Origin of the sequence: Paenarthrobacter nicotinovorans (genome assembly GCF_007670255.1) — a bacterium.
Taxonomy (GTDB): Bacteria; Actinomycetota; Actinomycetes; order Actinomycetales; family Micrococcaceae; genus Arthrobacter; species Arthrobacter nicotinovorans_B.
Window position 1 is genome coordinate 1 of record NZ_SZVS01000007.1, and the last position, 57,140, is coordinate 57,140.

Consider the following 57,140-nt stretch of genomic DNA (forward strand, 5'->3'; position numbering starts at 1 on the left):
TGTCCACGATGTCCTGAGACAGAGTGTCTACGAAGTCATGAGACAGAACTGTCCATTAAGTCATGAGACTCCACAGTCGCAGTGCGTGCTCGTAGCGACACGTGCTGTCCCCTAGTTTGGGGGGCCCAGCACTTAGTGGCCCTGGAACGCCTCAGCCAGCCACCACGAACCGCCGTCGGAGGCGATTTTTGCGTCGATGACCAAGGGGCGGTCCTGGGTTCCGGCGTCGTAGGCCTCGAGCCAAGGTTTGATGGCGGCAAGGTCGGCCACCGAACGCACAGTCACTCCATCGGCACCGAATCCCCGGGCGATCGCAGCAATGTCGGTATCGGGGAAGACGACGCTGGCGAGGTCCTGCCCGGAATGCTGCCCGGCGAAGTGGTGCACTTCGGCTCCGTAGGCGGCGTCGTTGTAGACAATGCACACCAGGGGCAGCTTCATCCGGACGGCGGTTTCGAGCTCGCTGATGCCCATGAGGAACCCGCCATCACCCGCACCCAGCACCGGCAACCGGCCCGGTTGTGCAACAGCGGCGCCGATCGCCGTGTACAGCCCCAGCCCGATTGCCTGGAAAGCCTGCGTGAAGCAGAAGCCGAATTCGTCCGGCACGGCGAGGTACTGGCTGGGGTAGCCCATGAAGTTCCCGGAATCGACGGACACGATCCGTTCGGCCGGCAGCAGGGTATCCAGTTCACGGGTCAGCACGCGCGGATCAATGGACCGCGCCGTGGACAGGTCGGGCGTTTCGACATCCCGCCACCGCGAGCCTCCCTTGATGGCGAGGGCGTTGGCTTCCGTGCGGTACTTTTCCGCGGGCTCAGGCTGTGAACTGCGCAGAACGGCCAAAGCATCGACGGCGGTCAGCCCCGAATCGCCCAGAACGCCCAGCGAGATGGGCCGGTTGGCTCCCAGCGATGAGTCCTCCACATCCACCTGGACCACTGCCGTACCGGCCGAAATGAGCCGCCCGTGCCGCATGGTCCACATGTTCAGAGTGCATCCCCATCCCACAATCAGGTCCGCGCCGCTGATCAGCTCCGCGGTGAGGGGAGATGAGAATCCACCGGAAATACCGAGGTTGTGCGGGTCGCCGTTGAAAAGCCCGCTCGCCACGGCAGAGGTAGCTACCAGTGCCCCTGCGTGCTGCGCCAGGGCCAGGATTTCGTTGCGCGCGCCACGGCCACCCCGTCCTGCGACGAACACGGGCCGCTCCGCGGCGGCAATCAAGGCCACCAGCTTGTGAACTGCCGCCGGATCGGGCCTCGTCACCGACGGTTGAGGTACGACGACGGCGTCCACCTCGTCTGCGGCGGTGGCACTTTGGATGTCCAACGGCAAGCTGAGCACCACTGTGCGCCGTTCGTTCACCGCCGTCCTGAAAGCTCGGACGGTATCGGCGACGGCTGTCGCGGGGGAGTGGATCCGTTCGGCCACCGCGCCGACACTGCGGGCCAAGGCATCCTGGTCGATCTTGAAGTTGGACCTGGTGGCCGCGGCCTGGGTGTCGGCGGTCAGCACGATCATGGGTGTCCGGCTTTTCGCCGCTTCACCAACCCCGGTGATGGCGTTGGTGAGTCCGCATCCTTGGTGGGTGGTGACCACGCCGACCTTGCCGGACATTCGACCGTAGGCATCGGCCATGGTTGCTGCGCCGCCTTCGTGCCGGGCCGCGGTGAACGGGATTCCTTCGGCCATGAGGGTGCTGGTGACATCGAAATTGCCGGACCCCACCACGCCGAAAACATGTCCGACACCCAGCGCAGCCAGCGTTCTGCCGACCAGGGTGGAAACGCGTATGTCCGCACTCATGAACCCTCCACCGCACCCTTTTCCACCAACGCGTAAACACGGCTCGGGCTGCCGGTGCCGCCCACGATGGGCAGGGGAGCCACCACCAGCGTGGCACCCGTAACGGGGAGCCGGTCCACGTTCCGCAGGGACGTCACGCCGTACTTGTCCGCTCCAAGCAGGAACGAGTGGACGGGGAACATCGGATCCAGCGATCCGGCCTGCCCGGCGTCGATCCCCACGGTTTCCACGCCAAAACCACTGATCGAAGCGTTTCCGGCAAGCCACTTGGCACCTGCCGCAGAGACCCCGGGAGTGTGGGGTCCGGCGTCGTCCGCGTTGACGAAAGCCGCAGCGTCCGCGCCGCGGGCCGCCCAACCGGTCCGGAAAATGATCCAACAGTTCTCAGGGAACAACCCATGTTCGGACTGCCACTGCTCAAAGTGCTCGGGCTCCAGCAGGAAGTCGGGGTTCTCAGCGGTTTCGGTGGTTTTGTCGATGACCACCAACGGCCCCACCAGACGGTGTGGCTCGATCTGGTCCACTGACTTGCCGTCCTTGCCGGTAATCCAGTGCACGGGGGCATCCAGGTGCGTCCCGGCGTGTTCGCCCACGGTGACGTCGTTCCACGCCCACGCCGGACCGGCGTCGTCGAAATTGCTTACCGGGGAGACTGAGAGCCCCACCGTGTTGGCGAACGGCTGCGGCAGATTCAGGATGGGCGTCTCGGAACTCAAGGGAGTGGTGAGGTCGATGATTTCCACCGAACCATTCGAAAGGGCTGCTGTGAGCCCGGCCAGAACAGACATTGTTCTCCTATCGCTTGCGTGGTGTCAGTGCTGCTTGAATACGGGAAAAACGTGAAGGCGGCGAGGTGAGCTTCTGCGCCACCAAGTGCCCCGAACCGCCGGAGAGCCCGGGGCCGGGGTGGGTTGAGGCGCCGATATGCCAGAGGCCTTGGATGGCCGTTTGATGACCGGCGGCCTCCGGGAAGGGCCGCCACAGCAGATTCTGGAAGAGCTCGGCAGAGCCTCCGTAGGGATCGCCGTTCACAGCGTTGGGATTGATGGAGGCAAGGTCCGTCGGAGCCAGAATGTCAGAGGCCAGGACACTCGCGCGCGTCCCGGGGGCGAACTGTTCCAGTCGGGACAGGACCCGTTCCAGATAGCCTTTTTTCAGTCCCTCATCCCAGCCGTTGGCCACGTCCAGCTCACCGGCGGCGTCGCCCACGGGCATGAACGGCGCTTCCTGAAGCTGCAGCCAGAGTGTCGCTTTGCCCTCCGGCGCACGGGAAGGATCCAGCACGTACTGTTGCCCCACCACCACAGTAGGCTCAGCAGGCACGAGCCCGGCCTCTGCCTGGGCGCAGGCGATGCCCGTGCTGTCCGAACCGTTGCTGATGTGGATCAGCGGCACCTGGTCCAGGCGGGAGTCCAACCAGGCCACGGGCTTGTCCAACGCGAGGTGGATCTGCATGGCCCCGCGGCCGTTTTGGTACCTGCCCGCTGCTTCGGCGAGGCCTGCGGGAGCGTTGGGGAGCAGCCGGGTATAGAGAGCTTGCGGTGAAACATTGGCCAAAACGGTGGTCGCGGAGACAACGCCCTCGGAGGTCCGGACGCCGGTCACAGAACCGGATGTGCAGAGGACCTCCTGGGCCTCTGTACCCAGCATGATCCGGACGCCGTTGTCTTCCAGCAGGGATTGGAACGCCTCAACAAAGCGGGAAGCGCCACCTTTCACTACCGGCAGCCCAAACCCGTGCATGCTCATTGCCATCACGGGCAGCATCACGCCACCTGTCGCCTGGTCAGGGCCCAACCCCGCATGCAGGAGCCACGCAGACCACAGCTGATCCGTTTCCCAACCGTCAAAGCGGCTGCGGAGGTAGTTTCGGCCGCTCATGAGTGAGTCCCGGATGAAGGCTTCATTGGCCTTGATCTTGCCGGTTCGCAGCGCTCCGAAAGCGAGCTTTGCCAAGTCCGGGAACGAACGCAGTTCCGCGCCGAAAGCCCCGAACACAGTTGCCGCATGCTTGCCCAGATCATCCAGCATGGCGAGGTACGCTGCCCGGTCACGGGGCTCAGTGAATGCTGCCGCCGTCTCCGCCGGATCCCGGTGGGCAATGGCCACCCTTTGTTCTCCAGTGGCAGGGTCCAGAGCGACCGCGGCGGTTACAGGGCCGGAGGTATTGCAGTACTCCAGGCCCCTCGCGTGCAGTTCCTTGCCCAACACCCCGTAGGCGCCCCCGGATACAAACAATGGGTGCCAGGAAGAGAAGGTGTCGTGGATGAAGCCCGGCAGGGTCCGCTCCGAGGATTCGATGAAGCCACCCAAACGGTCTGCACGCTCAATGAGGCACACCCGCTTTCCCTTCAGGGCGAACTCGGCTGCTGCGACCAGCGAGTTGATGCCCGAGCCGATGATTGCGACGTCAACGGAGTCCATGCGGTGCCGTTCCTTTCAGAAGTCGGGGTGGCTGGCAGTGGCGTGGTACTTGCCGCCGTGGAACACCAGGGGAGCACCGCCGTCGTGCTTGTAGCTTTCCACCTCACCGACGTAGATGACGTGATCCCCGGCGTCATGTCGCGAGACGGTACGGCACTGGAAGGTCGCGACCGCGCCGTCCAACAGCGGAACTCCGGCGATGCCTTCGGTAGTTTCCGCGCCCGCGAACTTGTCGGTCGCCGGTGTGGCGAACTGCCGGGACAACACGTGCTGGTCGCTGGCGAGGATGTTGATGGCGAAGTGTGTGGCTTCCTCGAAGTCGACAAGGCTGGGTGCGCGTTTGCTGGGGCACCACAGGACCAGGGGCGGTTCCATGGAGACGGACGTGAAGGAGTTCGCCGTCATTCCCACTTTCCGGCCGTCCGCCGAGACGGTGGTGACCACGGTGACGCCGGTGGCGAATTGCCCCAGCGCACTCCTGAAGTCGCGGACGTCGAAGGAGGAGGTGTCTTCTTCCTTCCTGGCCTGCATGAAGTCGGCGGCAGCGGTGGAGTCGAACCACCACGGGTACGAGGTTCGCGGGTCGTCGAAGCCGTTCACGATGCCCGCCGCCAGAGCCGGATGTTCCGCCGCTTCGCTGAGGAGCGTCTTCTGGTGGTCCCGACGAGGCTTCAACAGGTCATTGGTCCATTCCACGGCCCACTGTCCCCACCCGCGCCAGAACTCGTCGAAGGTGCGCTCCATCCACTGGCGGTCGAACGGTTGCTGGCCGCGGCGGACAATCGAGTCAAGGTAGTACTTGGCTGCGAGGGTTGCGTTGTTGGAGCCCTGCCCCGTGAGGGGATCGTTGAGGACGACCGCGTCACCCAGGCCGAACACCAGCTTTCCGTTGCCGAGTTCCCCGACGGCGGACCTCACGGTTGGCGTAATGCGCCCCAGGAGCGTGGCGCCGTCGTCGGTCAGTTCCGCCCCGGCGAAGTTCTCCGCCTCGTGCGGGAAATGCTCGCGCAGGATTTCCAAGGAACGCTCGAGTTGCTCCTGCGGACTTCCGACGTCGGTCCAACGGTCCATGGGGCCGCCCACCACGCCCTCGAACACCATCATGCGGCAGGGGCCGGACACCGTCAGTCCGGGGAAGGTAAAGAATTCGCCGACGCCGGGGGCCATGGACATGCGGATGGGGTCGCCGGCAGTGCCTGTGCCGTCCGCGCCGGTGCCGGCGGCAGCAGCGGCGTCGGGCTTGACGTAATTCAGGGCCAGGACGCGCTGCGGGCGGTCGAACGGCGACTTGGCCTTATCCCGCGGGAAGATCTGGCCGATTTCGCCCTTACCGGTGCTCACGATGACAAGTTCGTAGTCCCGTGCGAGCTCCTCAAGCATGCGCGCAGTGACCTTCTCGATGCGGAAGTCGCCCCCGGCCGCAACGAAGGTCTCGATCCACAAGGCGCTCTTGATCCGCTGGTCGATGGAGCGGGCGGGGCCATCGAGTGGTGCTTCCCACTCAATGGGCTGTTCGGCCTGCACCCGAATCCGGATGGAACCAATGGCCGGTACCGATCCTGATTCGTAGTATTCCGTGAGCGCCGTACCCAGCTGGGCCTCGGCGTCCAGCGCTGTGGAGAACATGCATTGGCTGGACATGACCTTCCCTGCGCGGATTTGGGCGGCGGAACGGTCGGACAGCAGCGTCACCGCGTACCCCTCCCGTTGCAGGCCCAGTGCCAGTTGGGCGCCGGATTCGCCGGCTCCGATGATTGCTATTTTTCGCATCGTAAGTCCTTTTTAGCAGGGCTGTGCTAGGAAACTTTGGCGGCAGCCAAGTCCGCCAGGTAGTTGGCCGCTTTGTCCGGGTACATGAACCAGTCCTGGAACTCCGGTGGGTGGTTGAAACCGTTGGCGAAGCGGTGGGCGATGTCGGGTTCGCTGCCGGCGGCGCCCAGGAGTTCAAGGACGTGGGGTGGCGGCGGAGCCAGCAGGGCATTCGTCCAATGGGCAACGTGCTGTGCGTAGTCCCAGTAGCGCTCAAAGGTGGCCTGCATGAACTCTGCGTCGTAGACCCGGTCGCCCTGCTGGATGATGCTGTCCAGGTACGACGCCGCGCATTTGCTTGCGTTGTTCGAGCCCTGTCCGGTGATGGGGTCGTTCAACACCACGACGTCGGCCAAGCCCAGTACCTGCGCGCCGCTGGGCAGGGTGGCAATGGGGTGGCGAACGGTGGGGGCGAAGCGGCCCTGAAGCACGCCGTTGGGGTCGGTCAGTTCAACGTCTTTGGCGCGTTCTGCTTCCCACGGCAGGAAGGTCTTGAGGATGTTCTTGGAATTCTCCAGGTGCTCGTCGGGGGAGAGGCCCTTCCAGGAATCCATGGGTCCGCCGGGCACGCCCTCAAAGACCATGATTTCGCAAGGGCCGGTGGTGGTGAGTGCCGGGAAGACGAAGTACTCGCCAACGCCGGGGATGAGGTTGAACGAGACCGCCGAGTACTCCTCGCGCGGCGTCAGGCCCTTTACGTACGTCAGCGCCAGGGCGCGCTGGGGAGCGTCATAGGTGCTGCGTTCGGCGTCGCGCGTAAAGAGTTGCGCGATCTCGCCCTTGCCAGCGGCAACAATGACCAGGTCTGAATTGCGGGCGTATTTCTCCAGCTCCTCGACGCCAGCGTCCTCGAACACCAGCTCACCTCCACGGGCGGTGAACTCCTCCATGAACCGGGGAAACTTCACCCGCTGATCGATGGACTTGGCGTGGTGGTCCAGGCGTGATGCCCAGCTGATGGCCTTCTCACCGGGAAGCTCCGGATGCGGGATTGTGAGGGAGATCCCATCTACCGTGGGCGCGTCCGGCCAGAAGTCCAGCCCCAGTGCCCGTTCATGTTCCAACGCGTTGTGGAAGATGCATTGGCTGGAGGCGACTTTGCCCCCGGCAATTTCCTCGGGCGTCCGGTTGGAGATGGTGGTGACCTGGTAGCCGGCGTCGAGCAGGCCGATTCCCAGCTGGAGGCCGGATTGCCCGGCGCCCACGATCGTGATGTGGCGTTGCGTCATGGTGTTCTCTTTCCTTTTCGGGTGGCGTTGGGGTCAGTTGGCGGCGAGCAGGGGGATGGTTTCTTCGGCGCGCTCCGGGCCCAAGGCGGAATAGCCGCCGTCGACCGCCCAATCGGCGCCCGTCACGAAACTCGCCTGGTCGCTGGCGAGGAACGCGACGACGTCGCCCACCTCGTGGGGGCGTCCGACGCGGCCCAAAGCGTGGAACGGTGCCGCAACGGAGTCCGTTTTTTCCAGGCTTCCGTTGCTGAGGGAGTCCATGATGTTGCTCCAGACCCAGCCCGGGCTGACTGAATTCACGCGGATGCCGTCGGCAGCGAAGTCCACGGCCATGCTCCGGGTGACCTGCACCAGCGCGGCCTTGCTGGCGGGATAGAGCCAGCGTCCCGTTTGGGCCACCGAGCTGGAGATCGAGGTGAAGTTGATGATGGCACCGTGGCCGGACTTTGCCAGGTACGGGCGGGCCGCGTTGCTGGCCATGACTGCGCTGACCAGGTTGACGTTCAGTGCGTCCAGCCAATCCCTGCGTCCGGAAGCTGCGCCTGCGTCGTTGTAGCTGCAGGCCAGGTTGACCAGGATGTCGAGGCCGCCGTGTTCCTCCACGGTACGCGTCATCAGCGCGTTGACGGCGTCGTCGTCGGTGATGTCCGTGTGGGAGAACGTGACGCGTTCGCCCAGCCCGGCGGTGACGGAACCGCCGTCGGGGTCTATGTCGGCAACAACGACGGCGGCACCGGCGTCCCGCAGCGCCGTCACCACGCCCTGGCCCACCTTGGTGACGCCGCCGGTGACGATTGCTGTCCTGCCGTGAAGTCCTGACATGGCCATACCTTCCTTCTGTGGGATGTTGTTACGGAAATATGACGTGCGTCATATTTACTCTGGAAGTGACTCTAGGGAGTCCCGCGGCGTCCGGACTATCCAATTAGCGCAGGGACTATCCGTTGTGCGCAGCGTCCTCGTCCTCCTGATGCCAGCCGGCCCACGGCGAATGAGTCACCAGGGTGTCCTTTTTCTGCAGTTCTGCTGCCCACAGTTCGAAGTGGTTCCGGTCCCATTCGTCCCGGCGGTCGTGCACGAGCTTGATGTTCTTCACTTGTTCCCACCTCCCTTCTGCGTTGTTTCGGTGGTGTGAGCTGCGTCATACTTGTCCTGAAAGCGACTCTAGACAGCCGCTGCACTCCGGAATATCCAGTTGGCGCGGGGAACATCCGAAAGGCGAAAAGCTGCGAAAACCCAGGTAAAGCAGGTGGTTGAAAGTGCGGATTCTTCCTCGGGATGTCCTGCGGGGTCGGCCAACAACGGCCACAACCGACGTGGATGAAGCGCATGCCAGGATCGCTGAATTGTTCTGTGGGCATGAGCTGGCTCCCCGCACCCGCAAGTCGACCGTGAACATGAAGCTCCGGTCGTTGCACCGCGGGGACGTGGGTATCGAATTCCTTGACTACGGTGGGGACGTCAGGATTAATCCGGAGGGTTTGCAGGACTTCCACCTGGTCCAGATTCCGTTGGCCGGCCAGGCTTCCATGCAGGTGGGAGCCACCACGGTGGAGTCCAGCCCGACGCTGGCCAGCGTGCCGCCGATCGACCGGCCGTTTTCCATGAGCTGGGACATCGGCAGTCCGCACTTGATTGTCTATGTCCGCCGGAAGGCTCTTGAGCGTGTCGCCTACCAACTCAACGGAACCGCTCCAGGCGAGTTGGGCTACGGCATGGACCTTGCAACCGCCGCCGGCCGCGCATTCCTGAGGTCCGTCGTCGAACTTCATGACGACCTGATCAGCCAGCCGCAGTCCGAATCCCCGGCTTTCGTTCAGGGTTTGCTGGCGGACAGCATGATGTCGCGGCTCTTGATGGCCCTTGAACCCGCCTCTGAGGTGGTGCCGGATGGCGACAAGGAAAGCCGCCTGGTCCGGGACTGCCGCGAGCTGCTGGAGCGGCACGCCTCCGAAGAACTGACGGTGCCGGATATCGCGGAACGGCTCGGCGTCTCGGTCCGCACCCTGCAAACCGCGCTTCGGGCCGAAACCGGAGCGACGCCGTCGGACCTGCTCAGGAGCATCCGCCTGGACCGGGCGCGTGAGATGCTGCTCGAAGCAAATCCCCGCGAGCAAAGCGTTACGGCGGTCGCCGAGTTGTGCGGTTTTACGCACCAGGGGCGGTTCTCGGCCCTGTACCTGAAGACTTTCGGGGAGCTGCCGTCGGAGAGCCTGCGGCGGTGAGGGGTGCTGTGGAGGTGCACTATTGTGCGTTTGAATGCACAATAATGCTCCTGGACGACCCGCAGTTCATATTGAATCGCGAAGGATGCGAGGCAAGAATCCCAGCTGATCCAATTCACGCACCAAGAGCGGTGTAAGTTCGCTGGGTGCGAGCCGGAGCCGATATGACCTCTTTCCCTCCGCCACGGGTTCAATCACGCCGCGGTCCAAGAGTTTGCGGATATCCTGGCTGCGCGTCGCGACTGAACCCGTGAATGCTGAACTGAGGTCTGCGGCCTTCACTTCAACTTTCCGGGCGATGATTCTCAATGCAAGGGCTTCTTCGCTTGTGAAGCGCGATGACGCGAGCCCTCTTTCGATCGCGGGGATTAGGAGACCCTCCGTGACGAAATCCCTGTTGCCGAGCTTCACCAACCTTCTGAGGTCTGTCAGCAGTCCTTCCAGGACATACGTCGACCAGCGGATCAGGGAATCGGTTTTGAGGGAGTCGGCGTCTTCAAGTCGTTCGTAGTACAGATCGCGATTCTCGCCAAAAACCGCCGTTGGGTTCAGGGCCCGGTATCCGCCGACATCGGAGAACCCTTGCCGTCGCATCGCCGCGTATGTCAGTAGTCTGCCAACGCGCCCGTTGCCATTCCCGAAAGGATGAATCCACACGAACCGATGGTGGGCGAGCGCAATCTTGAGGAGCTCGTAGTTCTGATCGACATCTGCATTGATGAAGTCGAGGAGAGCTGTCATGTCACCATGCACGCTCCCTGGCGGCGGAGGTCGATGAGACGAGCCGCTGATAGTCACATCGGCGAGTCTGTATGCACCAGGAGTGCGGTCCCCTTCGCGCTCCAGGCCAGTTACGGAGATGCGGTGGAGCTCACGGACAAACCCATGAGTCAGTATCGTTCCTCGCTCCCTCTCCCAAATCTGCACGAATCCGTTCAAGTTGGATGATGGCTTTTGCGAGCGGAGAGCTAAAGGGGAACTCTGGGAACTCAAGTGGTCTCATGAGCAGAATTTCGGAGACAGTTGGTAACAATTAAGTGCATGGGCTGATTCTGCCCTAAAAATCAGCACTTTAGGCCGTTCGCACCCGAGCAGGATTTAAATCCGCTGCCCCCAACAATTAAGTGACTCGGACTCACTACGCCTCCAGCACGTACGTCTTCAGGTCATCCAGCGTCTGCTGCATATGGGCATCCATGGCCAACCGGGCTTCGTTGGGATTCCGGGACTCAAGGGCGGCGGCGATCTTCCTGTGGTGCCCGATGGCGTGCGCCTGGATCTCCGGGAACGCCGAGGTCTCCGCCCGGCGCGCCTCGAGCACCCGGTGCAGGGGCTCAAAGAGGACCGCCACGAAGACATTGCCGGACGCGTGGAGAATCACGTCATGGAAGGCAAGGTCCGCTTCCACGAAGCCGGCGAGGTCGTTGACTTCATGTGAGGACTGCATCTTGTCGACGTGCTCGTTGAGCGTGCGGAGTTCGTCGTCGGAGATGCGTTCCGCAGCCAGTTCGCACGCGCCGGTCTCGAGCATCCGGCGAAGCTCGATCAACTGGACCGCCGCAGCGGCATCTTTGGTGCCCTCCGATGCTGCGCGGAGCACTGCTTCAAGCGATGCCCACTGGTTCAGCGGGTTCACAAACGTTCCACGGCCACGCTCAACGCTGAGGATCCGTTGTGCTTCCAGGGTCTTCATGGCCTCACGCACGGTCATCCGGCTCACCTCGTGCTTTGCGCTGAGTTCCAGTTCTCCTGGAACCACCGTGCCGGGCGGGAATTCCCCCGCGATGATCCGGTCCAGCAACTCATCAGCTACGACGCCGACCAGCGACTTGCGTGCCATGTATCCCCACTCCTGTATTCCCGCCCATCATGTGCCCGCGTAACCCCGGGCGGGATGGATGTCAGACATCTTACGCTGGCGATGGCCGGTTGCTTCTCCAAAACTCCTGCAACGTTTCGGCGCATTGCTGAGGTTGTTCCCGGAGGACGCTGTGACCGGCCGTCGGGATCGCCCTGAGGATCCTCCCCGGCCCGGCGTCCACAAAGGCGGACATTTGGTCCATCGACCGTATCCGGTCTTCTGTTCCGGCCAGCACCAGCAGTGGCGCGTGAACCCGCCCGGGTATTGAAGGGTCGACACCGGTCATGGCCGCCTTGCCGCTCGGGCCCAACACCTCGAAAGGTACGTCAAACCCACGGCTGAGCAGTTCTTCCTCCCGTCGGGGCAGCGTTCCGTACCAAGCCTTCATGCAGCGTTCCTTGGTTTCCCCATCGATGAAGCCCTGCTTCCATTGTGACTCCAGTAGCGATCGGAAACCGTCGTTGGGAGGTGCCGGGACCATGCCAACCAGCGTCACGGTTGCCGCCAACTCCGGATAATTGGCGGCCAGTGTCAGGGCTACGCTGCCGCCCAGCGAGTGTCCGACGAGATGGACGGGCACGCTGCGCGTGGCATCAAGGGTGGCAGCCACGGAGGCGGCCGCTGAGTCCAGGCTCCACTGAAACTCCGGCGGAAGGATCTCCCCTGGATGGTACCCGGGCAGGTCCACGATCCAGACCGGTGTCCCGGCGTCGAGCAGCTTTTCCGCCAGAGGTTCCCAATAGGCAGAAGTGGATGCCCAGCCGTGGATCAGGACGGCAGGAACGGCCTCACCTGCGGAAACACATGGCTCGCGAATATCCACGAACGATAGCGGGTTCATGCTCTCTGCCATGCCCCCAGCCTAGTGACGGGCGTCTCCTTGCGCAGTGCGAATGCGTATGTCACACTGATTCAAATGTTAGATGTCTGACATCTGACATTCATAAACCGCAGCAGAGATTTTCACAATGGAGTGCACAGTGATCCTTGAAGCCGACGTTCTGGCCGCCTTCCCGGCGGAGGTCCGGATTCCCGCCCAGCTCGTGGCCGACGCCGTTGCCGCGTCCTCGTCGAGCAGCCCCCGCATCCTGGTGGTCCTCGACGACGACCCCACGGGCACCCAGTCCGTTGCAGATCTCGCTGTCCTGACCAGTTGGGACGTAGCCGACTTCGCCTGGGCCTTTGGCCACATCCAGGACAACAACACCAAGCCAGCCGTCTACGTACTGACCAACACACGCAGCCTTGACCCCGCAGAGGCTGCGGCGCGGAACGAGGAAATCGTCCGCAACGCGCTCGCCGCTGCCGCGGATGGCCTGCGCCTGGGTTTCGTCAGCCGCAGCGATTCCACCCTCCGGGGGCACTACCCGCTGGAGCCGGACACCATTGCCGCCACCGTCGCCGCCGAAACCGGCGAGGCCACTGATGGCGTCGTGATCGTTCCGGCGTTCCCCGACGCCGGACGCGTCACCATCGGCGGCGTGCACTACATGCGTGGCGACGCCGGCACCCTCACCCCGGTGGCCGAGACGGAATTCGCCAAGGATGCCAGCTTCGGGTTCGCCAACTCCGAGTTGGCCCTTTACGTGGAGGAAAAGTCGCAGGGACGATACCCGGCAAACGAGGTCATCGTCCTGGACCTCAACATCATCCGTGCCGGCGCTGCAGCAAACGACCCCGCCATCTCCGCCAAAGCGATCGCCGACGCCATCGAGTCCGCCACCGATTCCACCCCGATCGTGGCCGACATTGTCACGGAAAACGACTTCCGCGCCCTCGCTCTGGGCTTGGAAGAAGCGGAACGCCGCGGCAAGAAGCTCCTGTACCGCGTGGGTCCCCCGTTCGTCCGGGGCCGCATCGGCCAAGACATCCGCCAGGCCCTGACGGGAGATGAAGCCTTCGCCGGCAACACCCCCTCCACAGCCGGTGGACTGATCGTTGTCGGCTCCCACGTTGGCGTGACCACCCGCCAGCTCAACGACCTCACCTCCCAGCACGGCTCGGCCCGGACCATCGAAATCGACGTCGAGAAGCTTCTGGCCGGCGAGGCGGAAGCCGAGGGCTACATCGCAACTGTTGTGTCCGACGTCGTCGACGCCCTCCGCCAAGGTGATGTCATCGTCCACACCAGCCGCCTCCTCATCAAGACCGACGACCCAGCAGCGAGCCTGAAGATTGCCCGCACCGTCTCCGCCGCCGTCGTGGCTGTCGTGAACCGTACGCTCAAGACCTTCCCGCCACGGTTCGTCATTGCCAAGGGCGGCATCACGTCCTCGGACGTAGCAGCGCACGGCCTGGAAATCCGGCACGGAATCGTTCGGGGACCCATGCTGCCGGGCATCGTCTCGCTGTGGGAGCCGGTTGACGGGCCCGCGAAGGGCATTCCCTACATCGTCTTTGCCGGCAACGTCGGCGACGACCAATCACTGACCCAGGTCACCCGCAAACTCAGCGCCACTTTCTAGATTCAACGGAGAACACCATGACTACCAGCAGCAACTACACTGTCACCGTCCTCGGCCTGGGTGCCATGGGACTGCCCATGGCCACGCGGCTCGCGTCCGAGGTCACCGTCCACGGCTTCGATATCGCCGAGGCACGCCTCGATCTCGCCGCCGCGGCCGGCATCAAGACGTTCGCTTCCGCCCGCGAAGCCTCCCAGGATGCGGATGCGCTGCTTCTGGCCGTCCGCAACGGCGAACAGCTCAACGACGTCCTCTTTGGTGAAAACGGCGTGGCACCCGTCCTGAAGCCGGGCGCCGTCGTGATCCTCGGAAGCACTGTCGGTACGGAAGCCATCCCGGCCACAGTCGCCAAACTGGCCGAGTATGGCGTTTCACTCGTTGACGCTCCGCTGTCCGGCGGCCCCAAGCGCGCGGGCGAAGGCGATCTCCTCATCGTCGTGGGCGCCGAACCGGAGGCCCTGGAAAAGGCCCGTCCCGCCCTGGAACTGCTGGCTTCCACCCTCACCATCGTGGGAGACAAGCCCGGCGACGGCCAGGCGCTCAAGACGGTCAACCAGCTGCTGTGCGGCGTCCACATCGCCGCAGCCGCTGAAGCCCTGGCACTCGCCGATGCCCTCGGACTCGACCAAGCCAAGACCCTGGCAGCCCTTGAAGCCGGAGCGGCCGGTTCCTTTATGCTCTCCAACCGGGGCCCGCGTATCCTTGAGGCCTACGACGAAGAAGGCGCCGAAGTCCTCAGCCGCCTGGACATCTTCGTCAAGGACATGGGAATCGTGGGCAAGGCTACCCGTGCCGCCGGACTCGCCGCGCCCGTTGCCGCTGCCGCAGAACAGCTTTACCTCCTCGGGCAGGCCCAAGGCCTCGCCGCCGCTGACGACTCTGCCGTCATCAAGGTTGTAGCGCCCGCCAAGCGCACCGCCTAAACAACTCAGCCCACCCCAGAACGCGCGACGACGGCGATCCCCCCCTTCGTCGTCGCCGCCACCTCCCGCCGGTCTGCTCACCGGACCGGTTCGTCAAAGGAGACACCGCCCCAATGAATCCCCTCGTCAACCCGCTTCTGGTCGGGGCCGCTGACGCCCCCGCCATCAAGCCCGCAGTGGAACTGGGAACACCCCTTCTGCTGACCATCGCAGCGGCAGGCATCGCCTTGTTGCTGGTGTTGATCATCCGCTTCAAGATCCAGGCATTTGTTGCCTTGCTCGCCGTCAGTATCCTGGTGGGTGTTGCCGCGCAGATCCCGCTCAAGGACATCTTTACCGTGGTCACCAACGGCGTGGGCAGCACCATGGGCAAGGTGGCGTTGCTCATTGCCCTCGGCGCCATCCTGGGCCGGATGATCGAGGTCTCCGGCGGCGTGCAGTCGTTGGCGACCCACTTCACCGAGAAGCTCGGTGCCAAGCGCGTAGCTGTGGCCCTCACCGCCGTCGGCTTCCTCGTCGCGATCCCGGTGTTCTTCGAGGTCGGCGTCATCGTCTTGGTCCCGATCGTTTACGCCTTCGCCAAGATTGCCAAGGTCCACCCGATCAAGTTCGGCCTGCCCATGGCCGGCATCATGCTCTCGATCCACGTCGCAGTCCCGCCGCACCCGGGCATCGTTGCAGGCGCCGGCGTATTCGGCGCCGACATCGGACTCATCACGCTCATCTCGCTGATCATCTGTGTGCCCCTCGGTTTCCTGTCCTACTGGGTTGCCAGCATCATGAACCGCAAGGATTACGAACTGCTCCCCGGCGTCAAGGCCCAAGTTGAGGAGTTCGGCTCCGATTCCCTGGTGCACGTTGGACACGATGGCCCCGGTGCCCGCGCTGTTGCTCCGCCGCGTCCGGGCCTGATCATGTTCCTGATCGCCGCTCCGATTGTCCAGATTCTCCTCGGAACGGTGGGTACGCTCACCATTGCCAAGGACAACTACTGGTACGGCGTTGCCTCTTTCATCGGAAACCCGTTCTTCGCGCTGCTCGTCGCTGTGGCCCTGTCCTTCTTCCTGTTGGCTGTCCGCCGGCACTGGTCGCTGAAGGAAACCGGCGAGATCTTCGAAGGCGCCCTCCCGCCCATCGCTTCCATCCTGATGGTGGTCGCGGCCGGTGGTGTGTTTGGTGAGGTCCTCCGTACGTCCGGAATCGGTGCGGCACTGTCGCACACCTTGGACAGCCTCGGCCTTCCGGTGATCGTGCTCGGCTTCATCATTTCGCTCGCCCTGCGCGCTGCCCAGGGTTCCGCCACCGTCGCCATCGTCACGACGACGGGCCTGCTCACCTCTGCCGTCATGGAAGGCGGCTACTCGCCCGCCCAGATCGCGGTGATCGTCATCGCCATCGGCTTCGGCGCACTGGGCCTGTCCCACGTCACCGACGCAGGCTTCTGGACCGTGATCCGCTACTACGGCCTCACGGTGTCCGACGGCCTCAAGACCTGGACCGTCCTCACCACCATCCTGGGCCTGGCGGGCTTCGTTCTTACTTACGTCGCCTGGATCCTGGTGGGAGGCCTGGCACACTGATGCGAGCTTCCTTGGACAAGCTTGTTGGCTCCGCCCTGGCTTCCGGATCGGCTGTTCCCGCGTTCACTTGCTACGACTTCACGACAGCTTTGGCCGTCGTGTCCGCAGCGGAGGAAGCCGGGCATGGCGTGATCCTGTTGGTGGCTCCGAAGACGGCTTCCACCCGGAACGGACTGCGACTCATTTCCGCCCTCCGAGGTCTGGCTGACTCCGCCGCCGTTCCGGTATCAGTCCAGTTGGACCACGCTTCGGACGTGTCCGTGATTCTTGCTTCCGTGGATGCTGGAGCTGATGCCGTGCTGGCAGATGGCTCCTCGCTTGCCTACGCGGACAACATCGCCCTGGTCCGTGAAGTCCGAGCCGCGCTGGACGCGGCCGGCCATGCCGACGTCGTAATTGAAGCGGAACTTGGTGGCCTTGCGGGCGATGAGGACAAAGCGTTCGGCACCTCCGCGGAAGAGCCCGACGCCGGTCCCGCCGTCACGGGGCTGACGGACCCTGCACAGGTGGCTGATTTCGTTGAACGCACCGGCGCGCAATTGCTCGCGGTCGCGGTGGGGAACGTGCACGGGAAGTACAAGGGCGAGCCCAACATCCGCTGGGACGTGCTGCGGGAGATCGCCGCACGGACGGAGGTTCCGCTGGTGCTCCACGGTGCCTCCGGCATCCCTGCCGCGGAGTTGGCCAAGTCACCTTCCCTGAACGTTGGCAAAGTGAACTTCAACACTGAGTTAAGGACCGGGATCCTGTCCACGCTGGAGTCCGAAACGGCAACCTTCCGTGCGGACGGCGAGAATCTGCAAGGATTGCTGGCCCGCTGGAACGGTTCCGCTGCGGCCTTCGCAGGCGCCACGCTGGAGCTGCTCAGGGCCTGACGCACAGCCCGGGAATACAGGGAGGCTAGGATCAAGACATGATCCTGGCCTCCCTGATTTTTGCCCTGATTGCGGCCCTGCTCCACGTCTACATCTTCACCATGGAGTCCATCACCTGGACCCAGCCAAAGACATGGAAGACGTTCAGCATCACCTCCCAGGCTGACGCCGAAACTACCAAACCGCTTGCCTATAACCAGGGCTTCTACAACCTGTTCCTCGCTATTGGAGCGCTCGTTGGCATCATCGCGGTGTGGGCAGGCTCCCCGCAGGTGGGCTGGACCCTCGTCTTCAGTTCATGCGGGTCCATGCTTCTTGCCGCACTGGTCCTGGCGGCGAGTGGCAAAAAGTACCTCCGCGCGGCGGCCATCCAGGGCACGACGCCGCTGCTCGCCGTCGTGCTTGGAATCCTCGCCCTCGTTTAAAAGCAACGCGGGGTCACTTATGGCCCATGTTTCCTTCCAACATCGGCCATAAGTGACCCCGCGCTGTCCTTAGTGCTCCGGCGGGCCCGCCTGGGCTGCGGCCTCGTCCATCCACAGCACTTCCCAATGGTGGCCGTCGAGATCCATGAATGCACGGCTGTACATGAAGCCAAGATCCTGTGCTTCGTAGGTTTCCGAGCCTCCCGCTTCGAGGGCCTTGGTGGCCAGCTCATCCACCGCTTCACGGCTGTCGGCTGAAATGGCGACGATGGCCGCCGTCGAGTTCTTGGTATCCGCGATCGGCTGCTTGGTGAACTGGCTGAATTTGTCGTGGGTCAGCAGCATGGCGTAGATCGTGTCGCTGAAGACCACGCAAGCCGCGGTTTCGTCGGTGAAGTTCGGGTTGATGGCGTAACCGAGCGCTGTGTAGAAAGCCTTGGATGCTTCGAGGTCGCTCACGGGCAGATTCAGGAAAATGGACGTAGTCATGCGTCTGATCCTGCCGGTGTTTGGACGTTCCGTCCAGAGTTCCGCGCGCGTCTGTGGATGAAGCAGGACCCGGCCAGCCTTCTGGCCCGATCCGCCCGCCTGGGCGGACAATGGAGTCAGCATGTGGGAGTCAACACCCGGGGGAGCCTGCCCTCGGGTGCCTGCCTGGTAGGGAGAGCCATGAAGCGGGAGGCGTTTCCTGTAGTCGGCCCAACGGCTGCGCAGAGGGATCCGGCGATCGACCTTGTCCGCTTCACCTGCCTGCTCCTGGTGGTGGTTGCCCATTGCATGATGGTGAGTCCAGTCCTCCACAAGGACGGCACCGTGGAGACGCGCAACGTGCTGATGGAGCAGGCGTGGTTCACCCCGGTGCTGTGGGTGTTGATGATCGTTCCCCTGTTCTTTGTGCTGGGCGGCGTTACCGGTCTCCAGTCGTGGCGGCGCTTGAAGGCTGCCGGTGGAACCGGGTTCGATTTCGCCCAGCTGCGGCTTCTCCGGCTGGTCCGTCCCGCCATGGCCTTGCTTGCTGTCATGTGGGGAGGCTTATGGATCGCATTGCTGCTTGGTGTCCACCCGCAAGTTATCCAGCTGATGACTACCGGAGCCGCCATGCCTCTGTGGTTCCTGGCCGCGTACCTCACCGCCCAGCTCAGCATCCCTCTCATGGCCAGGTTCCATGAACGAGCGCCGCTGCTGACGTTTGTGTTACTGCTCATTGCGGTCATCACCATCGATTCCCTCCGCGGCACCATCCCAGTGCTCGCGTTCACCAACATGATCTTTGTGTGGTGCGCCGTCCAAGAGCTTGGCTTCATGAAAGCTGACGGCTTTTTCGAGGACCGCAGCCGTACATGGCTGGTGGGTACCATCGTTTCCAGCAATCTCGTGTTGGGGCTTGTCGCAGGCGTTGGCGTGTATGCGGGGAACATGGTGGTGAACATCAATCCGCCCAATCTGTGCTTGGTCTTGTTGGGCATCTCCCAGACCGCCACGCTGCAACTTCTGACCCCGGGTACGCGGTGGCTGGGCGAAGTCCGGTGGATCCGCGCAGTGATTGCCGTGGCAGGGCGCCGCTCGATGACCGTGTATTTGTGGCATCTTCCCGCATTGGTTGGCATGTCCGGGCTGCTGTTGCTCACCGATGTGCCGAAGCCGCTGCCCGAATCAGCTGATTGGTGGTGGGCGCGCATACCCGTTTTTCTAGCCGTCGTTGCGCTGCTCGTGCCTGTGGTGCTGCTCTTCGGCAGGCTTGAGGATCGTCCCATGGCAGCCAGCCACGCGCGTGGCCCGGCCCGGGCGGCAGTGGTGACGGCCGCCGTCGTGGTCTTTGTGCCGGTGACGGACGCGGCCCTGAACGGGCTGACGCTTGCCTTGCTGGGTGGGGGAGCGGCCTGCTTCGCGCTGTCCGTTCTGCTGCTGGGCCGGGTCCCGACGCCGGTGCTGTCGCCGGCTGAAGCGGCACCGGCGGAGGTGCGGGGCGTTACGTTGCCAGCGCACGATTTACGTGCAAACCTCGAGTCATGACCGAGAATACCGATTCACTGGCCGAGTCGTTCCGCCCTGGTGTTACCACCCTCCGGAACGACAAATTTCACCGTTACGAGCTTCATGTGGACGGGGAATTGGCGGTGATTTCTCAGTTCATGGACAAGCCCGGGCACATCGATTTCATCCACACTGAGACAAAGCCCCAGTTCAAGGGACAGGGCCTGGCCAACGTTCTGGCCCACTTTGCCCTGGATGACGTCGTGGCATCCGGAAAACGCATCATTCCGCACTGCCCCTTCATCGCCGGCTACCTGAAAAGGCATGAGGGCTACGAGCAGGACGTCGATTGGCCCAAGGAGAAGCCCCCGGTCGAATCAGAATCTGGTAACAACTAGCCGCCCGGAATCAGTCTCCTCGAACGCCCGGGGAAGATGGTTTCCGGCGCGGCGAAACCGACGTGACGATCGTGGAGCTCCAGAAGCCCAGTCCTGGGCGTGTCGGAGGGGTCGGCAAGGTGGGACGTGCGCCCGTAAGCGCCACCATGGCGTCGTGTTCGTCGAGAACTTCCTGGCCGAGGCACCATGCCCTGACCTGCATCGCACTCACGAGGCTTCCCCCGTGGACGTGGTCGGCCTCTGTGACTCGATACGAGAAACTGCGCATCACGCCTTCGCCGGGAGCCAACGAGCCAACAGACAGGTGGCGGCGGTCCGGGCTGGAAGTGTAGGCGAGGGTTTCCATGGCCTCATTGGTGAAGGACCGTGGAATAAGTCGAATGTTACGAAGATGACAGGTGGACTCATTCATGATCCAGGCTGTGAAGATTACCGTCTCTCCGGGGACGGCCGTTGGTTTGTCTGCGCCATGGACCAACGTGATGCATTTCCCTTGGCCGCCCAAGGACCTGCAACCGTAGAGCCGGCAGCCGGAAACCGGTGTTGGCGCACTTTGCGCCCGTCTTGCCGCTTCTTTGCGCGTTGAGCCGACCCCTCGCGCCAAGGAGGACCGCCCCTTGAAAGCTGTGACTGCCCGGGCTGGGACCGGGTTGTAAAACCTCATGTCTGCTTAGTGCGCTTACGGGCAGTTTTATGTCGCGAATTGGACGAAACTTTTCGCCCCTTATAGTCCTAAGTAACCTGTGATTCAAGTCAAGTCGCAATCCGATGTCACACTACTGTTTATGGATCAACTATTAGTGGCTGGGGCCGGTGGGGCGAGCCCAAAATCGGCGGCCGGCAGCGAGAGCGATCCCCACCTCCTCAACCTCGTCCGCCAGGGCGTCACGGAAGCTTTCGACACTCTTTACCTGAGGCATGCGCAGATCGCCCAGTACGTTGCCCGCGCGCAGTCGGACAACCCCAGCGACGCCGATGACGTCGTCGCCGAGGCCTTCGCTTCCATTTTCCAGTCGTTGAAGGACGGCAAGGGCCCGCGGGAGTTTTTCCGTTCGTACCTTCTGACTGTTGTGCGCCGCACCGCGCACGAGCGCAACAGGAAGGCCAGGCTCACGCAGACTGCCGCGGACGACGCCGTACTGGACGCTGTTGTCCATGATGACGACCACGTGGTGGGTGACCTTGAGTCGAGCATCATGGCTCAAGCCTTCAAGTCCCTGCCCGAACGATGGCAGGCCGTCTTGTTCCATTTGGATATCGAAGGATTGAAGCCTGCTGCAGTCGCGCCGTTGGTTGGCCTTACCCCTAACGGCGTGTCATCCCTGGCCATCCGTGCCAGGGAGGGCCTCCGCCAGGCGTACCTGCAGCACCACATCAGCCGAAGCGTTGATGAAGCCTGTGACGAGTTCGCCAGCCAGCTCGGCAAATACGTGCGCGATGCCCTCAAGCGCACGTCGCGGGAAAAAGTCGACGCGCATCTGGCGGGCTGTGCCAAGTGCACGGCCTTGTTGATGGAACTGAACGATGTCCAGGGCGGTATGCGCGCCATCCTCTTTCCGCTGGTTGCCGGCGTCGTGTTTACCCCGGCGGCAGCTGCCTCTGTGGGGTGGTCGGGTGCCGGAGCGGCGGCAACTTCGGGCAAGGCAGCGGTTCTTGGCCTCCACGGAATCAGCTGGAAACTCGCGGCGGCCGTTGTGGTCGGCGTCGGCACTGTTGCGGGGGCCCTCACGTTGCTGCCGCAGTCTAACGATGGGCCCGGTGCCGCGGTCGCGGAAGCTCCGGTGAGCGTTCCGGCAGTCAAGGAACCAGCGTCACCTGCAGCGCCGGTCAGCAGCGACGCGCCCTTGCCAAGCGCCGCCCCGGTACCGCCGCCGGCCCCCGTAAGCGAACCTCCCGCCGTCGTGATTCCGCCCGTAGAACCGCTGCGAAGGAGCGCCGTCGTTGTGGATACCGGTGTTGTCTCTTCGACGACGGCGCCAGAGACTGCCGCTGCAGCGCCACCTCTGTCCCGCACGGTTGAGGCGACGTTCTTGGCCGGCAAGGCTTCGGCTCCCCAGGAACGGGAGCTGCAAATCCAGTTTTCCCTTGATGGCGACGGTTCCCTGACGTCCGGCGAAGCCATTTTCACGTTGCCTGATGGCGTTACGTTCGTTGCCGGGGACGCTGTGGTGCCGGCGGGCTGGGAGTGCAACCCGTCCGGAGCGCAGGAGTTAAGGTGCACCTCTGATGCGCTGGACCCAAACGAGCTGACGTTTGTCCTGCCTGTGACCCTGCCTGAGAACGCTGAGAGTGGAACGCTGGACTACCGGTTTGGTGGCCAAGGGATCGTCCCCAAGTCGTTCATCAGCACGTTCCACTAGGGAGCCGTGGCGAGGTTTCGTCAAGCCCAAAAAAATAATTCTCGCTTTTGCGTCACGAATCGCGAACTGCGCCCACTAAAAGGTTGGGCCGCTGTGTGCCTGTCGACTCTACGAAAGAAATCCGCACTTTACGCGTCATGAAGTGCTGTGGAGCTGCACAGCACTACTGGCAGCAGCCGTTCGCATCCACAGCATCACGCGAGGAACTCCGTGCTTCGACCGGGTCCCCGGGGTGATCCAAACAGGCAAGAGAACATATGAAATATTCACGTCCACGAAAGCTGTTGGCGGGTGTGCTCGCTACAGCAATGATCACCTTGGGGGTGGGTGGCGCCTTGGCTCCACCATCCCTGGCAACCGTCCCCGGGACACCAGGAGTGACGCAGCCTGGAACCGTCGTTTTCAATGAAGACTTCGAAAACGGGACTGACAACACCGCCCTCGGCGCCCAGTCCTACTCGGCAGCGGGTTCCACCACCTACGTGGGGGCAACAGGACAGACTTACACCGGTTCATCAAACTGGATCAACGGGATCCGGTGCAACGGCGTCATCCTTAGCTACGACAACACGGATACGCCGCCCTGGGCCGTCTCCGGCCCCGCCGGGTCGGGTACAGAGAATCGCTGCGCGGACGTCGACACACGTCGCAGCTACCAGTTCCTTCGCATGTTGGCCAAGGCCATGGGCCAGCAGTTCACACCAAGTTCGCCCGACACGAACCACGTCACCAGCTCGTATACTGAATGCCTGTCCACGAACACTGCTGGCGGTTTCTGCGCCATTCTTCCCGCCGGACCCAATAACGGTGTGATGTTCAAGACGGCCAATCCGCTGGCAACCACTGCCGGCCACTACTACACCTTCGGTGTCGATACGGCCTACATGAACTGCTTCGGTGGAGCGGCTGACCCGTCCTACCAATTCGCCCGCATTGACGCGGACGGAACAGTCACCCCCATTGGTGATCCGCTTAACGGCTGCCAAGCGAGCTCCGATCCCAACGTCCAGGCCTACCAGCAGCAGGTCACCAGCGACGTCGGTGGTTCCTTCGGCACCATCACCAAAACGGTCAACATCAACTCCATGCTCACCAACCAGGCCTTCCAATCGACTGGCGGCTCTTTGGGACTTGAGATGTGGAACAACACCGGAATCTCCAACGGCAACGATGGCGCTTTCGACAACGTGCGCCTGGTTGACGTTACTCCGCAGCTGGACAAGTCGTTTTCGCCGTCGTTGATCGGTCCAGGCCAGTCGTCCACATTGACGCTGACCGTAACGAACACCAGCGAACTTAATGCCAAGGACGACTGGTCCATTACCGACACCTTGCCTGCCGGGCTGAAAGTCGCCGGCACGCCGAACATTGGCGGCACGTGTGTTCAGTCCGCTGGTAACCCGCTGACCACCACTGCGGCTGCGGGCAGCAACGTCATAGCCGTCACCGGTGGAGACCTGGCCAAGGGCATGGCGTCCTGCACCATCACCGTTGGCGTCACATCGGATACGAGGGCACCTACGTCAACGGTCCTGCGAACATCGAAACCAACCTCAACCCGCCGGCAGATGCCACCCTGGTGGTAAAGGCTCCGCGCATCGAGTTGAGCAAGGCCCTGAACTCTCCGCGTCTGGTTGATTCGGATCAGTTCACCACTGCCATCCACTCCGGTTCGGCAACTGGACCAGTGGTTAACAGCACGGCCAATTCCACCACTGCTGGAACTGGCTCCACGGTAAGCGCCGGGACGGGCGTTACAGGCAAGTATGTTGCCGACACCGCCACCACGTACTACCTGACGGAGTCTGCCGCCAATCTGGCCGACTACGACAAGTCGATCACCTGCACGGACGCGAACGGTCTGCAGCCGGGGCTTCCCTCCGGTGCCGCTTTCGACCAGTCCTTCGCACTCACCCCCGTCGCCGGTGCGGACATCAGTTGCGTCTTGACCAACACGGCCTTGCCGGTTTCGCGGATGGAGTTTGCCAAGTCCGCGGATGCTTCAGCCGTCCACTCGCCGGCGCAGGTGGGTGACATCATCACCTACACGTTCTCGGCGAAGAACACCGGAAACGTTGCCCTCACGAACGTTGTGATCAACGATCCCCTGGCAGGTCTTTCCCCGCTGGCATACACCTGGCCGGGAACTCCGGGCACTTTGCTTCCGGGCGAGACTGTCACGGCGATGGCAACATACGCCGTGACGCAGGCGGACATCGATGCCGGGCACGTAGCCAACTCGGCCACCACCTCGGGTAATCCTCCGACCGGACCTCCGGTCACACCGCCGCCTGGCACGACCGACACCCCGTTGACGCCTGGCCCGGCCATGGAGTTCAGCAAGTCGGCTGATGCCTCGGGCATCAAGAACCCGTCGGCTGTTGGCGACATCATCACCTACACCTTCACGGCCAAGAACACCGGCAATGTGAAGCTGACTGGTGTTGTGATCAACGATCCCTTGGCCGGTCTCTCGGCGCTGACTTACTCGTGGCCCGGTGCCGCAGGTGAGTTGCTTCCGGGGCAGACCGTGACCGCTACGGCAACGTATGCGGTAACGCAGGCTGACATCAATGCCGGCCACGTGGCCAACTCGGCGACCACCACGGGTACTCCTCCCACGGGTCCTGCCGTGACGCCTCCTCCGGGAACCACGGACACACCGCTGACTCCCGGTCCGGCCATGGAATTCAGCAAGTCCGCTGACGCCTCGGCCGTGGGTAACCCGTCCAAAGTTGGCGACGTGATCACGTACACGTTCACGGCCAAGAACACCGGTAACGTCACGCTCAAGAACGTTTCCATCACGGATCCGTTGGCTGGTCTTTCGGCCCTGAGCTACACCTGGCCGGGTACCGCCGGTGAACTGCTTCCGGGCCAGACGGTCACTGCCACTGCCACATACGCCGTCACGCAAGCGGATATCGACGCCGGGCATGTGGCCAACTCGGCGACAACCACGGGTACTCCTCCCGCGGGTCCTGCAGTAACGCCTCCTCCGGGAACGACGGACACCCCGTTGACCCCGGCGCCGGCGATGACGTTCAGCAAGACGGCGGATGCTTCCGGTGTCCAGAACCCGTCAGTTGTCGGTGACCGCATCACCTACACCTTCACGGCGAAGAACACGGGCAACGTCACGCTGAAGAACGTTTCCATCACTGACCCGCTGGCTGGCCTTTCGGCCTTGGCCTACGCTTGGCCCGGTACTGCGGGCGAGCTGCTGCCCGGTCAGACCGTCACGGCCACGGCGACGTACGCCATCACGCAGGCGGATATCGACGCCGGCCACGTTGCCAACTCGGCGACCACCACGGGAACTCCGCCCACTGGTCCGGCAGTAACGCCTCCTCCCGGAACGACGGACACCCCGTTGACTCCCGGCCCGGCGATGGTGTTCAGCAAGTCCGCCGACTCGTCGGCGATCCACGATCCGTCCGTCGTCGGTGACATCATCACCTACACCTTCACGGCGAAGAACACGGGCAACGTCACGCTGAAGAACGTTTCCATCACCGATCCGCTGGCTGGTCTGTCTGCCTTGGCGTACACCTGGCCCGGCACTGCGGGCGAGCTGCTTCCGGGTCAGACTGTGACCGCCACGGCAACGTATGCCATCACGCAGGCCGACATCAACGCCGGCCATGTTGCCAACTCGGCCACCACCACGGGAACTCCGCCCGCTGGCCCCGCTGTAACGCCTCCTCCCGGAACGACGGACACCCCGTTGACCCCGACTCCGGCAATGCAGTTCACCAAGACGGCCGACGCGTCTGCCATCAAGGATCCTTCAACGGTGGGTGACGTCATCACGTACACCTTCACTGCGAAGAACACCGGCAACGTGGACTTGACCAACGTTTCCATCACGGATCCGCTGGCCGGTTTGTCTGCCTTGAGCTACACGTGGCCGGGCACCCCGGGCACACTGCTTCCGGGCCAGACGGTGACTGCAACGGCGACATACGCCATCACGCAGGCGGATATCGACGCCGGTCATGTGGCCAACAGTGCGACCACCACTGGCACTCCGCCTTCCGGTCCTGCTGTAACGCCTCCTCCGGGAACGACCGATACCCCGCTGACCCCCAAGCCGGCCATGGAGTTCACCAAGACGGCTGATGCGTCAGCGGTCCAGAACCCCACCAAGGTGGGCGATGTCATCACGTACACGTTCACGGCCAAGAACACCGGCAACGTGTCCCTGAAGAACGTTTCCATTACGGATCCGCTGGCTGGCCTGTCCGCCCTGGCGTACACCTGGCCGGGGACTGCTGGAGAGCTGCTTCCGGGCCAGACCGTGACCGCAACGGCAACGTACGCGGTTACCCAGGCGGATATCGAGTCCGGCCATGTCGCCAACTCGGCGACCACCACGGGTACTCCGCCTTCCGGTCCTGCTGTAACGCCTCCTCCGGGAACCACCGACACTCCGTTGACTCCGGCTCCGGCGATGGAGTTCACCAAGACGGCTGATGCCTCGGCGGTTCAGAACCCCACCAAGGTGGGCGACGTGATCACGTACACGTTCACGGCCAAGAACACCGGCAACGTGTCCCTGAAGAGCGTCTCCATCACGGATCCGTTGGCTGGTCTCTCGGCTTTGAGCTACGTCTGGCCCGGTGCTGCAGGAACCCTGCTGCCCGGACAAACGGTCACGGCTACGGCAACGTACGCGGTTACCCAGGCGGACATCGACGCCGGCCACGTGGCCAACTCGGCGACCACCACGGGCACTCCGCCCACTGGTCCTGCTGTGATGCCTCCTCCGGGAACCACGGATACTCCGTTGACTCCGGCTCCGGCGATGGAGTTCACCAAGACGGCGGACGCTTCTGCCATCAAGAACCCCACCATGTCAGGCGACACGATCACGTACACGTTTACGGCCAAGAACACCGGCAACGTCACGCTGAAGAATGTCACCATCACGGATCCGTTGGCTGGTCTGTCTGCCTTGGCTTACACCTGGCCGGGCACGCCCGGCGAGCTGCTTCCGGGCCAGACCGTGACTGCAACGGCAACGTATGCAGTGACCCAGGCGGATATCGACGCAGGTCATGTGGCCAACAGCGCGACCACCACGGGAACACCTCCCACGGGTCCCGCTGTGACGCCTCCTCCGGGAACCACGGACACCCCGTTGACCCCGGCTCCGGCCATGGAATTCACCAAGTCCGCAGATGCCTCGGCACTCCAGGATCCGTCAAAGGCGGGCGACACGATCACCTACACCTTGACGGCCAAGAACACCGGCAATGTCACGTTGAAGAACGTCGTCATTGACGATCCCCTGGCTGGCCTCTCGGCTTTGAGCTATGTCTGGCCTGGCGCTGCAGGCACCCTGCTGCCCGGTGAGACCGTGACGGCTACGGCAACGTACGCCATCACCCAGGCCGATATCGACGCTGGTCACGTAGCCAACACGGCCACGACCACGGGAACACCTCCCACGGGTCCCGCTGTGACGCCTCCTCCGGGTGAAACGGACACTCCGTTGACTCCGGCGCCGGGCATGGAGTTCACCAAGACGGCTGACGCATCCGCAGTTCACTCGCCGTCCAAGGTGGGAGACGTGATCACGTACACGTTCACGGCCAAGAACACCGGCAACGTCACGCTGGCCAACGTCACCATCGACGACCCCCTGGCTGGCCTGTCCGCACTGAGCTACACCTGGCCCGGTGCTGTGGGAACGCTGCTGCCCGGCCAGACGGTGACGGCTACGGCAACGTACGCCATCACCCAGTCGGACATCGACGCCGGTCACGTGGCCAACTCGGCGACCACGACGGGAACTCCTCCCACAGGTCCTTCGGTCACGCCGCCTCCGGGAAACACGGATACCCCGTTGACCCCTGCGGCTGGGCTGGAGTTCACCAAGAAGGCTGACGCTTCCGCCGTCGGTGATCCCGCCCATGTGGGCGACCTGATCACCTACACCTTCACGGTGAAGAACACCGGGAATGTGGAGCTGAAGGGCGTTGAGGTCAATGACCGTATGCCTGGCCTGTCGGCTCTGGTTTACAACTGGCCAGGTGCCGCGGGAACCCTGCTGCCCGGCCAGACGGTGACGGCTACGGCAACGTACGCCATTACCCAGACCGACATCAACGCCGGAAAGGTCGCCAACTCGGCCATTGCCACAGGTACTCCGCCGAAGGGGCCGTCGGTGAATACGCCGCCTGCCACCGCTGTGGTGACCCTCCCGCCGGCTGGGCCGTCGGATCCGGGCAACTCCGGAGGATCCCATGACAACAACCAGGGAGGATCCCAGAGCAATACCGGAGGATCACTGGCAAGCACTGGTGTTGTTCTCACCGTCCTGCCCATCAGCCTGCTGGTAGTTGGTGCGGGTGTCTTCCTCTTCCTCGTTGGACGCCGCAAGCGTTCTGAGGTCTAGGTAGCAGAGTGCGCGGTAACCGGGTTCAGTCGCCCGGTTACCGCGCATTCGTCCGTTCACGTAAGCATCGCGAAAAGATCCTGGGAGCCATCACATGAAGAAACCAGTAGCGTGGATCGTTGGCTTGCTGGTAGCAGCTTCAGCGCTCTCCGCTTGCACTTCTCCGGAGAGCAACCAAGCGGGGAACCCGCCGTCGACGACCACAACCCAGCCAGCCACCACAGGCGAGGCAAAACCGGCCAATCCGGGCACTGGCATCATCCAGGCCACCACCATGACCTCCTGCGACACCGCACCCGGGAAGGTTACCGCCAAGGGTACGGTGACCCCTCCGGTGGGCACCAAGGGTGCAGTCAAGATCACCGTCAGTTGGGTTGATCCGGGCACTTCCGCCGTCCTTGCCCGTGGAGAGCAGACCTTCAACGACGCCCAGCCTGGCAAGCCGCTGGACTGGGTAGCCAACGCCGAGGTGACCAAGCCGGCCAAGGACATCACATGCGTTCTTGGTGCGGCTGTGCTGTAGCTGCAGGCACGCAACAGAGAAGCGGTCAACCAGGTATCTACTGCCTGGCTGACCGCTTCTTTTGCCATTGCAGTCCATGCCAGAACAAGAGGGCCGCTGTAATCAGAATGCCGGCCAGGAGGGCGTAGGGCGCGTTGGACAGCATCATGTACATGAACTGTGCGGACTGGGTGGACTGGTAGGGAGCCGGTGAGGTCATGGCCCCGGCAGCGGTGGCGACTGCCCACAATCCCAGCCACAGCAGTCCAGCAGCAATGACCCACAGGGCAACAATGAAGGGATTCACCGGGAAGCCCTTCCGCGGCGGGTCCGGCGACTCAGGTACGTGGGGGCTGACCGCTTGCACGGCATTCCCGTGCTCGTCGATTTCGCGGAAGCCGATCCGTTCGTGGACGTGGTCTTTCAAGAGGTCCCCCAACCGTAACGGGATAGTCCTTGCACTCTACTCCCAGGGCGGAACGGCCCCTGGGAGAAGGAGTTCCGGACAGACTGTGGCCAAACGAGGGCCGAATTTTGCACCCAAACGCCCTGCGGGGAAAGTCAATGACGCAGGATCGGGCAGCGACCCGGCGAAAAACAGCTTCTGGAGCGAAATAGGTCACAAAAGTTTGACGGAAAGGGTTACCTAAGTAAGGCTTGCCTTGCTAACAAGCGCCCCAACGCAAACGGAAGGAAGCTGTCGTGACGTCACCCAGTGTCGAAGAGCGGATTGCTCAGGAACCGGATTTCGGTTCCAAAGTGGAGCTGGCCCTCGCTGCCACCAACCAGCTGTTCAACGCCCGCAATTCGCCCAGCTATGTGGCTCAGGTGCTTCAAGGAGTCAATGCCGTCTCCACCAAGATCCAGCGGACCACGCAGCCCTTCACCGGCATCGGACACGCAGCCCTCAAAGCGAAGGTGGGTGCCGTGGACCTCGACCGGCCGCTTCCGGACACTGCCGCGGCATTGGAAGAGCTTGAGGAGCTGTACCTCAAGGACGCCATCTACTTCCACGATTCCCGCTACGCGGCCCACCTGAACTGCCCCGTGGTCATCCCCGCGCTTGTGGGCGAAGCCGTGCTCTCCGCGGTGAACTCATCCATGGACACTTGGGACCAGAGCGCAGGTGCCACCATGATCGAACGCCGCCTGATCGATTGGACCGCAGAGCGAATCGGTTTCACGGAAAAAGCTGACGGCGTCTTCACTTCCGGGGGCAGCCAATCCAACTTCCAGGCGTTGCTGATCGCCCGCAACCATGCCGTGGCCAAGCTCCGTGCAGGCAACACCGAAGCCCGCCTGCCGCAGTTGCTGGACCGGCTCCGCATCTTCACCTCTGCGGACAGCCACTTCAGTATCCAAAAATCAGCCTCCATGCTGGGCCTTGGCTTCGACGCCGTGATCGCCGTCCCCACCGCCGAAGACCACCGCATGGACCCTGCCGCGCTCGCGGCTGCTTTGGCCGAGGCGCACGACGCCGGGCTGGTATCCATGGCGGTTGTGGCAACTGCCGGGACCACCGACTTCGGCTCGGTGGATCCGCTGTCCGAGCTTGCAGCGCTGGTCCGCGCCTACGATTCCTGGCTCCACGTAGACGCTGCCTACGGCGGCGGCCTGCTGGTCTCCGGCCGGTACCGCCATCTCCTGGAAGGCATCCAGCTGGCGGATTCCGTGACCGTGGATTTCCACAAGACGTTCTTCCAGCCCGTCAGCTCCAGCGCAGTGTTGGTCCGCAACGGGTCCATGCTCGGCCACGTCACGTATTACGCCGACTACCTGAACCCGGAGAGCGCCGCGAAGGCCGAGATCCCCAACCAGGTGGACAAGAGCATCCAGACCACCCGCCGTTTCGACGCACTGAAGCTCTGGCTTACCCTTCGCATCATGGGTGCCGATGCCATTGGTGCGCTCTTCGACGAGGCCATTGACCTGACGGGCCGAGTGGGCTCGCTGCTTGCCGACGATGCAGAGTTCGAGCTCGCGGCTGCGCCGCAATTGAGCACCCTGGTATTCCGGTACCGCCCGGCAGTGGACGGAGTCGCCTTGGACGAAGACACAGCCGATGCCCTCAACCCTGCCATCCGCTCCGCCATCTTCGCCTCCGGCGAAGCCGTAGTGGCCGGTACCAAGGTGGCCGGACGGCATTACCTCAAGTTCACCCTCCTCAACGCCGAGGCCTCCCTAAGGGACATTCAGGAAATCATCGAACTCATCCGCAGGACCGGCGCCAGCCTCCTCGCAAACACCACGGAGGCAGCAGCATGAGCACCCCCAACAACACCCGGATCTACGACGTCGCGGGTATCGGCGTCGGGCCTTTCAACCTCGGGCTGGCAGCCTTGAGCGAGCCGGTGGAAAACCTGGACTGCGTGTTCCTCGACCGCCGCGAATCCTTCGATTGGCACCCCGGCATGATGCTCGAGCCGGCGCACTTGCAGGTTCCTTTCATGGCGGACCTCGTGACGCTGGCAGATCCGACGTCGCACTTCTCGTTCCTGAACTTCCTGAAGCAGACCGGCCGCTTGTACCGCTTCTATATCCGCGAGAACTTCTATCCCCTGCGGGCTGAGTACAACCAGTACTGCCAGTGGGTGGCGGGGCAGTTGGAATCGGTTCGTTTTAGCACGGATGTGCTGGATGTGAGCTACGGCGACGGCGTCTACAGCCTTTCGGTACAAGGCCCGGACGGTGCTGAGGTACTTCGCGCCCGCCGCCTGGTCCTGGGTACCGGCACCTCTCCCTATGTTCCGGACTCCTGTGGAGGGATAGTCGAAGCCGGGGGACTGGTCCTCCACAACGCCGACTACCTGTCCAGGAAGAGCGAGCTGCAGTCCAAGCGCAGCATCACCATCGTGGGCAGCGGACAGAGTGCCGCGGAGCTCTACTACGAGCTTCTCCAGGAGATCGATGCGTACGGCTACCAGCTCAACTGGGTCACGCGTTCCGGGCGCTTCTTCCCGCTGGAGTACACCAAGCTCACGCTGGAGATGACCTCTCCGGAGTATGTTGACTACTTCCACTCGCTCCCGGGCGAGCAGCGCGATACCCTCATCAAGAACCAGAAGAACCTGTACAAGGGCATCAACTCGGACCTGATCGACGACATTTACGATCTCCTCTACACCAAGAGCCTCACCGGCATGGTGGACACGCAGCTGCACACCCACTCATCGCTGACGGCTGCCGAGTGGGACCCTGCCTCGGGCACCCACACCCTGCAACTGCACCATGAAGAGCATGGCCGTGATTACAGCCTGCAGTCCGAAGCCGTGGTGTTGGCGACCGGCTACAGCTACAAAGAGCCAGCCTTCCTGGGAGGCATCCAGGATCGCATCCGCCGCGACACCAAGGGCCGGTTCGACGTCGAACGCAACTATGGAACCGGCGTCGAACCAGGGGAAATCTTCGTCCAAAACGCCGAACTCCACACCCACGGTTTCGTCACCCCGGACCTCGGCATGGCCGCCTACCGGAACTCCGTGATCCTGCGCGAAATCACCGGCCGCGAGATCTACCCGATCGAGCGCAGCATCGCCTTCCAGCAGTTCGGGGCACCCGCTCCGGTTGCTGCTCGGACCGCAGGAGCAGCAGTATGAGCTTCACCTTCCGACCCGTAGATCCAGTGGCCGACGCACCCGTCCTCCACAGCTGGGTCAGCCAGGAGTATGCACGTTTTTGGGGCATGGTTTCATCCACAAAGCAGGACGTTGTGGAGGAATACTCCAGGATTGCTGCCACCGGCCACCACCAAGCGTTCTTGGGGCTCGACGACGGCGTCCCCACCTTCTTGATGGAGCGGTACCTTCCGGAATCGTCGCCGTTGGCGGACGTTTACGAAGTCCGGCCGGGCGACGTCGGCATGCACCTCCTGGTGTCGCCGCCCAACGGTGACCCGCAACCGGGCTACACCACCGCCGTCATGCAGTCAGTCATGACCGAACTGTTCGCCAACCCCGCAACCCAGCGGGTCGTCGTCGAGCCTGATGCCCGCAACCACAAGATCCATGTGCTCAACGAAAAGGTGGGCTTCCGCCCGCACGGCGTGGTAACCCTTCCCGCCGTCGACCCTGCCGAAGACCACAAGAAGGCCCTGCTGAGTTTCTGCACCCGCGAAGATTTCCTGGCCACCCTGACCCCGATCCTCGCCGCGCCCACCGCGGCGACCAGAGGAGCATCCCTGTGACCACAAGCATCGAGACGCCCGTCCATGAGGCAGCGGCGCCTGTCGCCCATCTGACCCCCGAGCGGTGGTCCATAGCCAACCGGCATCTTGTCCGCAAGGCCATCGCCGAGTTCGCGCACGAGCGCATCCTGGTCCCGGACCTGATCCGTGACGAGGGGGAGGGCATCGGGCTCTACAGGATCGCCAGCGACGACGACACCGTTGAGTACCGTTTCCGTGCCCGTGTGCTTCAACTTGAGCACTGGTCCGTGGTGCCGGAATCCATTGCCAGGCTGCGTGACGGCGCCGAGTTGCCGATCGACGCGTTGGACTTCATCGCAGAATTCCATGAGGCCCTGGCCATCAAGCAGGACATGCTCCCCGTGTATCTCGAGGAAATCAGCAGCACCCTGGCCAGCCACGCGTACAAGCAGGGCAAGCCTTTCAGCTCGGCCGAATTGGTGGCAGGGGTGACCAAGGGGGAGGACCGCGCGGCGGATTTCCAAGCGATCGAGCACAGCATGACCGAAGGCCACCCCTGCTTCGTTGCCAACAACGGCCGGCTTGGTTTTGGGATTGCCGATTATCACGCATTCGCTCCGGAAGCGGGTGCGACGGTGAAGCTGCAATGGATCGCGGTGCACCGCAGCAAGGCCGTGTTCACATCGAGCGCCGGGTTGGACTACCGGACCCACTTCGAGGCGGAACTGGGCCCCGCAACGTTGGCGTGGTTCCAGGCGGAGCTTTCCGCTTCCGGGCTGGACCCCGAAGACTATCTCCTGATGCCGGTGCATCCCTGGCAGTGGGACAACAAGCTCACTGTGACGTTCGCGGCAGAAATCGCCCAGCGCCACATCGTCCACCTTGGTGCCGGCGAAGACGACTACCAGGCGCAGCAGTCCATCCGTACGTTCTTCAACACCACCTCGCCGGAGAAGGCGTACGTGAAGACGGCGATGTCGGTGCTGAACATGGGCTTCATGCGGGGGCTCTCGCCGGTATACATGAAGGCCACGCCGGCCATCAACGATTGGCTGCAGGAACTGATCGGCAATGACCAGGAGCTCCAGAACCGGGGCCTGGCCATGATCAAGGAAAGCGCTGCCATCGGCTACCACAACCACTACTACGAGGCAGCCTCCGCAAAAGGCTCTCCCTACCGGAAGATGCTCTCTGCCCTGTGGAGGGAAAGTCCGTTGCCCTTGCTCAAAGACGGGCAGCAGCTGGCCACCATGGCATCGCTGCTGCACGTGGACCAGTCCGGAGCCTCGGTTGTCTCCGCGCTGATCTCGAGGTCCGGGCTGGAGCCTGTCCAGTGGCTGCGGCGCTACTTCGAGGCCTACCTCGTGCCGCTGGTTCACTGCCTCTACGAATACGAACTTGCCTTCATGCCCCACGGCGAAAACGTCATCCTGATCCTTGAGGACGGCGTACCGGTCCGGGCGATCATGAAGGACCTCGCAGAGGAGATCGTCGTGATGGGGGACAGGCTGGAGCTCCCGGAGGAGGTCTCCCGCATCAAGGCCGAGATCCCCGCCGAGGAAATGGTCCTTGCGATCTTCACGGATGTGTTCGACTGCATCTTCCGCTTCCTGTCAGCGATCCTCGTTGAGGACGGAATACTGCGCGAAGACGAGTTCTGGGCAACCGCAGCATCGGTACTGCACGAGTACCAGCAGCGCCACCCGGAGCTCGCCGATCAGTTTGCCATGCATGATCTCTTCGCTCCGGACTTTGAGTTGTCCTGCCTCAACCGGCTGCAGCTGCGGAACAACCAGCAGATGCTGGACATTTCGGATCCTTCGGGAGGTCTCCAAATGGCTGGCCGCCTCGGCAACCCGCTGGCGAAATTCGCCTAGCAACCCCCACCGAGTTGGCATTTGATGACAATCCCACGCCCGGACATTGTCATTAAATGCCATCTCGCGAGGGGGAGGAGGGGACTAGTCTAGGCGCATGACCACTCGAGCCAATGAACTTACTGCCCTGGTAACGGGAGCAACTGCCGGGCTTGGTGCCGAGTTCGCCCGTCAACTGGCCGAATCCGGGCACCACCTGGTCCTGGTGGCCCGCGACGAGCAGCGGCTCAAGGACAAAGCCGAGGAACTTGAACGCGACTTCAGTATTTCGGCGGAGGTGCTGTCCGCGGACCTGACCACCGACGTCGGGGTTTCAGCGGTTGCCGACCGCCTCAAAGACGCAACCCGACCCGTTGACGTGCTGGTCAACAATGCCGGGATCGGGCTCCTGAAGTCCTTCGAGAACAACGATCTGGACGAGGAACGCCGCCATTTGCGCCTCCACGTCCAGACGCCCATGGAGTTGTCACACGCTGCGCTGGAAGTGATGTTGGCGCGCGGCAAAGGCCGGATTATCAATGTGGCCAGCGTGGCCGCGTTCGCGAACCGGGGGACCTACTCGGCGGCGAAAGCGTGGCAGGTAACCTTCAGTCGCTGGGCAAACACCACGTACGCGAAGTCGGGGGTCCAGGTCACTGCCGTTTGCCCCGGATTTACCCACACGGAGTTCCACGACCGCATGGGCATGGACAAGTCCGTGGCCCCGCGTTTCCTGTGGTTGACCGCCGAGCGGGTGGTCCGCGAGGGCCTGGAGGACAACGCCAAGGGCAAAGGCGTATCCATTCCGACCAAACGCTACAAAGTGGTCAGCTTCTTCGCGCGCGTCCTGCCGGCGAAGTTGACGTCGGGACCTCCGCGCCGACCTTTGGAACCCTAATTTTCGGGGCCCTAATTTCCACGCGCGAAAGCTTCGACAAGCCGCGTGAGTGGCTCGGGCGCCTGGCCCACCGGTAAAGCGTAAACGAGCAGGGGTGCGTAGCGGATCTTGTTTCCGCTCCGGCCACCAAAGAACCGGCGCAGCTGTGCAGGTACTGGTTGCCCGCGCTGTGAGGGCTGGCGCTGGAGGAGCCGGAACGACGCCAGCTCACCCTGGCCATCTATGACGTCGAGCACGGCGTCGATGCCCAGGCTGCGGATGAGTTCGTCCTCCAGATCCGCCCGGCAAACGTAGAAGCCAAGTTCGTCCAGGGGGCCTGATCCCATTCCGGCGCGGGCCAGCGCACGGGCAATGCCCCGGGACTCACCCTCGTCGCAAAGCCCAAGGAGCCTGTGATTCGCGCCGGCCGGGCCATAGTGCTCCAGGAAACGGACGATGCTGGTGGCACCTCCCATGGGGACTACCGCCACATGCTCGGCATCCAGGTCATGGCCGCATCGACGCGCGAGCATTTCGACCGCCAGGCGGTCGCTCTCGCCTTCGACAAGGACAGTCGTGGCCTGCATTGAACCAGTATGGCGCAGATGTACCGGATCCCAGGCGCTTAGCGACGCCGCTGAACCACCACGGCCACCGCGATCCCCACCACGGCACCCACAAAGGTCTCGATGGCACGCTCCATCACCAGCACACCCGGATCCATCGGCGAGGCAAGCTGTGCGATCAACAGGACCACCGGAGTGAAGAAGACCATGGCCCACCCATAGTGCCGGGCCATGAACAACTCAGTGGGGAACTGGCACAGCATCACCACCACGGCGAGGACCACGGCTTCGTGGCCCGGGAAGTACTGCAGGGGAGACAGTGGGGTGGGGAAAAGTACGACGGCGACCACCACCAACCCGAGGAACGTCCCCACGATGCGGTGGATACCGCGGTGGACGCGGCTTGGGAGGTCGGCACCGGCGAGCGGTACGGCTGCCGCTGCCATGGCCCAGTGCGGATGGCCGCTGCCACTAAGAACGCCAATGACACCAGCCATACCCACCGCCAGGGAATAGCGGGCGGCGTGGATCAGGGCGGCGGTTCGAAGCGGACCCCGGAGGGCAGGAAGATCCCGGCCGGCTCCGGCTACCCAGGCGCGGCGCCGGAACCATCCGGCGAAGCCAACCAGCATCGAAAAGGCGGCCGAAGCCGCTCCGACGAGTACCGCCGTCGTGAATGGGACGCTGGTGGGGACCGAAGCGCAGGCGCCCAAAGCCAGGATGCCGAAGAATGGCCCGATCGGTTTCAGGCGCACCCGGTCCGAATACAAGGACCCCGCGCCGGCGAACAGGGTGGCAACCAGCACCAACCACCACGAGTGGACGTGGTTGACAGAAAGGAGCACGCCAATGGTCAGGCCGCCAACCAGGATCAGCGCAGCCTGGGCCTGGTGCTTGAGCCGGAGTTGGTGGCTTTCGTTGCGGCCGTACATCCCCGTCAGCGCGCCGAAGACGGCATACAACATGAGCTCGGGACGGCCGAGAAGAATCAGGAAAAGCCCCGGCAGCGCAACGCTCAGCGCGACGCGGACGGCTGACAGGCGGTCGTTGTTCGCAGGACCAAGCCTGTGGAGTTCGCGGGCATGCCTCAGGAGTGCGGGCATGGGCGGACACCACCAATCGTTCAGGGTATGTTTTCGAAGTTATCAGGGCAGCCAGCCGCGCCGCCATAAGCCTGGTCACACCCCGTAGCGGGTCCGGAAACCCGGAAATGGGGCAGGTCTGGGAAAATCGAGGTATGCCCGTTGTTTTTGTCTGCCGTACCCGTTCCAGCATGCCGCCGCAGGAGCTGTTCGACCTGTCGAGGAACATTGATGCCCATGTCGGTTCGATGACAAAGAGCCGTGAAAAGGCCATCGCCGGGACCACCACAGGCCTCATCTCGGAAGGTGAAACTGTCACCTGGCAGGCCTGGCACCTGGGCGTCCGATTCCGCATGACCAGCAGGATCGTGCGGATGGAGGCTCCGACGTCGTTCACTGATGAGCAGGTGAAGGGCCCTTTCAAGTACCTCCGCCACACCCATGAGTTCCGGCCGGACGGCAGCGGCTCGCTCATGGTGGACACTGTGGAATTTGCCGCTCCCTTTGGTCCGTTGGGCCGCCTCGTGGAGAAGCTGGTCCTGGGCCGCTACCTTCAGAACCTCATCGAAAAGCGCAACGAATTCCTGGTGGCCCAAGCGCCGCCGACGTTGGACGCACGGCCATGATCAGGCTCGCGCACGCTGACGACCTGGTGATCCTGCAGGAAATCGAACGCGCCGCGGGCGAGGCATTCCGGACGTTGGGGATGGATTCGGTCGCCGACGACGAGCCGCTGTCCGTCGAGGAGCTGAACGGCTACGCCGCTGCCGGCCGGGCCTGGGTGTCCGTGGACGGGCTGGATTATCCGGTGGCGTACTTGCTGGCCGACGTCGTTGATGGGGAGTGCCACGTCGAACAGGTCAGTGTCCATCCCGAGCATGCGCATCAAGGGCTGGGCCGGGAGTTGCTGCACGCCGCGCGGGTTTGGGCCCGGGGGCACGGGATGCATCGCCAGACCCTCAGTACCTTTCGGGACGTGCCGTGGAATGCCCCGTACTACCGCCGCCTTGGGTTCGAAGTACTCGACGCCGGCAGCTGGGGTCCGGAGCTGGCCCGCCTGATGGAGCACGAGGCCGAGCTGGGGCTGACCCGTTGGCCGAGGGTGGCCATGTGGCGTCCGGCCGTTCCCCCGACGTAGCAGTTTGGCCGGGCCGCTACTCAGCTACCAGTTCAACCTCGTAGCTGTCAGTGTTGAGCAGGTAGGCGGCGTAGTGGTCCGGTCCGCCGGCGTGCGGGTACTTCGACTCGAACATCTCGTACCAGCCCGCATCTGCGCCGAGCGCCCGGATCCTGTCCACGTCCTCGCGGGTGCCTGCATGGAACGCCACGTGGTTGACGCCGGGATCGGTCCGGCGATGGGCCGTGCCTGTGATGGCATCGGTTTGCTCCACCACCACGTACATTCCATCGAGCTTCCAGCTGCACCCCGTAGGCCACTCCTGGAACGGCTCATAGCCGAGCTGTCGCAGGAGCCAACCCCACTCCTCCCTCGCGCGCTCAAGGATGGGCACCCAGATCTCCAGGTGGTGGATGGATCCCCTGGGGGCACGGGTTTCGGCGGCTTCATCACGCATGCGCCGAGTCTACGAGGTCCGGGCGCGTTCCACATCCGCTGCGCTCCCGGGCTTGCCTGCCGCGCGGAGCCCGGCGATAACCCCGTCAACGTCGGCAGCGTTGCGGTTTTGGCTGAGTTTCGTCTTGGCCTCCACCCGGGTAATCACAAGTTCGACGCCGACAATCGCCCTCAGCTGCCCGGCGATGAACCGCCCGGGTGCTTCGTCGACGGACCACGGCCGGTCCATGCCGGACTCGTGCTGATCCGAGAGGCGACGGACGTGCCTGCCCAGCCAGTCGGCGTCGTCGTGTACAACAAGCTCACCGTAGACGTGGGCCGTGGAGTAGTTCCACGTGGGCACCACCCGGCCGTGTTCAGCTTTCGAGGCGTACCACGACGGGGAAATATAGGCGTCCGCACCCTGGACGATCATCAACGCTTCACCGGAAACGGGGGAGGACCACTGGGTGTTGTTGCGGGCCATGTGTGCTTGCAGGGCGCCGTGCCCACCCACTGACGGCTCGTAGACGAACGGCAGAAGTGTGGCGAGCAAGCCGTTTGGAGACATCGTGACCAGGTTGGCGGCACCGCTGTGGGTGAGAAGGGCCGTGAGGGCTTCGTCAGAGGCGGCGAAGTGCGCTGGGGTGTACATTGCTTTCTTCCTTTCGGGTTTCGCTTCAGGACGTCGACGGCGGGTTGAGCCGGACGCGGACGGCGGCGCCTGCGCAGAGGATCACGGCCAGCCCACCTACGACAGTGGTCCAGGTCATCGGCTCACCCAGCAGGAGTCCGGCCCAGGCGATGGTCATGACCGGCTGGACCAGTTGGATTTGGCTGACCTGCGCCATGGGTCCGATCGCAAGTCCGTGATACCAGGCAAAGAATCCCAGGAACATGCTCACCGCTCCGAGGTAGGCGAAGGACAACCATTGGACGGGAAATGCCTCGGGCAGCCCGGAAGCAAGCGCTGCCAGCGTCAGCACAATCATCACGGGAGAAGCGACCACCAAAGCCCAGGAGATGGTCTGCCAGGCGCCCAGCTCACGGGCCAGCAAGCCGCCTTCCGCGTAGCCGATGGCAGCTGCGAGCACGGCTCCGAGCAGCAGGAGATCAGCCCAGTGGAGCGATCCGAAACCGCCGGATTGGACCAGTGCGAAGACCAACGCGGCTGCGACGCCCACCGCGGTAAGGATCCAGAACAAGGGGCGGGGACGTTCCCGGCCACGGATCACCGCTATCGTCGCCGTGGCAGCTGGAAGTAGCGCGATCACGACGGCGCCATGGCTGGCGGACGTGCTGGTCAGTGCGAAGGTGGTCAGCAAAGGGAATCCCGCAACGATACCGCCCGCCACGACGGCCAGCCTGAACCACTGGACGCCGCGGGGAAAGCGCTGACGCGTCAACCCCAAGGCCAGGGCAGCGAGCACGGCAGCGACCACTGCCCGACCCGCGCCAATGAACAGGGGCGACATACCCTCCACAGCCACGCGCGTGAGCGGGACAGTGAAAGAAAAGGCAACGACACCAAGGAGGCCCCACCAGACGCCGCTGGACGTCCGCGCGGATACCACTGGCGTGGAAATTAGAGTAGCGCTACTATTGTGGCTCATGAACAACGATAGCAGTTCCCGGATCGTCGTGCGAGTGAAAGAGTGGATCGCCGGCGCTGCTCCCGGAGCAAAACTGCCATCCACCAGGCAACTCGTGGCCGAGTACCAAGCGAGTCCCGTCACAGTCCAGAAGGCGCTGCGGACCCTGACGGCGCAAGGGCTCATCGAGAGCCGACCAGGCGTGGGGACTTTTGTCCGCGCCTACCGGACCGCACGGCCCTCCGACTACGGCTGGCAGACCGCGGCCCTTCGTTCGGCCCAGGCTGCCCGGCCCCTCAACTCCGCCGCCATGCGCAGTGCCTCCAATGATGTCATCGCCTTCCACTCCGGTTATCCGGACCGCGAGCTCCTCCCGGAAAGGCTGGTCCGCGCAGCGCTGACGCGCGCAGCGCGGGGAGATGCTGCGTTATCGCGGCCGCCGGCGCAGGGCCTTCCGGAACTGCAATCCTGGTTCGCGCATGAACTCAGCGCCTCGACGCCGGTGGGCGTCACCCCGCCCCAGCCGAGCGACGTCGTCGTACTTCCCGGGAGCCAAAGCGGACTCAGCTCTATCTTCCGCGGACTGGTGGGACACGGCCAGCCGTTGCTGGTGGAGTCGCCAAGCTATTGGGGTGCGCTGCTGGCAGCGGGGCAGGCGGGCGTGAACGTCATCCCTGTCCCCAGCGGACCGGAGGGGCCGGACCCGGACGAGCTGGACAGGGCCTTCGAGGAATCCGGTGCCCGGCTGTTCTATGCCCAGCCCAACTTCGCGAATCCCACCGGGGCGCAATGGTCCGCGGAGCGGGGCGAGGAAGTGCTTCGCATTGTCCAACGGCACGGGGCATTCCTTGTGGAGGACGACTGGGCCCACGATTTCGGCATCACCTCGCCGTCGATTCCGCTTGCCGCCAAGGACGACTCGGGGCATGTGGTCTACATCCGCTCCTTGACCAAGAGCGTCTCGCCGTCCATCCGCGTTGCCGCGATCATCGCCCGCGGCCCTGCCCGCGAACGGATCATGGGTGCGCAAGCGGCGGAGTCGATGTACGTCAGCGGCCTGCTGCAGGCGGCGGCGCTCGACGTCGTCACGCAGCCCGGCTGGCAAACGCACCTCCGCGGACTCAGCCACCAGTTGCAGTCCCGACGCGACCTGCTCGTCACGAGCCTCCAGGAGTTCGTCCCGCAGGCGCACCTCAGCCACCTGCCCAAGGGCGGCTTGAACCTGTGGCTGCGGATGCCGGACGGGTTCGACGTCGACCGGCTCACCAAGGATTGCGAGGCGGCCGGAGTGCTGATCGCCGCGGGATCCGAGTGGTTTCCCGCGGAACCGGAGGGGCCCTACATCAGGCTCAACTACGCCGGGCCGAACCCGGGCCGCTTCCCCGATGGCGCGCGGATCATCGGTGAGGCTGTCGCGGCCCAACTGGCCTAGCGGGCGGTGGCTTCCGGGTCCAAGGCCGGCATGCCGGTGGGTGTTTCAAACTCTGGTTCGCCGTGGCTCAGGTCCACATCCGACTCACGGATGGCGTACCGCATGGCGGCTTCAGCGGCCAACGGGTCGCCCTGCTCGACGGCGTCCAGTACCCGTTTGTGGTCCGGTAGCGGGTCCAGCCAGTGGCCTCCGGGGTGGTGCTGAATGCGGTTTCGGGCGTTCAGGGCATGCACGACCACCACATCGAGCCGCATCATCAATTCATTGTGCGTGGCCCTCAGCAGATTCAGGTGAAAGTCCTGGTCCGCTGCCGCCAGCCTTTCGACGTCCCGACCTGCGGCCTCGAACTCAGCGAATGATTTCTTGAGGGCTTCCAAATCCTCGGGCTGGCGGAATTGGGCGGCAAGTTTGGCCGCTGCGGGTTCTATGACATCGCGTAACTGCGACAGTTCAGACAGGAGTCGGTCATCGTCCCGGCGCGCGGAGCGCCGCCACATCATCACGTCGCTGTCCAGCAGCTTCCACACTTTGCGGTCGTTGACAATGGTCCCCCGGCGGGGCCAGGAGTCGATGAGGCCTTTTTCGCGGATGACCCGCAACGCCTCCCGCATGGCGGTTTTGCTCACTCCGAATTCCGGCTCCAGTGCGTCGACATCGATGCGCGTGCCGGGCGGGTAGTCGCCACGGACGATGCGTAGGCCGAGCATGTCCACGAGCTCAGAGTGCAGGTTGGTCATAGCCGTACCCTACCCTTTGAACCTGACTATTGCCTTTATACCTATTATTAGTAATAATCCTATCTATGTGAGTCATGCCTCACTCCCATCAAGACGTGCACGAAGGAGTAGCAATGTCATTTCGATCCCCTCGCAGAGCCCGGGCTGTCTCTGTCCTCGCTGCAGTAGCTATCGGTGCCGGCGTTCTGGCCGGGTGTTCGTCCTCCCCGGAGAAAAGCTCTTCGCCGCAGCCGGCAACCATCACGTTTGCCGCTTCCACGTTGGGAGACCCCGGACGGGGGCCCGGCCTCCAAAAGCTGATCGATGAGTACAACGCGAGCCAGAAAACCGTCACGGTCCAGCCGGCCTCCGTTCCTTATCCCACTTTCGGCCAGACAGTCCTGACCCAGATGGGTGGTGGCGAAGGGCCCGACCTGGTGCGTTTCGATATGCCGGAGTTCTCGACGGCGGCATCCTCCGCCCTGCTGGAACCGCTGGATGACAAGATCGACGCCTCGAAACTGAAGCTCATTGAGGGGCCGGACAAGTACCTGAGCGTCGACGGTCACCGGTATGGAGTGATCTTTGAGAACGCCAACTACGGGATGTTCTACAATAAGGACCTCATTCCCCAGGCCCCCACGACGTTCGACGAGTTCGTGCAGGCAGCCAAGACCACCACAAACGGCGACACCTACGGGCTTGCGTTCCGCCAGACCCAGGCTGAAGAAGCGGGTGTCTGGCAAGACATCTTCAACTACGTCCTCGGATTTGGAGGTGACTGGTCAGACGGCAAGAAGCTGACCATTGATTCGCCGAAGGTCGTAGAAGGTCTGGAAGCCTACAAGAAGCTCTACGACGCCAATGTGATTCCCAAGGGCGCAGATGCCGCCACCTTCCGGAAGATGTTTGCCAACGGAAAAGTTGGCATGGAACTCAACAACGGCGGGTATGTGACTGCAACCAAGTCAGCCAATCCGGCCTTGAACTTCAGCGTTGCCCGGATTCCGTTCCCTGAGAAGAAGCAGGGCGCACTCCTGGCGCCGATCGTAATCAACGCGAACAGCAAACACAAAGATGCCGCCCTCGATTTCATCCAATGGCTCTTGAAGCCTGAACAGCAGGTAAAGCTGCAGGAGGTGCTGGGTGCCAGCAGTGTCGCAACCCCCACGGAGCGCAGTGCTGAGAGTTTGCAGAAGTACCCGTTCCTTCCGGAGCTGGACAAGCTGACGGATTCCGGTGTGCCCCAGATTGTGAACGGTTTCGGTCCGCACACGGCTGACATCCGCCACATCGTTGTCACGGAGGTACTGTCCTCGCTTCAAGGCCAGCAGGACATGAAGACCGCCATGGAGAAGGCACAGAAACAGGCCGAGGAGTTGGTCAGGTAATGAGCGGCCAAAAAGGGGGACCGCGTCTCTTGACGCGGTCCCCGGGGTCCGGGAACAGGACAGGCTCCGCCTCGTCGTCGCCCCGCAAACGGAAGAGCGCAGTAGGCAGTCCGTGGACTCCCTACCTGTTCCTTGCCCCCGCAGTTCTCTACATCGGTATCTTCCAGCTGTACCCTCTCTTGCAGGAAGTCTGGCTGAGTTTCACCAAGACCACGTTGCTGAATCCGAACGTGAATGTGTGGGTTGGCTTCGCGAACTTCCAGTCGGTCCTTAGTGACTCTGATTTCCGGCAGACACTGCTAACTACCCTCCTGTACGTCGCCGCATGCGTGGTTGGGTCGGTTGGCCTCGGCTTGATGGTGGCCCTCCTTCTCAATGGCAAGTTCCCCGGCCGGGGAGTGGCCCGCTCCTTGGTCACTGTTCCGTGGGCGGCGCCCGGCATTGCCGTGGCGCTTATCGCCACCTGGATGTTCAATCCGCAGTTCGGCATCCTCACCCGCTTACTGAAGGCGGTGGGGGTAGACCCCGGCCAAAACGGCGTGCTTGACAATCCGCGCCTGGCCTTGGCGGCGGTCCTCATGACCACCATCTGGCAGTTGGTGCCCTTCGTCGCAGTGGTCCTGCTGTCCGCGCTGCAAAGCGTTCCACAGGAACTCGTGGAAGCGGCACAGGTTGACGGGGCGGGGCGGTGGACAATCTTCCAGGTTGTCACCTGGCAGGTGCTCAAACCGACGATTGGCTTGGTCGCCGTCCTGATGACCATCTGGTCCCTGCGTCGATTTGAGCTCATCTGGCTGATGACCCGCGGTGGACCCCTGGGATCCACCCGTACGCTCGTCATCGATCTGTACTCACAAGCCTTCGAGTCGAAACAACTGGGAACAGCGGCAGCAATAGGCATGGTGGGCATCGTCATCTCGCTCATCGTCATCATCGGTAGTCGACTGGTCGCCCGTGCGGCTGCGAAGGAGGCATGATGCACCGCCTGAAGTTTGGCGTGACGGCACGCATGGTTGCAGTTCTGATTGTCCTGGGCCTGGCAGTCTTCCCCATCTACTGGATGTTCGTCACAGCGCTGACGCCGGATAAAGAGCTCTTCGGATCGTCGATAAACCTGCTCCCGGACTTCTCGCGGCTCAGCGTCTTCGGGGATGCTTTGGCTGATGGCAAGGTTCTCGGTTGGCTGGGCAACAGCTTTATTGTCGCTGCCGGTACAACAGTGCTGTCCATAGTCCTCGGAGTGCCCCTGGGGTATGCGCTGTCCAGATTCGCTTTCCGCGGCAAGGCCGTCGTCGGACTGGCGCTGCTTTTCACCCAGATGCTTCCTGAAGCACTTTTGGTGGTTCCGTTGTTCGCGGTGTTCCGTAGGTTTGACCTCCTGAACTCGCTGCACGGACTGATCCTCGCCGACACAGCGTTTACCCTGCCCGTGGTGGCGCTGATTCTCAAAGGCGCCATCGACGGCGTTCCCCGTGAGCTCGATGAGGCTGCCCGGGTTGATGGTGGCAACCCACCCACGGTCTTGGCGCGCATCATTTTGCCGTTGATCGCCCCCGCCATTGCGGCCGCCGCCGTGATTGCGTTCTTCAGCGCATGGAATGAGTACGTCTTCGCGGTCACGTTTGTCTTTGACAAGTCGTTGCAACCGGCATCCGTGGGTGTGGCTGGCTTTATCGGCGAGCAGGACACTTCGATCCAGAGCATTATGGCGGTCGGTTTGCTGTTTACGCTGCCGGCAGTAGCTTTCTACCTCTTTGCACAACGTTACGTCGTCAGCGGAATGACCGCCGGCGCGGTTAAGGGATAACGACTCACACATGAAAATAATCAACCTCGACACCGTGGTGGTCGATTTCTATCGAACAAACCTCGTCTTTGTCAGGCTCACTACGGACGAAGGAATCACTGGGGTGGCCGAAGCTACCCTTGAGGGCCAGGAGCATGCCGTCATTGGTGCTGTGGCAGTGCTTGCCGACGCCGTGCGAGGAAAAGACCCAACCCGGATCACCGAGACCATCTACGAGGTCAACCGGGATGCCTACTGGCGTGGAGGACCTGTCTCGATGACGGCACTGAGCGCCCTGGAAATGGCCATGTGGGACGTTTCCTCAAGGGCTTTGGGGGTGCCGGTCCACCGAATGCTGGGCGGGCAGGTCCGCGACAGGGTCCGCGCCTACGCCAATGGATGGTTCTCCGGAGCACGTACTCCTGAGGATTTCGCCGACGCTGCCGTGCAAACAATTGCCCAGGGTTTCCGCGGATTGAAATGGGATCCGTTCGAGGCGGCCGACCTCACGCTGGCCCCGAGGGACCTGTCCCGGATGTTGGAGCCCGTGGCCGCCGTGCGGGAGGCCGTGGGGGATGACATCGAATTGTTCATCGAAGGACATGGCCGTTTCGATGTTCCGACGGCGATCAGGGTGGCCCGCGAACTGGAACAGTTCCAGCCGGTCTTTTTCGAGGAACCGTGTCCGCCCGACGGGATTGATTCTCTGGTGGAAATCCGCTCGAAATCGCCCGTGGCGATCGCAGCCGGTGAGCGCTGGATCGGCAGGAGTACGTTCGTGCCCGCCCTGGCCAGGAACGCCGTCGACTATGTGCAGCCCGACGTGACCCATGCTGGCGGCTTGCTTGAATTGTCCTTCATTGCCACGCTGGCCGCCTCGCATTACATCCCGTTTGCGCCGCACAACCCCAGCGGGCCGCTGAGCACCGCAGCCACCCTCCAGCTCGGGGCCATGATTCCGAACTTCCGATACCTCGAGATCATGGCCACGGATGTGCCGTGGCGCAGCGAAATTTCCAACGAGCGCCTGACCCTGACCGAAGACGGCGACATCCTGATTCCGGAGGGCCCGGGTTTGGGAATCGAACTGGACTTCGACGCGATTGCCGAGCACCCGTACACGCCGCATCCCATGCGCATCTTCACTGATGCTGTGGCCGACATCCGTCCTCCTGACGCGCGATCGTTCTTCAACCTGGAGAGCACCCCGGTCCGCTAGAAAGGTCAAAAGATGATCACTTCCCTCGAGGAAACAGAGAACACGATAGCTGCCGCCAACCAAGCCTATGCGCGGGCAAAGGACGTAGCTCCTTCCATGCGTGCCTCATGGTTGACGGCAATCGCAGGCGCTTTGGAAGCCCGCTCTGACGAGCTCGTAGCGCTGGCCAGCGAAGAGACCCACCTGGATGAAGGACGGCTCTCCTTTGAACTCAGGAGATCCGTATTCCAGCTGCGCTTGTTCGCAGAGGAAGTGCTTCGGGGTGAGCACCTCGACGCCACCATCGATCACGCTGACCCCGCGTGGGGCATGGGTCCGCGACCCGATATCCGCCGATATTCTGTCCCCCTGGGGGTCGTCGGGGTCTTTGGCGCCTCGAACTTCCCGTTTGCCTTCAGCGTCATGGGTGGAGACAGCGCGTCCGCCCTTGCCGCCGGATGTGCAGTTGTCCACAAGATCCATGAAGGCCACTTGCAGCTCGCCTTACGCACCGGTGCCATCGTGGAGGAAGCCCTGGACTCGGCGGGTGCGCCTCGGGGCCTGTTCGCCACGATCGTGGGCCGGGCTGCTGCGGAACGGCTCGTTGACCACCCACTGGTGCGGGCCATCGGCTTCACCGGGTCCACGAGCGGTGGCAGGGCACTCCATGACAGGGCCTCCCTTCGCCCAACCCCCATCCCGTTTTTCGGGGAACTGGGCAGCATCAACCCCGTGTTCGTTACGGAACAGGCCTGGAACCGGCGCCACCGGGAGATCCTGACCGGCTTCGCGTCGTCGTTCACGATGGGAATGGGCCAATTCTGCACCAAGCCAGGGCTGCTGTTCATCCCACGCGACGACGTGGATGTACAGCGGATCCTCAAAGAGGAGATCTCCGGCAAGCCAAGGCGACCGCTGCTGAGCAAGAAGCTGCGCGAGGGCTTCGACCATGCACTGGAATCAGTGCGCTCGACGCCGGGCGTGGACGTCTTGGTTGCCGGCGACGACGCAGAGGAGCCCCAGCCTACGGTCCTGGTCACGACGTCGGACGACGTGCGGGCAAGGCCGGCCATCCTGGAGCAGGAAATGTTCGGCCCAGCCGCCGTCGTAGTTCAATATCGGCCGGGTGAGGACCTGTCGTCGCTGGCGCGGCTCATGGAGGGACAACTGACCGCGACACTGCACGCAGAGCCTGAAGAGGATGTCTCGATCCTTTTGGCTGATCTGCGCGAGCGTTGCGGCCGCTTGCTCTGGAATGCGTGGCCCACAGGCGTGACAGTCACCTATGCCCAGCACCACGGCGGGCCCTACCCCGCCACCACCGCAACAACCACATCTGTCGGAACGGCGGCGGTCGGCAGGTTCATGCGGCCTGTCGCCTATGACTCCTTTCCGCCGTCCCAACTGCCGGACCCGCTGCAGGACCACAATCCTTGGCGGATACGACGCCGGGTGGATGGAATGTGGGAATCATCAGTTATGGACGGGGAAACCGAATGAACGCGCTGTCACCAAACGTCCTGCCGGCGGACGGAACCGATGCAGTACTCGTAGGACGGATGTGGGATCCGATCAGCCAGGGACCGCGGGTTGTTGCGGTCCGCGGGGACATGCTGGTCGATCTGACCCAGGCCTTCCACACAGTTTCCGGACTCCTGGACAACGACAACGCCGCTGAACTGGTCCGGCAAACGGCAGACAGTGCCCTCGGGTGGAAACTGGCCGACGTGCTCCACAATCAGACAGCCGGTGACCGGCGCGTCCCGCATCTGCTGGCACCAATCGATTTGCAGGTGATCAAAGCCTGTGGAGTCACCTTTGTGGAGAGCATGGTGGAACGGGTCATCGAGGAAAGGTGTGGAGGGGATGTCAACCGGGCGGCCGAAGTCCGGGAACGTGTCAACAGCGCCCTTGAGGGTGGTTTGGCGTCTCTTCGCCCCGGGTCGAAGCAAGCACAGGACGCCAAGAAGGTCCTCTCAGCCCAAGGCATGTGGTCCCAGTATTTGGAAGTGGGACTGGGACCGGATCCGGAGGTGTTTACCAAGGCGCCGGTGTTGTCGGCTGTGGGTCACGGATCAGGTGTGGGGATTCCGGGATTTTCATCCTGGAACAACCCGGAGCCGGAGCTGGTGCTCATCGCGGATTCATCTGGACAGGTTAAGGGTGCGACTCTTGGCAATGACGTGAACCTGAGGGATGTCGAAGGGCGCAGCGCGCTCCTGTTGGGCATGGCCAAAGACAACAACGCATCCTGCGCCGTGGGTCCGTTCATCCGGTTGTTCCACGGTGATTTCACTCTGGATTCCTTGAGGACAGAGGAGATACGCCTTACGGTGGAGGGTCCTGAGGGCTACACGCTGGAGGGCCAGAATAGTCTGGCACACATCAGCCGTCCATTTGAAGAACTCATTGGGGCAACATACGGACGGCACCACCAGTATCCGGACGGTTTTGCGCTTTTTACCGGCACATTGTTCGCGCCCACCCAGGACCGTGACGCGGAGGGGCTGGGCTTCACCCACAAAACCGGTGATGTGGTGACCATCAGCAGCGCACAGCTTGGAACTCTGGTCAACCATGTGCGGAATACAGAAGAGATGGAGCCGTGGACCTTTGGCATCAGGGAACTCCTTAGGTACCTCGCCACTGTCGAAAAGTCTGCTTAAACGCCCGTAGCCACCAGCACCAAGGAGAGCGCCTTGGGGCTGGTGGCTACAGTGGGCGGCGGATTGCCGCGGACTATCCGTGTCGCTTGGGTAAGCGTCGCTGTGCAGAAGTTGCAGGCAAACGGTTCCTACGCGGGGGTCATGTCCTTCTTGCCTGAGCCGAACACGGCATCATCGATGGGCTGGCCGTCGAACGGCATCTCGTCCAGGTTGATGAGCGGGTTGGTGTCCTGCGTCTCCACGAGTTCGCGGGCTTCGGCCTGCGTGTCCACGCTGGGCATGGAGCCCGGCAGCGGGCGCTGGGCCGATTCACGCAGGAAGTAGATGGCGATAGCACCCACGATGGACGTCGCCATCAGGTAGTACGCGGGCATCATGTCATTGCCCGTGCCCTCAATGAGGCCCTGCACGATGAATGGGGTGGTTCCACCGAAGATCGCCACGGAGAAGTTGTAGGCAATGCCCATTCCACCGTAGCGGCTGGAGGTCGGGAACAGCGCGGGAAGGGCCGATGCCAGGTTGGCGATGTAGAACGTCACGGGGAAGGCGATGAGTGCCAGTCCGGCCAAAGTGGACCAGATGTCCCCGATGCCGATCAGCATGAACGCCGGAACCGCGAAGACGATGGTGCTGCCCGCGCCGATCCAGAGTACGGGACGGCGGCCGATGCGGTCCGAAAGCTTGCCCGTCAGCGGGATGCACACGGCCATGATCACCAGGACCGGGATGGTCAGCAGGGTGCCGTGCACGGGGTCGTAACCTTTGGAATCCGTGAGGTACGTAGGCATGTAGGAGGTCAGCGCGTAGCCGACAGTGTTGGCGGCGGCAGCCAGGATCATGGCCAGCACAATCTGGCGCCAGTAAGCCTTGATGATGCCGACCGGACCCTTGGCGACAGCGGCATCATGGGATGCCGCGTCCTTGGCGGTTGCTTCCTGCGCGTCCAGGGCGGCCTGGAATTGGGGAGATTCCTCGATCTTGCTACGGAAGTACACGGCGATAAGGCCCAGGGGACCGGCGATCAGGAACGGAAGCCTCCAGCCCCATTCCTCCATGGCGGCCTGTCCGAGCGTGAGCTGCAGGATGGAGACCAGGGCGGCACCCAAGGCGAAGCCAATGTAGCTGCCCATATCAAGGAAGCTCGCGAAGTAGCCACGGCGCTTGTCCGGCGCGTACTCGCTCACGAAGGTTGTGGCACCGGCGTACTCACCACCGGTGGAGAAGCCCTGGACGAGCTTCAGGATCACCAGCAATGCGGCGGCCCAGATGCCGATCTGCGCATAGCCGGGAAGAAGTCCGACGGCGAACGTACTTGCCGCCATCAGCATCAGTGTTGCGGCGAGCACCTTCTGGCGGCCCACCTTGTCGCCGAGCCAACCGAACACGACGCCGCCGAGGGGGCGTGCGATGAAGGTCGCGGCGAAAGTGCCCAGGAGGAAGAGTGTCTGGACCGACTTGTCCGCCTCGGGCAGGAAGACGGGACCCATGGTGGTGATGAGGTAGCCGAAGACACCGACGTCGTACCATTCCATGGTGTTGCCGACGATGGTTCCGCCGAGTGCTTTGCGCAGCATCGGCTTGTCCACCACGTTGACGTCCGATTCCTTCAACCGGCGCTTCGGGCGGAGCTTTGCCTTCTTTGCAGCGTTCTTTATTGCGTTGGTGGCGGCCGGGGTGTGGCCTGCCGATGCTGTGTTTCCGGCGGCGTTCCTTGCGCCATCCGGAGAGACGGTGTTGCTTTGGTCTGTGGGCATTTGGGCTTCTCCTAGGGAGGTCATTTGCTTGCGACTTCTGCTGCCCCGCTCTGGGCAGGGTTTCAATTTTACGCGAATTGGGCCTTAAACCCGAGTTGAGATCCGATTTTTGGCCCTCTCAGGGGTGCAAATTGCCTAGGTGTGTTGCATCTCATTACCGGCTTTTGCCCTGCAAGGACGCGGATGTCGGGCAGTTTTTGCCCCGCGAAGCACGTTGTTACCAAATTGTTTAGCTATGCCCACGTAACGGGCCCAATCCCGGCCCTGAAAGTGACGAATCCAGTACGGCCCTCAGTGACCGCCTACCACCAGTGTGGCATCGAGATCCGGGTCCGTCACCACGTCCACAGTCAGCCCGGCCCGTGCCAGGAGCCCCGCCGTCGCCGTGGCCTGTTGCCGGGAAGTTTCCATCAGAAGCAGCCCGCCCGGCGTCAACCACGGAGGTGCCCCCAGCGCGACGCGACCCTGGACACCCAAGCCGTCAGTGCCGCCGTCGAGCGCTCCCACCGGCTCGTGCAGCCGCGCTTCCGGCGGCATCAGGCTGATGGAATCCGTGGGGACGTACGGTGCATTGACCAGGAGCACATCAACCCGTCCGAGCAGCCGGCGGGGGAGCGGCTCGAAGAGATCGCCCAGGTACGCAGTGCCCCCACGAGGCCCCAGGTTCCGTTGCGCGCACGCAACCGCGGCGGGGTCGATGTCGGCCGCGTGGAGTTCGCACCCGCCCAGAAGATCGTAAAGTGCGGCACCCATGGCGCCGGAGCCGCAGCAGAGGTCGACGACGACGGCACCCGTTTTGGCGGTTAACGCCGCCTGTCGCACCAAGAACTCCGTGCGACGCCGCGGCACGAAGACGCCCGGGGCAACGGCCATGCGGGTCCCGCAGAAGTCCACCCACCCGAGGATGTGTTCCAGCGGCAGACCGCCCACCCTCAGGGCTACCATGCGGTCCAGTTCGTCCGGATGGGTGGCGGCGTCGATCAGGAGCCGGGCCTCGTCCTCGGCGAAAACGCAGCCGGCATCGCGAAGGGCGGCGACGATCAACCTGCTCCGGCTCACGAGAGCCATGCTAACGGAGGGGTTCACAAATGTGCAGGATGATGGTTAGGGTATGACGCATGGGAACACTGATTTTTGAGTAGACCGGCCGTGCTCTTTGATTTGAGCATGCAGCTGCGTTTCAGATGACAAAAATCCACGCCTGTTGAGGCTTGCCTCCACGCCGTTCCCGTTGTCGACGCCCTTTCTTGAACCAAACGCCACGGGATACGTGTCTCTTCAGGACTCACACACTTTTAGGAGTCCATATGACTGCCAACCCTTCAGACGACAACAAGCAGCCCGCCTCCGGCGGCATCAAGTCCAAGCTCACTGACGCCCAGCGGGCAATGCTCGCCAGGAAGTCGGGCGGCGGCGCTCCGGCCGGCTGGCAAAGCACCGGCAAGGGGCACAAGCCCACCGCTGCCAGCGGCAAGATGGCAAAGACCGAGAAGAAGGTCCGCTGGTAACTCCGGCGGACAGGCCCATAGGAAAACAGGCGCACTGGAAAGGAAGAACCATGACTGCGAATCACAACGCTGAGGGCATCGATCCTGAGGTTGCAAGCCACTTGGTGGAGTCCATGGACATGGCACCGATGCCCGAGACAACAGGCATGCCCCTGGCTTTGGGAACGGACCAAGGCAATCAATGGCCGGACGGCAACGGCAAACGCCGGCACCCGAAGGACCGCGATCAAGCCCACGGCCGCATGGGCCAAGGCGCGGCGGTAACGGCGATCCACCGGACCAGCCGACCGCAGATGCCGCACTCGTCCTAACCCGTCACGCGCAACCCAACCGATCACCCCGCCAGCCCAACTGGGGGACAGTTAACGCACTACTGAGGCCTCGTAGGAGCGTTATCTGTCCCCTGGTTGGGCTGGCTGACGTCGGAAGGGGACTTGTCCGGGCGCCAACCCCGCCACACCGGATGACGCAGCCTGCCAGGACCAGTCCAGTTACCGAAAGTCACCTCGGCCACCAGCTCGGGTCGGACCCAGCGCGCACCCGCGGCATCCTCCCTCGGAATGTCCTTAAAAGGTGAAGGGTCCACCGCCAGCGGTTCCAGCCGGTCCATGATCTCCCGCAGCTGCCAGTCCTTAAACCCCGTGCCTACCCTGCCTACATAGTGCAAGGCATCGCCGTCGGGAATGCCCAGGAGCAACGCCCCGAAAGTCCCGCTCCGGGCCCCGGCTCCCGGGCGCCAACCGCCCACCACCACTTCCTGGCTTTGCTCCAGCTTGAGCTTGATCCACGACCCGCTGCGACGACCCACGGTGTAACGGCTGTCGGCCTTCTTGGCCATGACCCCCTCCAAGCCCAGATCGGCAGCGCTGGTCATGAGGTCCTCGACGTCGTGGTCCAGCACCGCTGACACATGGAGCGGGCATCCACCGGGCAAGCGCTCCGCGAACGCATCCAGCCGCTTGCGCCGCTCAAGCAAAGGCAGCCCGCTCACGTCCGTGCCGGCGTCGTACAACAGATCAAAGAGCATCAGCTGTACCGGAACCGAGGCCCGCGCCCGCTCTATGTCGGCGGCCTTGACCAGGTTCATGCGCAGCTGAAGACGGCCGAAGTCCGGCCTGGATCCCTTGCCCAAGGCGACGATTTCGCCGTCGGCCACAAAATCACCTTCGGGCCAGCAGGCGCGGTCGGTGAGCTCGGGGTAGGTGGCCGTGAGGTCGTTCCCGTTGCGGCTCATCAGCCGGATCCGTCCCTCGGTTCCGGTGATGATGGCCCGGATTCCATCCCACTTGAGTTCGTACAACCAGTTGCCGCCGCGGAGATCGGCAGTTGTTCCGGAGGTAGCGAGCATGGGGGCGTAATCGCGCATGGGTTGCGGCTCCGGTTCACGCGGCTTGGCGGCAGGCTTGGCGGCAGGCTTGGTGGCAGGCTTGGCAGCAGGCGTGGCTTTGGCGCTCCGCTTGCCGCCCGGTTGCTCCTTCATCAGGTGAATCAGCCAACGGTCCCCTGTATTGATCAGCGCCAGTCGTTTGGTGCCCCCGAGGCCACCTCCAGGCTCACCTGTGAGCGTCGCGATGACCTCCTTGTCATCGCGCCACTTCTCGCACGTGAACTCCCCGCGGTCCCAAATGGTCATGGTTCCTGCCCCGTACTCGCCCTTGGGAATCACCCCCGCAAAGGTGGCGTACTCCATGGGGTGGTCCTCCGTGTGGACGGCCAGGTTGTTCCGGTCCGGCGTCTCCGGGACTCCACGCGGCAGCGCCCAGGATGCCAGGACCCCGTTGTGTTCCAGCCGCAGGTCCAGGTGGTACCGGCGTGCATGATGCTCCTGGATCACGAAGATGCCACCGGGCGGTGCCGGGTCGCCGGGTTTGGGCTGCCCGGCTGACGTTCCGCTGGACACCGCTGTGGAAGCGGCCGACGACGACGGGAACGGCTCCGGGGTTTTCTCCGGATCGCGCATCCCGACGTACTTGGCGAGACGGTTCTCGACCGTCACCACGCGCTCGCGGGCGCCGGCCGACGGGCCGGGAGTACCGCCGTCGTCGTTCCCGTCCTCGGTGTGGGGCGGCAGGTGCCGTTCCGATATGGGGGCGAAGTGGTCCTCGCCCGTGCTGACCCGCTCCATCACTTCCGTGTAGTCAAGGTGGTCCAGGTCAGGGTCCTCGAGTTCCTCCCATGTCCGGGGTGCCGCGACCGTTGGGTGGGCCTTGCCGCGGAGGGAGTAGGGCACGATGGTGGTTTTATTGCCGCTGTTCTGGCTCCAGTCCACCAGCACTTTGCCCTTACGCAGGGACTTCTTCATGTCGCTGACCACGAGATCGGGGTGGTCCGTTTCCAGCGCCCGCGCGAGCTCGTGGGCGAAAGCGGAGACTTGCTCGGACTTCAGGGTGCCGTCCAGCCCCGTGTACAGATGGATACCTTTGCTCCCGCTGGTAACAGGGACGGGCTCCATCCCCATGTCCTGCAGGATGGAACGGGCCAGCATGGCAACTTCCACGCACTCGGGGAGGCCTGCGCCGGGACCGGGATCGAGGTCCAACACAAAGCGGTCCGGCCTCAACGGCGTCCCGGACGCGTCCACCTGCCACTGCGGTACGTGGATCTCCAGGGAAGCGATCTGTGCCATCCACGTGAGGGTAGCCAGGTTGTTCACCATGGGATAGACATTGGTGTGGTCCGAATGCTGGATGGCAGCCCGCGGAATCCACCTGGGCGCGGAGTCCTCCAGGTTCTTCTGGAAGAACACCTGCCCCGGGTGCTCGACAGTCCCCACGCCGTTGACCCAGCGCTTGCGCGTCACGGGTCTGTTGGCCGCAGCCGGGATGAGGAAAGGGGCCACAGTGGCGTAGTACTCAAGCACCTCAGCCTTGGTGGTGCCGGTCTCCGGGTAGATGATTTTGCCCAGATTGGTGAGCGTGAGTTCGTGGCCTTCCACGTTCACGCGCTCCTGCTGCTTGCCTGCCACCTCTTCTCCTCCGCTGGGTTGTGCTGTTGACTGGGTGTATGAGGGCTATATGGAAGGGATCTATCGCGTTCGGTCTGGTCAACGTACCAGTGAAGCTCTACAGTGCCACGGAGGATCACGACATTGGCCTGCACCAAGTCCACAATAAGGACGGCGGGCGCATCAGGTACCAGCGAAAATGCGAAATTTGCGGCGAAGTTGTTGCTTACGAGGATATTGACAAGGCCTACGAGGAAGAAGGCCGCACGGTGGTCCTCACAGCCGCCGAGTTGAAGTCCCTGCCTGAGGAAAACAGCCGCGAAATCGAGGTGGTGGAGTTCATTCCCGCCGAGCAGCTGGACCCCATCATGTACGAGCGCAGCTACTTCCTGGAACCGGATTCCAAATCGCCCAAGGCCTACATGCTGCTGCGGCAGACGCTGGAGGACACGGACAGGATCGCGATCGTCCAATACGCGCTGCGGCAAAAAACCCGGCTGGGTGCGCTGCGCGTGCGCGGTGACGTGTTGCTGCTGCAGGCCCTCCTGTGGGGTGATGAAGTCCGCGAGGCCAAGTTCCCGTCCCTGGAAACGGACATCAAGATCTCGGACAAGGAACTGGAAATGTCGTCCGCCCTGGTCGAATCCATGGCCCATGATTTCGACCCCGATGAATACACGGACGACTACCAGGCCCAGTTGAGGACACTTATCGAAGCCAAGCTGGAAAAGGGCGAGGCGCTCGATACCGAGGCCACCTTCGGCAACGTCGAGGGCGAAGGCGAGGGCGGCGACGTCATCGACCTCATGGAGGC

The 57,140-nt window shown here is 63.2% G+C and carries 51 protein-coding genes (1 of these 51 running past the window's edge); 29 read left to right on the forward strand and 22 right to left on the reverse strand.

Annotation, left to right across the window (positions count from 1 at the left end):
- Nucleotides 1-132: 132 nt before the first annotated feature.
- From FDP28_RS11950 to FDP28_RS20555, 7 genes are all read right to left on the reverse strand, one after another.
- The gene (locus FDP28_RS11950; protein WP_144661663.1) at nt 133-1,809 is read right to left on the reverse strand and encodes a thiamine pyrophosphate-binding protein; all 1,677 of its coding nucleotides are present in this window, start codon (nt 1,807-1,809) and stop codon (nt 133-135) included.
- A complete protein-coding gene (locus FDP28_RS11955; protein ID WP_144661664.1) occupies nt 1,806-2,597 on the reverse strand; it encodes a cyclase family protein in 792 nt (263 codons plus the stop codon). Before FDP28_RS11955 ends, FDP28_RS11950 begins: the two co-directional genes overlap by 4 nt.
- 7 nt (nt 2,598-2,604) lie before the next feature.
- Nucleotides 2,605-4,233, reverse strand: a complete 1,629-nt coding sequence (locus FDP28_RS11960) for a phytoene desaturase family protein (RefSeq protein WP_144661665.1) — start codon at nt 4,231-4,233, stop codon at nt 2,605-2,607.
- A 15-nt stretch (nt 4,234-4,248) separates the two neighbouring features.
- Entirely contained in the window at nt 4,249-6,003 is a 1,755-nt protein-coding gene (locus FDP28_RS11965; protein WP_144661666.1) for a flavin reductase, read from the reverse strand.
- A gap of 26 nt (nt 6,004-6,029) precedes the next feature.
- The gene (locus tag FDP28_RS11970) at nt 6,030-7,271 is read right to left on the reverse strand and encodes a styrene monooxygenase/indole monooxygenase family protein (RefSeq protein WP_144661667.1); all 1,242 of its coding nucleotides are present in this window, start codon (nt 7,269-7,271) and stop codon (nt 6,030-6,032) included.
- Between the two features lie 33 nt (nt 7,272-7,304).
- Nucleotides 7,305-8,093, reverse strand: a complete 789-nt coding sequence (locus FDP28_RS11975) for an SDR family oxidoreductase (RefSeq protein ID WP_144661668.1) — start codon at nt 8,091-8,093, stop codon at nt 7,305-7,307.
- 115 nt (nt 8,094-8,208) lie between these two features.
- Nucleotides 8,209-8,367 (reverse strand): hypothetical protein, encoded by a 159-nt coding sequence (locus FDP28_RS20555; RefSeq protein WP_186313612.1) that lies wholly within the window; start codon nt 8,365-8,367, stop codon nt 8,209-8,211.
- A 163-nt stretch (nt 8,368-8,530) separates the two neighbouring features.
- Here FDP28_RS20555 and FDP28_RS11980 point away from each other — a divergent pair, with 163 nt between their 5' ends.
- A complete protein-coding gene (locus FDP28_RS11980) occupies nt 8,531-9,496 on the forward strand; it encodes an AraC family transcriptional regulator (RefSeq protein ID WP_144661669.1) in 966 nt (321 codons plus the stop codon).
- A 66-nt stretch (nt 9,497-9,562) separates the two neighbouring features.
- Here FDP28_RS11980 and FDP28_RS11985 read toward each other — a convergent pair whose 3' ends face one another.
- From FDP28_RS11985 to FDP28_RS11995, 3 genes are all read right to left on the reverse strand, one after another.
- Nucleotides 9,563-10,423: a Fic family protein gene (locus FDP28_RS11985; protein WP_186313613.1), complete on the reverse strand. Its 861-nt coding sequence runs from the start codon at nt 10,421-10,423 to the stop codon at nt 9,563-9,565.
- 211 nt (nt 10,424-10,634) lie between these two features.
- A complete protein-coding gene (locus tag FDP28_RS11990) occupies nt 10,635-11,336 on the reverse strand; it encodes a FadR/GntR family transcriptional regulator (protein WP_144661671.1) in 702 nt (233 codons plus the stop codon).
- 70 nt (nt 11,337-11,406) lie between these two features.
- Nucleotides 11,407-12,210, reverse strand: coding sequence for an alpha/beta fold hydrolase (locus FDP28_RS11995; protein WP_144661672.1), 804 nt, complete (start codon nt 12,208-12,210; stop codon nt 11,407-11,409).
- Between the two features lie 127 nt (nt 12,211-12,337).
- On the opposite strand from FDP28_RS11995, the gene FDP28_RS12000 reads away from it, so the two are divergent.
- From FDP28_RS12000 to FDP28_RS12020, 5 genes are all read left to right on the forward strand, one after another.
- A complete protein-coding gene (locus FDP28_RS12000) occupies nt 12,338-13,822 on the forward strand; it encodes a four-carbon acid sugar kinase family protein (protein ID WP_144661673.1) in 1,485 nt (494 codons plus the stop codon).
- A gap of 17 nt (nt 13,823-13,839) precedes the next feature.
- Nucleotides 13,840-14,745, forward strand: coding sequence for an NAD(P)-dependent oxidoreductase (locus FDP28_RS12005; protein WP_144661674.1), 906 nt, complete (start codon nt 13,840-13,842; stop codon nt 14,743-14,745).
- Nucleotides 14,746-14,858: 113 nt separating this feature from the next.
- Nucleotides 14,859-16,325 carry a GntP family transporter gene (locus FDP28_RS12010; protein WP_144661675.1) on the forward strand — a complete coding sequence of 489 codons (1,467 nt, stop codon included), beginning with the start codon at nt 14,859-14,861 and terminating at the stop codon, nt 16,323-16,325.
- The gene (locus FDP28_RS12015; RefSeq protein WP_144661676.1) at nt 16,325-17,200 is read left to right on the forward strand and encodes a class II fructose-bisphosphate aldolase; all 876 of its coding nucleotides are present in this window, start codon (nt 16,325-16,327) and stop codon (nt 17,198-17,200) included. The genes FDP28_RS12010 and FDP28_RS12015 overlap by 1 nt, the downstream gene beginning before the upstream one ends.
- Before the next feature lie 38 nt (nt 17,201-17,238).
- A complete protein-coding gene (locus FDP28_RS12020; protein ID WP_144661677.1) occupies nt 17,239-17,625 on the forward strand; it encodes a DUF1304 domain-containing protein in 387 nt (128 codons plus the stop codon).
- Between the two features lie 69 nt (nt 17,626-17,694).
- On the opposite strand, the gene FDP28_RS12025 is transcribed toward FDP28_RS12020, so the two are convergent.
- On the reverse strand, nt 17,695-18,114 hold the full coding sequence (locus tag FDP28_RS12025; protein ID WP_144661678.1) for a VOC family protein: 420 nt from the start codon (nt 18,112-18,114) through the stop codon (nt 17,695-17,697).
- A gap of 180 nt (nt 18,115-18,294) precedes the next feature.
- Between FDP28_RS12025 and FDP28_RS12030 the strand changes: the two genes are divergently transcribed.
- Both FDP28_RS12030 and FDP28_RS12035 read left to right on the forward strand, forming a co-directional pair.
- A complete protein-coding gene (locus tag FDP28_RS12030) occupies nt 18,295-19,638 on the forward strand; it encodes an acyltransferase family protein (RefSeq protein WP_144661679.1) in 1,344 nt (447 codons plus the stop codon).
- Nucleotides 19,635-19,997, forward strand: a complete 363-nt coding sequence (locus FDP28_RS12035; RefSeq protein WP_144661680.1) for a GNAT family N-acetyltransferase — start codon at nt 19,635-19,637, stop codon at nt 19,995-19,997. The genes FDP28_RS12030 and FDP28_RS12035 overlap by 4 nt, the downstream gene beginning before the upstream one ends.
- 10 nt (nt 19,998-20,007) lie before the next feature.
- Here the strand turns inward: FDP28_RS12035 and FDP28_RS12040 are convergent, their stop codons facing one another.
- Complete coding sequence (locus tag FDP28_RS12040; protein ID WP_186313614.1) at nt 20,008-20,409, reverse strand: hypothetical protein; 402 nt, start codon at nt 20,407-20,409, stop codon at nt 20,008-20,010.
- A gap of 373 nt (nt 20,410-20,782) precedes the next feature.
- Here FDP28_RS12040 and FDP28_RS12045 point away from each other — a divergent pair, with 373 nt between their 5' ends.
- The 4 genes from FDP28_RS12045 to FDP28_RS12055 all read left to right on the forward strand — a co-directional run bounded on the left by FDP28_RS12045 (nt 20,783) and on the right by FDP28_RS12055 (nt 29,283).
- Nucleotides 20,783-22,357: a sigma-70 family RNA polymerase sigma factor gene (locus FDP28_RS12045; protein WP_144661682.1), complete on the forward strand. Its 1,575-nt coding sequence runs from the start codon at nt 20,783-20,785 to the stop codon at nt 22,355-22,357.
- Nucleotides 22,358-22,614: 257 nt separating this feature from the next.
- Nucleotides 22,615-23,943 (forward strand): DUF7933 domain-containing protein, encoded by a 1,329-nt coding sequence (locus FDP28_RS20780; protein WP_260842448.1) that lies wholly within the window; start codon nt 22,615-22,617, stop codon nt 23,941-23,943.
- Between the two features lie 17 nt (nt 23,944-23,960).
- Complete coding sequence (locus FDP28_RS12050) at nt 23,961-28,760, forward strand: beta strand repeat-containing protein (protein ID WP_260842449.1); 4,800 nt, start codon at nt 23,961-23,963, stop codon at nt 28,758-28,760.
- 94 nt (nt 28,761-28,854) lie between these two features.
- Nucleotides 28,855-29,283 carry a hypothetical protein gene (locus FDP28_RS12055; protein WP_144661683.1) on the forward strand — a complete coding sequence of 143 codons (429 nt, stop codon included), beginning with the start codon at nt 28,855-28,857 and terminating at the stop codon, nt 29,281-29,283.
- Between the two features lie 37 nt (nt 29,284-29,320).
- On the opposite strand, the gene FDP28_RS12060 is transcribed toward FDP28_RS12055, so the two are convergent.
- Entirely contained in the window at nt 29,321-29,689 is a 369-nt protein-coding gene (locus FDP28_RS12060) for a hypothetical protein (protein ID WP_144661684.1), read from the reverse strand.
- A 275-nt stretch (nt 29,690-29,964) separates the two neighbouring features.
- On the opposite strand from FDP28_RS12060, the gene FDP28_RS12065 reads away from it, so the two are divergent.
- From FDP28_RS12065 to FDP28_RS12085, 5 genes are all read left to right on the forward strand, one after another.
- Nucleotides 29,965-31,527: a pyridoxal phosphate-dependent decarboxylase family protein gene (locus FDP28_RS12065; protein ID WP_144661685.1), complete on the forward strand. Its 1,563-nt coding sequence runs from the start codon at nt 29,965-29,967 to the stop codon at nt 31,525-31,527.
- Nucleotides 31,524-32,858 carry a lysine N(6)-hydroxylase/L-ornithine N(5)-oxygenase family protein gene (locus tag FDP28_RS12070; protein WP_144661686.1) on the forward strand — a complete coding sequence of 445 codons (1,335 nt, stop codon included), beginning with the start codon at nt 31,524-31,526 and terminating at the stop codon, nt 32,856-32,858. The genes FDP28_RS12065 and FDP28_RS12070 overlap by 4 nt, the downstream gene beginning before the upstream one ends.
- Nucleotides 32,855-33,445 (forward strand): GNAT family N-acetyltransferase, encoded by a 591-nt coding sequence (locus tag FDP28_RS12075; RefSeq protein WP_144661687.1) that lies wholly within the window; start codon nt 32,855-32,857, stop codon nt 33,443-33,445. The genes FDP28_RS12070 and FDP28_RS12075 overlap by 4 nt, the downstream gene beginning before the upstream one ends.
- On the forward strand, nt 33,442-35,283 hold the full coding sequence (locus FDP28_RS12080; protein WP_144661688.1) for an IucA/IucC family protein: 1,842 nt from the start codon (nt 33,442-33,444) through the stop codon (nt 35,281-35,283). The genes FDP28_RS12075 and FDP28_RS12080 overlap by 4 nt, the downstream gene beginning before the upstream one ends.
- Nucleotides 35,284-35,380: 97 nt before the next feature.
- On the forward strand, nt 35,381-36,160 hold the full coding sequence (locus FDP28_RS12085; protein ID WP_144661689.1) for an SDR family NAD(P)-dependent oxidoreductase: 780 nt from the start codon (nt 35,381-35,383) through the stop codon (nt 36,158-36,160).
- Between the two features lie 11 nt (nt 36,161-36,171).
- Here FDP28_RS12085 and FDP28_RS12090 read toward each other — a convergent pair whose 3' ends face one another.
- Nucleotides 36,172-36,726: a TOPRIM nucleotidyl transferase/hydrolase domain-containing protein gene (locus FDP28_RS12090; protein WP_144661690.1), complete on the reverse strand. Its 555-nt coding sequence runs from the start codon at nt 36,724-36,726 to the stop codon at nt 36,172-36,174.
- 38 nt (nt 36,727-36,764) lie between these two features.
- Nucleotides 36,765-37,808, reverse strand: a complete 1,044-nt coding sequence (locus FDP28_RS12095) for an FUSC family protein (protein WP_144661691.1) — start codon at nt 37,806-37,808, stop codon at nt 36,765-36,767.
- A gap of 134 nt (nt 37,809-37,942) precedes the next feature.
- On the opposite strand from FDP28_RS12095, the gene FDP28_RS12100 reads away from it, so the two are divergent.
- Both FDP28_RS12100 and FDP28_RS12105 read left to right on the forward strand, forming a co-directional pair.
- Nucleotides 37,943-38,413: an SRPBCC family protein gene (locus FDP28_RS12100; protein WP_144661692.1), complete on the forward strand. Its 471-nt coding sequence runs from the start codon at nt 37,943-37,945 to the stop codon at nt 38,411-38,413.
- Nucleotides 38,410-38,925, forward strand: a complete 516-nt coding sequence (locus FDP28_RS12105; protein ID WP_144661693.1) for a GNAT family N-acetyltransferase — start codon at nt 38,410-38,412, stop codon at nt 38,923-38,925. The genes FDP28_RS12100 and FDP28_RS12105 overlap by 4 nt, the downstream gene beginning before the upstream one ends.
- 16 nt (nt 38,926-38,941) lie before the next feature.
- Here the strand turns inward: FDP28_RS12105 and FDP28_RS12110 are convergent, their stop codons facing one another.
- Genes FDP28_RS12110 through FDP28_RS12120 form a run of 3 tightly spaced genes read right to left on the reverse strand, consistent with a single transcriptional unit; the run spans nt 38,942 to nt 40,952 of the window.
- On the reverse strand, nt 38,942-39,361 hold the full coding sequence (locus FDP28_RS12110) for a VOC family protein (RefSeq protein WP_144661694.1): 420 nt from the start codon (nt 39,359-39,361) through the stop codon (nt 38,942-38,944).
- Between the two features lie 9 nt (nt 39,362-39,370).
- Nucleotides 39,371-39,994 carry an FMN-binding negative transcriptional regulator gene (locus FDP28_RS12115; protein ID WP_144661695.1) on the reverse strand — a complete coding sequence of 208 codons (624 nt, stop codon included), beginning with the start codon at nt 39,992-39,994 and terminating at the stop codon, nt 39,371-39,373.
- A 25-nt stretch (nt 39,995-40,019) separates the two neighbouring features.
- Nucleotides 40,020-40,952 carry a DMT family transporter gene (locus FDP28_RS12120; RefSeq protein WP_144661696.1) on the reverse strand — a complete coding sequence of 311 codons (933 nt, stop codon included), beginning with the start codon at nt 40,950-40,952 and terminating at the stop codon, nt 40,020-40,022.
- Here FDP28_RS12120 and FDP28_RS12125 point away from each other — a divergent pair.
- The gene (locus tag FDP28_RS12125) at nt 40,951-42,363 is read left to right on the forward strand and encodes an aminotransferase-like domain-containing protein (protein ID WP_144661697.1); all 1,413 of its coding nucleotides are present in this window, start codon (nt 40,951-40,953) and stop codon (nt 42,361-42,363) included. The two genes, FDP28_RS12120 and FDP28_RS12125, sit on opposite strands and share 2 nt — an antisense overlap.
- Here the strand turns inward: FDP28_RS12125 and FDP28_RS12130 are convergent.
- On the reverse strand, nt 42,360-43,100 hold the full coding sequence (locus FDP28_RS12130) for a FadR/GntR family transcriptional regulator (RefSeq protein ID WP_144661698.1): 741 nt from the start codon (nt 43,098-43,100) through the stop codon (nt 42,360-42,362). The two genes, FDP28_RS12125 and FDP28_RS12130, sit on opposite strands and share 4 nt — an antisense overlap.
- A 113-nt stretch (nt 43,101-43,213) precedes the next feature.
- Here FDP28_RS12130 and FDP28_RS12135 point away from each other — a divergent pair, with 113 nt between their 5' ends.
- Genes FDP28_RS12135 through FDP28_RS12160 form a run of 6 tightly spaced genes read left to right on the forward strand, consistent with a single transcriptional unit; the run spans nt 43,214 to nt 50,120 of the window.
- Nucleotides 43,214-44,470, forward strand: a complete 1,257-nt coding sequence (locus FDP28_RS12135; RefSeq protein ID WP_186313615.1) for an ABC transporter substrate-binding protein — start codon at nt 43,214-43,216, stop codon at nt 44,468-44,470.
- Nucleotides 44,471-44,499: 29 nt separating this feature from the next.
- The gene (locus FDP28_RS12140; RefSeq protein WP_222120639.1) at nt 44,500-45,447 is read left to right on the forward strand and encodes a carbohydrate ABC transporter permease; all 948 of its coding nucleotides are present in this window, start codon (nt 44,500-44,502) and stop codon (nt 45,445-45,447) included.
- A complete protein-coding gene (locus FDP28_RS12145) occupies nt 45,444-46,277 on the forward strand; it encodes a carbohydrate ABC transporter permease (RefSeq protein ID WP_222120640.1) in 834 nt (277 codons plus the stop codon). The genes FDP28_RS12140 and FDP28_RS12145 overlap by 4 nt, the downstream gene beginning before the upstream one ends.
- Before the next feature lie 10 nt (nt 46,278-46,287).
- Nucleotides 46,288-47,475 (forward strand): mandelate racemase/muconate lactonizing enzyme family protein, encoded by a 1,188-nt coding sequence (locus FDP28_RS12150; RefSeq protein ID WP_144661701.1) that lies wholly within the window; start codon nt 46,288-46,290, stop codon nt 47,473-47,475.
- A 12-nt stretch (nt 47,476-47,487) separates the two neighbouring features.
- Nucleotides 47,488-48,954 carry an aldehyde dehydrogenase (NADP(+)) gene (locus tag FDP28_RS12155; RefSeq protein ID WP_144661702.1) on the forward strand — a complete coding sequence of 489 codons (1,467 nt, stop codon included), beginning with the start codon at nt 47,488-47,490 and terminating at the stop codon, nt 48,952-48,954.
- Nucleotides 48,951-50,120 (forward strand): fumarylacetoacetate hydrolase family protein, encoded by a 1,170-nt coding sequence (locus FDP28_RS12160; protein ID WP_144661703.1) that lies wholly within the window; start codon nt 48,951-48,953, stop codon nt 50,118-50,120. Before FDP28_RS12155 ends, FDP28_RS12160 begins: the two co-directional genes overlap by 4 nt.
- 128 nt (nt 50,121-50,248) lie before the next feature.
- Here FDP28_RS12160 and FDP28_RS12165 read toward each other — a convergent pair whose 3' ends face one another.
- Together FDP28_RS12165 and FDP28_RS12170 are read right to left on the reverse strand one after the other, a co-directional pair.
- Nucleotides 50,249-51,874: an MFS transporter gene (locus tag FDP28_RS12165; RefSeq protein ID WP_144661704.1), complete on the reverse strand. Its 1,626-nt coding sequence runs from the start codon at nt 51,872-51,874 to the stop codon at nt 50,249-50,251.
- Nucleotides 51,875-52,165: 291 nt separating this feature from the next.
- Complete coding sequence (locus FDP28_RS12170; RefSeq protein ID WP_144661705.1) at nt 52,166-52,942, reverse strand: putative protein N(5)-glutamine methyltransferase; 777 nt, start codon at nt 52,940-52,942, stop codon at nt 52,166-52,168.
- 239 nt (nt 52,943-53,181) lie between these two features.
- Between FDP28_RS12170 and FDP28_RS12175 the strand changes: the two genes are divergently transcribed.
- Together FDP28_RS12175 and FDP28_RS12180 are read left to right on the forward strand one after the other, a co-directional pair.
- A complete protein-coding gene (locus FDP28_RS12175) occupies nt 53,182-53,382 on the forward strand; it encodes a hypothetical protein (protein ID WP_144661706.1) in 201 nt (66 codons plus the stop codon).
- 50 nt (nt 53,383-53,432) lie between these two features.
- Nucleotides 53,433-53,693: a hypothetical protein gene (locus tag FDP28_RS12180; RefSeq protein ID WP_144661707.1), complete on the forward strand. Its 261-nt coding sequence runs from the start codon at nt 53,433-53,435 to the stop codon at nt 53,691-53,693.
- A gap of 59 nt (nt 53,694-53,752) precedes the next feature.
- Here the strand turns inward: FDP28_RS12180 and FDP28_RS12185 are convergent, their stop codons facing one another.
- On the reverse strand, nt 53,753-56,347 hold the full coding sequence (locus FDP28_RS12185) for an ATP-dependent DNA ligase (protein ID WP_144661708.1): 2,595 nt from the start codon (nt 56,345-56,347) through the stop codon (nt 53,753-53,755).
- 38 nt (nt 56,348-56,385) lie between these two features.
- On the opposite strand from FDP28_RS12185, the gene ku reads away from it, so the two are divergent.
- Nucleotides 56,386-57,140, forward strand: the 5' portion of a protein-coding gene (ku, locus tag FDP28_RS12190; RefSeq protein ID WP_144661709.1) for a non-homologous end joining protein Ku. The gene runs 112 nt beyond the window's last position; 755 of the gene's 867 nt are visible here — the first part of the coding sequence; its start codon is at nt 56,386-56,388; its stop codon lies beyond the right edge, outside the window.

Bases quoted from the DNA above. Each gene is read 5' to 3' on its own strand.
- FDP28_RS12135 (WP_186313615.1), top strand. From the start codon at position 43,214: ATGTCATTTCGATCCCCTCGCAGAGCCCGGGCTGTCTCTGTCCTCGCT.
- FDP28_RS12155 (WP_144661702.1), top strand. From the start codon at position 47,488: ATGATCACTTCCCTCGAGGAAACAGAGAACACGATAGCTGCCGCCAAC.
- FDP28_RS12160 (WP_144661703.1), top strand. From the start codon at position 48,951: ATGAACGCGCTGTCACCAAACGTCCTGCCGGCGGACGGAACCGATGCA.
- FDP28_RS12175 (WP_144661706.1), top strand. From the start codon at position 53,182: ATGACTGCCAACCCTTCAGACGACAACAAGCAGCCCGCCTCCGGCGGC.
- FDP28_RS12120 (WP_144661696.1), bottom strand. From the start codon at position 40,952: ATGAGCCACAATAGTAGCGCTACTCTAATTTCCACGCCAGTGGTATCC.
- FDP28_RS20780 (WP_260842448.1), top strand. From the start codon at position 22,615: ATGAAATATTCACGTCCACGAAAGCTGTTGGCGGGTGTGCTCGCTACA.
- FDP28_RS12045 (WP_144661682.1), top strand. From the start codon at position 20,783: ATGGATCAACTATTAGTGGCTGGGGCCGGTGGGGCGAGCCCAAAATCG.
- FDP28_RS12070 (WP_144661686.1), top strand. From the start codon at position 31,524: ATGAGCACCCCCAACAACACCCGGATCTACGACGTCGCGGGTATCGGC.
- FDP28_RS11955 (WP_144661664.1), bottom strand. From the start codon at position 2,597: ATGTCTGTTCTGGCCGGGCTCACAGCAGCCCTTTCGAATGGTTCGGTG.
- FDP28_RS12125 (WP_144661697.1), top strand. From the start codon at position 40,951: ATGAACAACGATAGCAGTTCCCGGATCGTCGTGCGAGTGAAAGAGTGG.
- FDP28_RS12015 (WP_144661676.1), top strand. From the start codon at position 16,325: ATGCGAGCTTCCTTGGACAAGCTTGTTGGCTCCGCCCTGGCTTCCGGA.
- FDP28_RS11970 (WP_144661667.1), bottom strand. From the start codon at position 7,271: ATGACGCAACGCCACATCACGATCGTGGGCGCCGGGCAATCCGGCCTC.
- FDP28_RS12025 (WP_144661678.1), bottom strand. From the start codon at position 18,114: ATGACTACGTCCATTTTCCTGAATCTGCCCGTGAGCGACCTCGAAGCA.
- FDP28_RS12030 (WP_144661679.1), top strand. From the start codon at position 18,295: ATGAAGCGGGAGGCGTTTCCTGTAGTCGGCCCAACGGCTGCGCAGAGG.
- FDP28_RS12085 (WP_144661689.1), top strand. From the start codon at position 35,381: ATGACCACTCGAGCCAATGAACTTACTGCCCTGGTAACGGGAGCAACT.
- FDP28_RS12130 (WP_144661698.1), bottom strand. From the start codon at position 43,100: ATGACCAACCTGCACTCTGAGCTCGTGGACATGCTCGGCCTACGCATC.
- FDP28_RS12055 (WP_144661683.1), top strand. From the start codon at position 28,855: ATGAAGAAACCAGTAGCGTGGATCGTTGGCTTGCTGGTAGCAGCTTCA.
- FDP28_RS12090 (WP_144661690.1), bottom strand. From the start codon at position 36,726: ATGCAGGCCACGACTGTCCTTGTCGAAGGCGAGAGCGACCGCCTGGCG.
- FDP28_RS12075 (WP_144661687.1), top strand. From the start codon at position 32,855: ATGAGCTTCACCTTCCGACCCGTAGATCCAGTGGCCGACGCACCCGTC.
- FDP28_RS11960 (WP_144661665.1), bottom strand. From the start codon at position 4,233: ATGGACTCCGTTGACGTCGCAATCATCGGCTCGGGCATCAACTCGCTG.
- FDP28_RS11975 (WP_144661668.1), bottom strand. From the start codon at position 8,093: ATGTCAGGACTTCACGGCAGGACAGCAATCGTCACCGGCGGCGTCACC.
- FDP28_RS12035 (WP_144661680.1), top strand. From the start codon at position 19,635: ATGACCGAGAATACCGATTCACTGGCCGAGTCGTTCCGCCCTGGTGTT.
- FDP28_RS12145 (WP_222120640.1), top strand. From the start codon at position 45,444: ATGATGCACCGCCTGAAGTTTGGCGTGACGGCACGCATGGTTGCAGTT.
- FDP28_RS11995 (WP_144661672.1), bottom strand. From the start codon at position 12,210: ATGGCAGAGAGCATGAACCCGCTATCGTTCGTGGATATTCGCGAGCCA.
- FDP28_RS12095 (WP_144661691.1), bottom strand. From the start codon at position 37,808: ATGCCCGCACTCCTGAGGCATGCCCGCGAACTCCACAGGCTTGGTCCT.
- FDP28_RS12165 (WP_144661704.1), bottom strand. From the start codon at position 51,874: ATGCCCACAGACCAAAGCAACACCGTCTCTCCGGATGGCGCAAGGAAC.
- FDP28_RS12105 (WP_144661693.1), top strand. From the start codon at position 38,410: ATGATCAGGCTCGCGCACGCTGACGACCTGGTGATCCTGCAGGAAATC.
- FDP28_RS12100 (WP_144661692.1), top strand. From the start codon at position 37,943: ATGCCCGTTGTTTTTGTCTGCCGTACCCGTTCCAGCATGCCGCCGCAG.
- FDP28_RS12180 (WP_144661707.1), top strand. From the start codon at position 53,433: ATGACTGCGAATCACAACGCTGAGGGCATCGATCCTGAGGTTGCAAGC.
- FDP28_RS12150 (WP_144661701.1), top strand. From the start codon at position 46,288: ATGAAAATAATCAACCTCGACACCGTGGTGGTCGATTTCTATCGAACA.
- FDP28_RS12170 (WP_144661705.1), bottom strand. From the start codon at position 52,942: ATGGCTCTCGTGAGCCGGAGCAGGTTGATCGTCGCCGCCCTTCGCGAT.
- FDP28_RS12115 (WP_144661695.1), bottom strand. From the start codon at position 39,994: ATGTACACCCCAGCGCACTTCGCCGCCTCTGACGAAGCCCTCACGGCC.
- FDP28_RS12110 (WP_144661694.1), bottom strand. From the start codon at position 39,361: ATGCGTGATGAAGCCGCCGAAACCCGTGCCCCCAGGGGATCCATCCAC.
- FDP28_RS12010 (WP_144661675.1), top strand. From the start codon at position 14,859: ATGAATCCCCTCGTCAACCCGCTTCTGGTCGGGGCCGCTGACGCCCCC.
- FDP28_RS11965 (WP_144661666.1), bottom strand. From the start codon at position 6,003: ATGCGAAAAATAGCAATCATCGGAGCCGGCGAATCCGGCGCCCAACTG.
- FDP28_RS11950 (WP_144661663.1), bottom strand. From the start codon at position 1,809: ATGAGTGCGGACATACGCGTTTCCACCCTGGTCGGCAGAACGCTGGCT.
- FDP28_RS12005 (WP_144661674.1), top strand. From the start codon at position 13,840: ATGACTACCAGCAGCAACTACACTGTCACCGTCCTCGGCCTGGGTGCC.
- FDP28_RS11990 (WP_144661671.1), bottom strand. From the start codon at position 11,336: ATGGCACGCAAGTCGCTGGTCGGCGTCGTAGCTGATGAGTTGCTGGAC.
- FDP28_RS12040 (WP_186313614.1), bottom strand. From the start codon at position 20,409: ATGAATGAGTCCACCTGTCATCTTCGTAACATTCGACTTATTCCACGG.
- FDP28_RS12020 (WP_144661677.1), top strand. From the start codon at position 17,239: ATGATCCTGGCCTCCCTGATTTTTGCCCTGATTGCGGCCCTGCTCCAC.